This window comes from Janthinobacterium amylolyticum, assembly GCF_051380655.1.
GTDB lineage: Bacteria > Pseudomonadota > Gammaproteobacteria > Burkholderiales > Burkholderiaceae_D > Janthinobacterium.
On sequence record NZ_JBNYXL010000007.1, the window covers coordinates 267586 to 325256 of the forward strand.

Annotated in this window: 46 protein-coding genes (2 of these 46 only partly in view); 28 read left to right on the top strand and 18 right to left on the bottom strand. The window is 64.1% G+C overall.

The features are described from left to right. The 4 genes from ACQ4WR_RS16920 to ACQ4WR_RS16935 all read right to left on the bottom strand — a co-directional run. Window positions 1–152: the beginning of a hypothetical protein gene (locus ACQ4WR_RS16920; protein WP_436488610.1), read on the bottom strand. Its footprint begins 886 nt before the window's first position; only the first 152 of its 1038 coding nucleotides appear in the window; the start codon lies at window positions 150–152; its stop codon lies beyond the left edge, outside the window. Further along, complete coding sequence (gene mutS, locus ACQ4WR_RS16925; protein ID WP_436488612.1) at window positions 149–2842, bottom strand: DNA mismatch repair protein MutS; 2694 nt, start codon at window positions 2840–2842, stop codon at window positions 149–151. The genes ACQ4WR_RS16920 and mutS overlap by 4 nt, the downstream gene beginning before the upstream one ends. Before the next feature lie 281 nt (window positions 2843–3123). Further along, window positions 3124–3660, bottom strand: coding sequence for a hypothetical protein (locus tag ACQ4WR_RS16930; RefSeq protein ID WP_436488614.1), 537 nt, complete (start codon window positions 3658–3660; stop codon window positions 3124–3126). Window positions 3661–3677: 17 nt separating this feature from the next. Further along, window positions 3678–5918, bottom strand: coding sequence for a protein kinase domain-containing protein (locus ACQ4WR_RS16935; RefSeq protein ID WP_436488616.1), 2241 nt, complete (start codon window positions 5916–5918; stop codon window positions 3678–3680). Window positions 5919–6102: 184 nt separating this feature from the next. Here ACQ4WR_RS16935 and ACQ4WR_RS16940 point away from each other — a divergent pair, with 184 nt between their 5' ends. From ACQ4WR_RS16940 to ACQ4WR_RS16950, 3 genes are all read left to right on the top strand, one after another. Next, entirely contained in the window at window positions 6103–7269 is a 1167-nt protein-coding gene (locus ACQ4WR_RS16940; protein WP_436488618.1) for an effector protein Tle3 domain-containing protein, read from the top strand. Window positions 7270–7410: 141 nt separating this feature from the next. Beyond that, window positions 7411–8685, top strand: coding sequence for a hypothetical protein (locus ACQ4WR_RS16945; protein ID WP_436488620.1), 1275 nt, complete (start codon window positions 7411–7413; stop codon window positions 8683–8685). A gap of 28 nt (window positions 8686–8713) precedes the next feature. Continuing rightward, window positions 8714–8977, top strand: coding sequence for a PAAR domain-containing protein (locus tag ACQ4WR_RS16950; RefSeq protein WP_436488622.1), 264 nt, complete (start codon window positions 8714–8716; stop codon window positions 8975–8977). Between the two features lie 6 nt (window positions 8978–8983). Here ACQ4WR_RS16950 and ACQ4WR_RS16955 read toward each other — a convergent pair whose 3' ends face one another. From ACQ4WR_RS16955 to ACQ4WR_RS16970, 4 genes are all read right to left on the bottom strand, one after another. Beyond that, a complete protein-coding gene (locus ACQ4WR_RS16955; RefSeq protein ID WP_436488624.1) occupies window positions 8984–10306 on the bottom strand; it encodes an aspartate aminotransferase family protein in 1323 nt (440 codons plus the stop codon). Between the two features lie 80 nt (window positions 10307–10386). Further along, entirely contained in the window at window positions 10387–11274 is an 888-nt protein-coding gene (locus ACQ4WR_RS16960) for a MurR/RpiR family transcriptional regulator (protein WP_436488626.1), read from the bottom strand. A 45-nt stretch (window positions 11275–11319) separates the two neighbouring features. Then, window positions 11320–11604 carry a hypothetical protein gene (locus ACQ4WR_RS16965; RefSeq protein ID WP_436488628.1) on the bottom strand — a complete coding sequence of 95 codons (285 nt, stop codon included), beginning with the start codon at window positions 11602–11604 and terminating at the stop codon, window positions 11320–11322. 391 nt (window positions 11605–11995) lie between these two features. After that, window positions 11996–14677 carry a TonB-dependent receptor gene (locus ACQ4WR_RS16970; protein ID WP_436488630.1) on the bottom strand — a complete coding sequence of 894 codons (2682 nt, stop codon included), beginning with the start codon at window positions 14675–14677 and terminating at the stop codon, window positions 11996–11998. 325 nt (window positions 14678–15002) lie between these two features. On the opposite strand from ACQ4WR_RS16970, the gene ACQ4WR_RS16975 reads away from it, so the two are divergent. After that, the gene (locus tag ACQ4WR_RS16975; RefSeq protein WP_436488632.1) at window positions 15003–15425 is read left to right on the top strand and encodes a hypothetical protein; all 423 of its coding nucleotides are present in this window, start codon (window positions 15003–15005) and stop codon (window positions 15423–15425) included. Between the two features lie 3 nt (window positions 15426–15428). Here the strand turns inward: ACQ4WR_RS16975 and ACQ4WR_RS16980 are convergent, their stop codons facing one another. The 3 genes from ACQ4WR_RS16980 to ACQ4WR_RS16990 form a co-directional block, all read right to left on the bottom strand. After that, the gene (locus tag ACQ4WR_RS16980; protein ID WP_436488634.1) at window positions 15429–18569 is read right to left on the bottom strand and encodes an EAL domain-containing protein; all 3141 of its coding nucleotides are present in this window, start codon (window positions 18567–18569) and stop codon (window positions 15429–15431) included. A gap of 203 nt (window positions 18570–18772) precedes the next feature. Beyond that, window positions 18773–21343 (bottom strand): cyanophycin synthetase, encoded by a 2571-nt coding sequence (gene cphA / locus ACQ4WR_RS16985; protein WP_102295330.1) that lies wholly within the window; start codon window positions 21341–21343, stop codon window positions 18773–18775. 181 nt (window positions 21344–21524) lie between these two features. After that, entirely contained in the window at window positions 21525–23702 is a 2178-nt protein-coding gene (locus ACQ4WR_RS16990; RefSeq protein WP_436488636.1) for a cyanophycin synthetase, read from the bottom strand. A gap of 510 nt (window positions 23703–24212) precedes the next feature. On the opposite strand from ACQ4WR_RS16990, the gene ACQ4WR_RS16995 reads away from it, so the two are divergent. Both ACQ4WR_RS16995 and ACQ4WR_RS17000 read left to right on the top strand, forming a co-directional pair. Continuing rightward, window positions 24213–26483, top strand: coding sequence for a cyanophycin metabolism-associated ABC transporter (locus tag ACQ4WR_RS16995; RefSeq protein WP_102295334.1), 2271 nt, complete (start codon window positions 24213–24215; stop codon window positions 26481–26483). Window positions 26484–26485: 2 nt separating this feature from the next. Further along, on the top strand, window positions 26486–26956 hold the full coding sequence (locus ACQ4WR_RS17000; RefSeq protein WP_102295335.1) for a cyanophycin metabolism-associated DUF1854 family protein: 471 nt from the start codon (window positions 26486–26488) through the stop codon (window positions 26954–26956). Window positions 26957–26975: 19 nt separating this feature from the next. Here ACQ4WR_RS17000 and ACQ4WR_RS17005 read toward each other — a convergent pair whose 3' ends face one another. Beyond that, the gene (locus tag ACQ4WR_RS17005; RefSeq protein WP_436488639.1) at window positions 26976–27866 is read right to left on the bottom strand and encodes a LysR substrate-binding domain-containing protein; all 891 of its coding nucleotides are present in this window, start codon (window positions 27864–27866) and stop codon (window positions 26976–26978) included. A 161-nt stretch (window positions 27867–28027) separates the two neighbouring features. Here ACQ4WR_RS17005 and ACQ4WR_RS17010 point away from each other — a divergent pair, with 161 nt between their 5' ends. The 3 genes from ACQ4WR_RS17010 to ACQ4WR_RS17020 are packed head-to-tail and all read left to right on the top strand — an operon-like array spanning window position 28028 to window position 29769. After that, window positions 28028–28573 carry a sugar ABC transporter gene (locus ACQ4WR_RS17010; RefSeq protein WP_102295339.1) on the top strand — a complete coding sequence of 182 codons (546 nt, stop codon included), beginning with the start codon at window positions 28028–28030 and terminating at the stop codon, window positions 28571–28573. Window positions 28574–28580: 7 nt separating this feature from the next. Continuing rightward, on the top strand, window positions 28581–28901 hold the full coding sequence (locus ACQ4WR_RS17015) for a hypothetical protein (protein ID WP_436488641.1): 321 nt from the start codon (window positions 28581–28583) through the stop codon (window positions 28899–28901). Between the two features lie 22 nt (window positions 28902–28923). After that, on the top strand, window positions 28924–29769 hold the full coding sequence (locus ACQ4WR_RS17020) for an MBL fold metallo-hydrolase (RefSeq protein ID WP_436488770.1): 846 nt from the start codon (window positions 28924–28926) through the stop codon (window positions 29767–29769). A 212-nt stretch (window positions 29770–29981) separates the two neighbouring features. Here ACQ4WR_RS17020 and ACQ4WR_RS17025 read toward each other — a convergent pair whose 3' ends face one another. Then, window positions 29982–31496, bottom strand: a complete 1515-nt coding sequence (locus tag ACQ4WR_RS17025; protein WP_102295344.1) for an AMP nucleosidase — start codon at window positions 31494–31496, stop codon at window positions 29982–29984. 123 nt (window positions 31497–31619) lie between these two features. Here ACQ4WR_RS17025 and ACQ4WR_RS17030 point away from each other — a divergent pair, with 123 nt between their 5' ends. The 4 genes from ACQ4WR_RS17030 (at window position 31620) to ACQ4WR_RS17045 (ending at window position 34295) form a co-directional block, all read left to right on the top strand. Further along, window positions 31620–32216 carry a TetR/AcrR family transcriptional regulator gene (locus ACQ4WR_RS17030; RefSeq protein WP_436488643.1) on the top strand — a complete coding sequence of 199 codons (597 nt, stop codon included), beginning with the start codon at window positions 31620–31622 and terminating at the stop codon, window positions 32214–32216. Between the two features lie 23 nt (window positions 32217–32239). After that, a complete protein-coding gene (gene map, locus ACQ4WR_RS17035; RefSeq protein WP_436488645.1) occupies window positions 32240–33043 on the top strand; it encodes a type I methionyl aminopeptidase in 804 nt (267 codons plus the stop codon). Between the two features lie 2 nt (window positions 33044–33045). Beyond that, window positions 33046–33570 (top strand): hypothetical protein, encoded by a 525-nt coding sequence (locus ACQ4WR_RS17040; protein ID WP_436488646.1) that lies wholly within the window; start codon window positions 33046–33048, stop codon window positions 33568–33570. Window positions 33571–33647: 77 nt separating this feature from the next. Then, entirely contained in the window at window positions 33648–34295 is a 648-nt protein-coding gene (locus ACQ4WR_RS17045; RefSeq protein WP_102295351.1) for an FABP family protein, read from the top strand. A 137-nt stretch (window positions 34296–34432) separates the two neighbouring features. Here the strand turns inward: ACQ4WR_RS17045 and ACQ4WR_RS17050 are convergent, their stop codons facing one another. Both ACQ4WR_RS17050 and ACQ4WR_RS17055 read right to left on the bottom strand, forming a co-directional pair. Further along, entirely contained in the window at window positions 34433–36901 is a 2469-nt protein-coding gene (locus ACQ4WR_RS17050; RefSeq protein WP_436488648.1) for a tetratricopeptide repeat protein, read from the bottom strand. A gap of 80 nt (window positions 36902–36981) precedes the next feature. Continuing rightward, window positions 36982–37761 carry an AraC family transcriptional regulator gene (locus ACQ4WR_RS17055; protein ID WP_436488650.1) on the bottom strand — a complete coding sequence of 260 codons (780 nt, stop codon included), beginning with the start codon at window positions 37759–37761 and terminating at the stop codon, window positions 36982–36984. Window positions 37762–37867: 106 nt separating this feature from the next. Between ACQ4WR_RS17055 and ACQ4WR_RS17060 the strand changes: the two genes are divergently transcribed. Both ACQ4WR_RS17060 and ACQ4WR_RS17065 read left to right on the top strand, forming a co-directional pair. Next, window positions 37868–38758 carry a DMT family transporter gene (locus ACQ4WR_RS17060; protein ID WP_436488652.1) on the top strand — a complete coding sequence of 297 codons (891 nt, stop codon included), beginning with the start codon at window positions 37868–37870 and terminating at the stop codon, window positions 38756–38758. 47 nt (window positions 38759–38805) lie between these two features. Then, window positions 38806–39393 (top strand): O-methyltransferase, encoded by a 588-nt coding sequence (locus ACQ4WR_RS17065; RefSeq protein ID WP_436488654.1) that lies wholly within the window; start codon window positions 38806–38808, stop codon window positions 39391–39393. On the opposite strand, the gene ACQ4WR_RS17070 is transcribed toward ACQ4WR_RS17065, so the two are convergent. Both ACQ4WR_RS17070 and ACQ4WR_RS17075 read right to left on the bottom strand, forming a co-directional pair. Continuing rightward, complete coding sequence (locus ACQ4WR_RS17070; protein ID WP_436488656.1) at window positions 39394–39903, bottom strand: GAF domain-containing protein; 510 nt, start codon at window positions 39901–39903, stop codon at window positions 39394–39396. An 87-nt stretch (window positions 39904–39990) separates the two neighbouring features. Next, window positions 39991–40881: a LysR family transcriptional regulator gene (locus tag ACQ4WR_RS17075; protein ID WP_436488658.1), complete on the bottom strand. Its 891-nt coding sequence runs from the start codon at window positions 40879–40881 to the stop codon at window positions 39991–39993. A gap of 89 nt (window positions 40882–40970) precedes the next feature. Between ACQ4WR_RS17075 and ACQ4WR_RS17080 the strand changes: the two genes are divergently transcribed. The 13 genes from ACQ4WR_RS17080 to ACQ4WR_RS17140 all read left to right on the top strand — a co-directional run bounded on the left by ACQ4WR_RS17080 (window position 40971) and on the right by ACQ4WR_RS17140 (window position 57474). After that, window positions 40971–41957 (top strand): aldo/keto reductase, encoded by a 987-nt coding sequence (locus ACQ4WR_RS17080; protein WP_436488660.1) that lies wholly within the window; start codon window positions 40971–40973, stop codon window positions 41955–41957. A 126-nt stretch (window positions 41958–42083) separates the two neighbouring features. Next, a complete protein-coding gene (locus ACQ4WR_RS17085; RefSeq protein ID WP_219726878.1) occupies window positions 42084–42929 on the top strand; it encodes a CheR family methyltransferase in 846 nt (281 codons plus the stop codon). Continuing rightward, window positions 42922–43575 (top strand): chemotaxis protein CheB, encoded by a 654-nt coding sequence (locus tag ACQ4WR_RS17090; protein WP_436488662.1) that lies wholly within the window; start codon window positions 42922–42924, stop codon window positions 43573–43575. Before ACQ4WR_RS17085 ends, ACQ4WR_RS17090 begins: the two co-directional genes overlap by 8 nt. Before the next feature lie 106 nt (window positions 43576–43681). Then, the gene (locus ACQ4WR_RS17095; RefSeq protein WP_436488664.1) at window positions 43682–44809 is read left to right on the top strand and encodes a hybrid sensor histidine kinase/response regulator; all 1128 of its coding nucleotides are present in this window, start codon (window positions 43682–43684) and stop codon (window positions 44807–44809) included. A 10-nt stretch (window positions 44810–44819) separates the two neighbouring features. Beyond that, on the top strand, window positions 44820–48179 hold the full coding sequence (locus ACQ4WR_RS17100; RefSeq protein WP_436488666.1) for a hybrid sensor histidine kinase/response regulator: 3360 nt from the start codon (window positions 44820–44822) through the stop codon (window positions 48177–48179). A 46-nt stretch (window positions 48180–48225) separates the two neighbouring features. Beyond that, window positions 48226–48624, top strand: coding sequence for an MAPEG family protein (locus tag ACQ4WR_RS17105; RefSeq protein ID WP_102298151.1), 399 nt, complete (start codon window positions 48226–48228; stop codon window positions 48622–48624). A 115-nt stretch (window positions 48625–48739) separates the two neighbouring features. Beyond that, complete coding sequence (locus ACQ4WR_RS17110; protein WP_436488668.1) at window positions 48740–50434, top strand: RecQ family ATP-dependent DNA helicase; 1695 nt, start codon at window positions 48740–48742, stop codon at window positions 50432–50434. An 84-nt stretch (window positions 50435–50518) separates the two neighbouring features. Next, window positions 50519–51556 (top strand): ligase-associated DNA damage response exonuclease, encoded by a 1038-nt coding sequence (locus ACQ4WR_RS17115; RefSeq protein WP_436488670.1) that lies wholly within the window; start codon window positions 50519–50521, stop codon window positions 51554–51556. Further along, window positions 51549–53180, top strand: coding sequence for an ATP-dependent DNA ligase (locus ACQ4WR_RS17120; protein WP_436488672.1), 1632 nt, complete (start codon window positions 51549–51551; stop codon window positions 53178–53180). Before ACQ4WR_RS17115 ends, ACQ4WR_RS17120 begins: the two co-directional genes overlap by 8 nt. Before the next feature lie 10 nt (window positions 53181–53190). Beyond that, window positions 53191–55656: a ligase-associated DNA damage response DEXH box helicase gene (locus tag ACQ4WR_RS17125; RefSeq protein ID WP_436488674.1), complete on the top strand. Its 2466-nt coding sequence runs from the start codon at window positions 53191–53193 to the stop codon at window positions 55654–55656. Continuing rightward, entirely contained in the window at window positions 55653–56321 is a 669-nt protein-coding gene (gene pdeM / locus ACQ4WR_RS17130) for a ligase-associated DNA damage response endonuclease PdeM (RefSeq protein ID WP_436488676.1), read from the top strand. The genes ACQ4WR_RS17125 and pdeM overlap by 4 nt, the downstream gene beginning before the upstream one ends. A gap of 198 nt (window positions 56322–56519) precedes the next feature. Further along, on the top strand, window positions 56520–56888 hold the full coding sequence (locus ACQ4WR_RS17135) for a KGG domain-containing protein (RefSeq protein ID WP_102298138.1): 369 nt from the start codon (window positions 56520–56522) through the stop codon (window positions 56886–56888). A 316-nt stretch (window positions 56889–57204) separates the two neighbouring features. Further along, window positions 57205–57474 (top strand): hypothetical protein, encoded by a 270-nt coding sequence (locus tag ACQ4WR_RS17140; RefSeq protein WP_436488678.1) that lies wholly within the window; start codon window positions 57205–57207, stop codon window positions 57472–57474. Between the two features lie 42 nt (window positions 57475–57516). Here ACQ4WR_RS17140 and ACQ4WR_RS17145 read toward each other — a convergent pair whose 3' ends face one another. Then, window positions 57517–57671 carry the end of a DUF2239 family protein gene (locus ACQ4WR_RS17145; protein WP_436488680.1) on the bottom strand. It continues 517 nt past the right edge of the window, so 155 of the gene's 672 nt are visible here — the last part of the coding sequence; the start codon falls outside the window, past its right edge; it ends in the stop codon at window positions 57517–57519.

The following is a 57671-nucleotide window of genomic DNA, read 5'->3' on the forward strand; positions in this document are numbered from 1 at the left end:
GCATTGTCGGGCCCGTCCTTGAAGGAGTGGCCCAGCACGGCAAACTCGAAGCCTGCCTGGTCCGCCGGTGCGGCCTGTGCCGCTTGCCATGGCAGGCTGGCGGCCAGCAGGCCTGCCGCCAGCAGGCGCAGGGTGCTGCGCCGGATCGTCATGCGGCGGCCAGCCGTTTCAGCTGATACAACTGCTCCAGCGCATCGCGTGGCGTGAGCGCATCGGGATCGAGGTCGGCGATGGCGTCGAGCAAGGCTTGCTGCGCCGCGTTCAGCGCGGCCAGCGGCGCCGATGCTTCCTCTTCTTCCTCCTGCGCATACGGATCGGCCGATGGCAGCGCGAACAGGTCGCGCTGCGGCGTGGCGTCGAGCGCCTGCGCTTCCAGGCGCGCCAGGTGCTTGCGCGCCGCCTTGATCACCGGCTGAGGCACGCCAGCCAGTTGCGCCACCTGCAAGCCGTAGCTTTGCGAGGCGGGGCCAGCTTGCACGGCGTGCAGGAAGACGATGCTGTCCTTGTGCTCGACTGCCGACAGATGCACGTTGGCGGCGCTCGGGTGGCTGTCCGGCAATTGCGTGAGCTCAAAGTAGTGCGTGGCGAACAGGGTGAAGCTGCGGCTGGTATCGATCAGGTGGCGCGCGATGGCCCAGGCCAGGGCCAGGCCGTCGAAGGTCGAGGTGCCGCGGCCCACTTCATCCATCAGCACCAGCGAGTGCTCGGTGGCGCCGTTCAAAATCGCCGCCGATTCCGTCATTTCCACCATGAAGGTCGAGCGTCCGCCCGCCAGATCGTCGGTGGCGCCGATACGCGTGAAGATGCGGTCGATGGGGCCGATGGTGGCGGACGCGGCCGGCACGTAGCTGCCCACGTAGGCCAGCAGGGTGATCAGCGCCACCTGGCGCATGAAGGTCGATTTACCGCCCATGTTCGGACCGGTAATCAGCAGCAGGCGGCGCTTGTTGACGAAGCGGCAATCGTTGGCGATGAAGCGTTCGATCTGCTTTTCCACCACCGGGTGGCGGCCTTCGACGATGTTGATGCACGGCTCGTCGACCAGTTGCGGCGCGGCCCAGTTGTGCTGCTGCGCATGTTCTGTCAGCGCATTCAGAGTATCGAGCTGGGCCAGGCCCTGCGCAATGGTCTGCAAGGTGCCGATGTGCGGCGCCAGGTCGGCCAGCAGCAGGTCGTACAGCAGCTTTTCGCGCACCAGGGCCTTGTCTTGCGCCGACAGGGCCTTGTCTTCGAAGACCTTGAGTTCCGGCGTGATGTAGCGCTCGGCGTTTTTCAGGGTCTGGCGGCGGCGATAGTCGTCCGGCACCTTGTCCGTCTGGCCGTGCGTCACTTCAATGTAGAAGCCGTGCACCTTGTTGTATTCCACGCGCAGGTTGGCGATGCCGGTGCGCGCCCGTTCGCGCGTTTCCAGGTCGAGCAGGAACTGGCCCGCGTTTTCCGACAGCGCGCGCAATTCGTCGAGTTCCGCATCGAAGCCGGTGGCAAACACGCCGCCGTCGCGCACCATCGCGGCCGGTTCCTGCGCCACGGCGCGTACCAGCAAGTCCAGGCAGGCGGTCGGTGTTGACAGGGCCGCGTGGATGGCAGCAAGTAAACCGGTTTCGCCGCCCTGGCCAGGTCCGTAACAGCGCACGACGTCGCCGCGCAAGGCCGGCAGTTGCAGCAAGCCGTCGCGCAGGGCGGCCAGGTCGCGCGGACGCGCCGACAGCAGCGCGATGCGCGTGGTGATGCGTTCGATATCGGGCACTTGCGCCAGGGTGGCAGCCAATGGTCCCGCCGCTTCGCTTTGCGCCAGCGCGGCGATGGCTTCATGGCGCGCGCGCGCCACGTTCTGGTCGCGCCGCGCGTGGTGCAGCCAGTGGCGCAGCATGCGCGAACCCATGGCGGTGCGGCAATGGTCGAGCAGAGAGAACAAGGTCGGCGATTCCTGGCCGCGGATGGTTTCCGTCAGCTCCAGGTTGCGCCGCGTGGCCGCGTCCAGGCCGATGAATTCGCTTTCCGTTTCCGTCGTCAATGAACGCACGTGCTGCAGGCCGCGCCCCTGCGTCGATTGCGCATAGCGCAGCAGCGCGCCGGCCGCGCCGAACGCTGCGCCGAGGCCATCGGCGCCAAAGCCCGTCAAGGTCGCCACGCCCAGTTGATCGAGCAGGGCCTTGTGGCCGCCGACCACGTCGAAATGCCAGTCTGGTACGCGGTTGATGTGCGTGCCCGCGTAATCGTCGAACAGGTTGCCATTGTCGCCGCTCAAGATTTCCGCCGGCACGATGCGTTCCAGTTCCTGCTGCAAGCGCACGGCCACGGTGGCGCTGTCGCCGGAAAACTCCATCAGCTTCAAGGCGCCGCTGGCCAGCGACAGCCAGGCCAGGCCCGTGGTGACCGTCTTGCGCTGCGTGATGCTGCACATGGCCAGCAGCGGGCGCTCGGCCTTCTCTGGCAGCAAGTCCGCATCCGTCAGGGTGCCGGGCGTGACCACGCGCATGACCTTGCGTTCGACGGGCCCCTTGCTGGTGGCCGGGTCGCCGATCTGCTCGCAGATGGCCACCGACTCGCCCAGCTTGACCAGCTTGGCCAGATAGCCATCGAGCGAATGAAACGGCACGCCGCACATTTTAATCGGGTTGCCACTGGCCACGCCGCGCGCCGTCAGGGTAATGCCCAGCAGGCGCGAGGCTTTTTCCGCGTCCTCGAAAAACAGCTCGTAGAAATCGCCCATGCGGTAGAAGACCAGCATCGTCGGGTGGTTTTCCTTGATGCCCATATATTGCTGCATCATCGGCGTGAGCTTTTCAGCCGAATTCTTCTTTGCCGCGGCGGCGTTGATTTCTTTTGGGACGGTGGTCATGTGTTCTTTGTCGTTGGTCCGGCGGCAGGAAAGGCATGCCTGCCGGGCTGTGTGTGATGCTGTGTGCGTTCAAGGCCGCGCCAGAGGGCGGAGCTTGGGTTAAGGCCGTCATTTTACCGCTTTCGGCGGGCGGGGCGGCGTATTGCGTGCGGGTGCGAAAAAGCCGCGCCGGCGGAGGGGGGCGCGGCTTGGAAGTTGCGGATGATATGTTCAACTTAGAGAGTTCGCCAAGGAGCGAGTCTGAGTAGACTTTCAATCCTTTACAAGTCCTGGACGGAGTCTTAAATAGCGATCGAGCCGCCGACGGAGCTTTCTGGGTCAAACGAAAATACGCGGAGCTCCGGTTGAACTCCTTCTCCACGTGTAATACGCACGGTCATAACGAAGGAAAGTTCCCAGCGACCGTTTGCATGGCCGACGTCGAGCGTGTGCTTCCATTCCTGACGGATACGGCGCAGATCGGGGAGTGCAGGATCTTGCGGGAGCACTTGCGATTCGAAATCCAGCGACAGATTATAGGTGGCCCCGATAGCTTGCAGGAAAGGTGACGGCGGCGAGTAGACGGTAGGTACTTTTGGGCCGACCTGCGTCAGTTGAGGTACGCTGATAATACAGCAGTCGATGATCTGAAACCCGGTAAATCCGCTTTCTTTCGAACCACAACAGGTCGCATCTAGATAGACATGTTGCCCCTTTTGAAAATGAACACCACCCATGTAGGGGCCATGACGTGGGTCTGCCGTTCCGTCGCACGAGGTAAAGCTGTAGTCGAGTTGATTGGTGATCTGGTCGGCATCAAAATGTACTGAGAGTTTCATCCAAGGGCTTACAGGGGTCATTTTTTATTATTTCTTTCAAAGTTGGTAATAAATTGTTGGTAGCGAGCATCTCGCCTTAAGCTCAAAAGATCGGGTGCCGATTCGATCAAATTGAGTGGATAGCCGACACGGGCAGAGTTTTGCAGCATCTGCAATGCGGCATCCCGGTTTTTCAGCAGTTCGTGCGTCAGTGCGGCTCTGAAATTTACATCTGCATCATTAGGGGAGATGGCAATCGCTTGACGCATGTGTAGCAAAGCGGGTTTGCTCTCGCCAACATAGGCTAAATACAGCGCCATACGGGAATTAAGCGTGGCGTCACCTGGCAAGCGTGTCAACATAGGGTTAAGCAATGCGATGGCACGCCGGTAGGAGTAATGTGAATCCTTTGCCAGAGCAGGGATCCACCTCTGCGCATCCGCAAGATTTGCCCAAAGCATATAAATTCCAGGGCTACCTTTGCTAGAAGATACTGCGTTTTCAAATGCTTTTACTGCACCTAAATAGTCACCCTTTGCGAATAATGAGGTGCCAAGATTACTGTATAGTTCCCAGTATGGTTTTATTTGCAAACCTTGTTGCAGTACCTGTAGCGCCTCATCATTGCGATTTTGGCGTAGCAGAACTGCGTTGAGATAAGCGTAGGCATTTGGTGATTGCGGATCGAGTTTTATGCTTGTACGAAAAGCTTGTTCTGCCTTTTCGTAATTTGCTTGGCGGTAAAACATCAGGCCGAGCAGTAAAGGAAACAGACGTTCAGAAGGATGAGCTGCCATCGCCATGTCAAGTGCAGAGCGTGCCAGGTCAAATTTGTTTGCTTGAATCAGTAGGCGCGCTTTTCCCGCCAATCCCAATATGTTATTTGGATCCAGATTAAGTGCAACGGTTGTGGCCACCATGGAAGCGTCACGCTTGCCCTGAAGGTCTAATACCCATGCATGAGCTACATGTGACAGTGCTAATTGATTGTCTATCATCAATGCTTGCTGAGCACTGGCATCGGCCCGTTGTAGCCAAGTATCATCGCGGCCATTTCCGATATAGCGCAGGCTATAAGCGAGAGACAGCCCAGCAGTTGCGGCGGCACTGCCCGGATTATGTTTGATTACCGTCGTGAACTGCTCAATTGCCTCGGCCTGGCTCGTATCGCGATCAAACACCCGCAACGCCTCCATCCCCGCCGCCATGCTGGCCATTTCCGAATACGGTGCGGGCGCTTTTTCTCCCGTGACGAACGATTTGACGGCAGGAATGATGTTGGGCAACTGCCATCCTGCCAGCACGGCCAGCAGCGCCACGCCCGCGCCCCATTTCAGGGTGCGCTTGCGGGGCAGGGGCAGGCGGATGGAGACGCTGGCGGGCGGCTCTTCCTTCGCAGGCGTAGAGTCGGCAAGTGGCGTGGCCAAGGTGAGCGCTTCCCCGCGCTGCGCCCCGATCGCCTCGCGCACGTCACGCATGGTGCGCGGCCGTTCGGCCGGGTCGTGCGCCGTCATCGCGCGCACGAGGGCGTTGATGGTGGGTGGCACCGTGTCCGGCAGGTCGGGCCAGGCTTCCGTCGCCTGCATGTGGGCGGCGGCCAGGGCTAGGCCGTTCAGGTGGGCGAAGTGGCGCTGGCCGGCCAGCATTTCGTACAGCATGGCGCCCAGCGCGTAGACGTCGCCGCGCGTGTCGGGCAGGCGGCCCATCAGGCGCTCGGGCGCCATGTAGGCGATCGTGCCCTGCAGGTCGCACAGGGTGGTCGTTTGCGTGGCTTGCGGGTCCATGTGGCGCGCCAGGCCGAAGTCGAGGATGCGCACCTTGCCGTTCGCTTCGAGCATCAGGTTCGACGGCTTCAGGTCGCCATGCACGAGGTCCATGGCATGCGCTTCGTCCATGGCGTCGGCGATCTGGTAGGCGATGTCCAGCGCGGCCTGCAGGTCGGCCTTGCCGCCGTGCATGAACTGCCCGAGGGTCTGGCCTTCGACAAGTTCCATGACGATGGACTGGCCCGTGCCTTGGCCCTCGATGGCGAAGATGCGCACGAAGGCGGCATGTTTGAGCGACGCGGCCAGGCGTGCTTCATTGATGAGTTTTTCCGGATGCGGCACATCGGCTTGGGGCTTCAGGCGCTTCAGCGCCACACTGCGGCACAGCTTGGCATCCCAGGCTTCGAATACGTGGCCGAAGCCGCCTTCGCCCAGCAAGCGGCGCACTTCATAGTGCTCGCTGATATTGTCGTCATGTAGCGGGGACGGACGCAGGGAGTCGAGCAGTTCCATATACCTTGGCGAGAGAGGCATCAACGTGGGCATCGAGCATCGGCTAGGGTAAAGGCGATGCTGGCGTACGCAAGATGATTGATTTTGAGTAACTTCCTGATTTAAAACGATTGTTTCGAATAAGTCAATTAATATTGGCAAGGAATGAACAAAAGTAGCGGTGATGCCTTCCGAATGACATCCCTTGCGTACTCATGCCTGCAATCTTGTCCAAACTCAATTTTCCTTTTCCACCTTCACCAATAATGCAGATGGGCTCTACCGGCAGGTGCCGGCGCCCGGCCTGAACCCTGACGAGTTGGCCGCCACCCATGCGCAAGGCGTCTATGTGCAGCGTGTGTTTGCGCAAGGCTGCACGGTAGGCAAGATGGGCCACTACCATTACTGGGCTGATCATTGGCGCAAGCCCAAGGCTGGTGGCAGCGATTTCTGGTTCCCGACCCAGAAATATGCGAGCTACTTCATCAAGCAAGGCATAGCCGCCAGCGAAGGCGTGCTTGCCGTGTTGCTGACCGTGGCCGCCGCACCGGTGATGATTGTTGCCACAGGCCTGGCCAGAAGTCCTGCCAATGCCTCACCGGATGAACACTGGCAAATCGAACTGAGCGCTCCTGCATTACCTGCAACCTTTACACCGCAGTCCCTGCGCTTTGGCGTCAAGAGCGACCAGTTTGATGAAGGCTATGCTCCACCCGGCGAGTCGCGGCAGGAGGGTAAGCCGCGCGCTTCCGGCGAAGATTACTCTGTCGACCATGAAATTCCACCTGGCGGCTTGCAAGGGCAAGAAGGCAAGAGCGAAGCCAAACGGATGGACAGCGCCAAGGGCACGGCGGAAGACGAGATGCGTTTGAAATACGAGCAGCGGGCGGTGATACGCAACCTGGCGCAGATCGAAAATAAAAGCCCCAGCGGGCAAAAAGTGCAGCAGGAGCAGCGCAATGCCACGCCAGACGCCGACTACCTGAAATGGCGCGGTACGCGCATTGAAGAAATGATGGCCAGCCAGGTCGACGCCTATGCCACCGACCATTCCAGCATCATGACCAACCCCATGCACGCGGAGCGGGCGCTCGCGTACGACGTGGCGGTAGGCGAGTGCCGCATCAAGCCGGACCAGTTGCGCAAGTTGCGGGTGGCGGCGGATTGGAGGTTGTTGAAAGCACTATACAGAAGCGACGCTGCTAAGTGTTTTGAAGAGTACTTCAATGATGGAAAATTCTCTGGTTTGACCACGGCTCAGTGGGTTAAGACAGCGGGCGGAGGAGGTGAGCTACCTATGTTCATCATTGATATACGAGAAAATCCTGTTCCTGGATCACTTCCCAATTCTGGCGAAAGGGCATTTGAATAAGTCGATATTAATACTTGCCTTATCGAATTTTAACTCACTTGTAGTAGGATTATCTACTGGAGTCTTTTTATGTCTAGATCTTTTTTTCTATCTTTGCTCGGCGTATTTTTGACTGTCTTAGTTCTGTCTGCGTGCGCGCGCATGCGTACATCTACAAACATAAAGATTTCATCTAATTCAGTTATTACTACCACGCCTGAAAAGTTACCATATATGGCCCAGGTTGTTGGATTGCAATGGCTGAATCCTCTGCAGCGTAAGGACTATCCAACAGAGTGGCAGTTGCTTTGGGCGCTGGGGTTGGCGAGGCCAAATTTAAACGATGATATGCTTAAAAAAAGACCCGAAAAATACTCCAGATTACAAAGCATTGCCTCGGTTGCAATAGGAAATGAGGGGGCTGAGAGTTTCGATGGCTACCATGAAAAATATGTCAATGAGTTAATGAATTTATTTCATGGAAACTATTACTCTGATCCGGAATATTTTTATAACGTTCATTCAGCCGAAGATAAATCACGCTGGCGTGAACTGGCGGGCATCCACATAGAGTATGCTTTGCCGGAAGGTAAACTGAATTCAGTCGAGACGACGGAATTCGTTCGTCAGCGTGTTGCAAGAACTTTTAGCATCGGTAACATCCACGCTCCCACCCTCTGGACCCGTTCCACCCCACCCGACGTCCGCGTCACCATGGGCGGCCCCAACGCCGGTTTTACCTCCTTGGCCGCAGCGCTTGACTATCTGCAAAGCCATCCCAAAGAAACCGTATGGGTCATGAACTGGGATGCGCCCAGCCGGCCCAAGGACAGGCAGATCAACGAGAATCTGGTGCTGCTGGTGCTGGCCGGCCCCGACTACAAGACGGAGCGCGCACCGCTGGCGTGGCTCGGCTATCCGAGCACGAAACGGGTGGCTGATTTTGAGGCGAAAAAGGGTGAGCCGCCGCGCCTGGTGCAGGCGTGGGCGGCCGCCATCGATGATGCCGCAGGCAAGGCCAATAAGACGGATACCGAGATTGGCTACGTCATTCACGATGCCGGCAATACGCACCAGGACGCGTCCGAGCGCCTCGGCGCGCTGGCGCAGACGCTCACCCTGCAATTGCCGGAATTCGACCTGCTCAAGCAAAGTTTCAATCTGACGGCGGTGCTGGGCGAGACGGGGGCCGGCACGGCGCTGACGAACGTGGCGCTGGGCATCGCTTACGCACACCATTTCGGCAAGCCGGTGCTGGTGGCAGGCACCAGCAATTTGACCGCGCCAGTGGCGCTGGTGGTGGCCCCGCCGGCCGTCGTGCGGCCGATCCAGGCCGACAAGCCATGGTTCCGCGCGCGCGGTGGCAACCACGCCTATCTGCCATGGTGGGGCTTGCGCCACGATGCGCCGGAATACTACCAGGGGTTTTCGCAATGATTCATCTCATCACTTCAAAGGAAGCACCATGCGCGGCGTGATCCGTTTGAACGACCCCACCAGCCATGGCGGCAAGGTGGTGGGTGCCGCACCGAACAGCACGGTGCTGGGCGTGGCGGTGGCGCGCAAGGGCGACCCTTGCGTCTGTCCGATCAAGGGCCACGTGCGCTGCGTGATCGCCGAGGGCGATCCGCAGGTGCTGATCGATGGCATCCCCGTGGCCTTCGAAGGCCACAAGACCAGCTGCGGCGCCAGCCTGATGTCCACCGTAGGCAACAGCGGGCGCGGCTAGTGAAGGTTAATCCACGCTGGCGTCGATGGCGATGCCCAGCTTGTCGACGATTTCATCGACGTGGCCCGCATCGATGATGTAGGGCGGCGCCAGCAGGATATGGTCGCCGTGCAGGCCGTCGATGGTGCCGCCCATGGGGTAGCACATCAGGCCGGCCTGCATGGCGCGCGCCTTGATGCGCGCGTGCAGGCGGCGGGCGGGGTCGAACGGCTGCTTGGTATTGCGCTCCTGCACCAGTTCCAGGCCCAGGAACAGGCCGCGGCCGCGGATGTCGCCCACGTGCGGATGCTCGCCGAAGCGCTGCTGCAGCCGCTCCTGCAGCAGGCTGCCCATGGCGCGCACGTTGGCCAGTAGATCGCGCTCCTCGATCTGCCGCTGCACGGCCAGCGCGGCGGCGCAGGCAGTGGCGTGGCCGATATACGTGTGGCCATGCTGGAAGAAGCCCGTGCCGGCACGGATGGTGTCGCGGATGTCGACCGACACCATCACGGCGCCGATGGGCTGGTAGCCGGCGCCCAGGCCCTTGGCGATGCAGATCAGGTCTGCCGTGACGCCTTCCTGCTCGCAGGCGAACAGCGTGCCCGTGCGGCCCATGCCGCACATGACTTCGTCGAGGATCAAGAGGATGCCGTGGCGCTGGCAGATGTCGCGCATGCGCGCAAAATAGCCGGCGACGGCGGGCAGGGCGCCGGCCGTGGCGCCGACGACGGGTTCGGCGATGAAGGCCATGACATTTTCCGCGCCCAGTGCGGCGATGTTGTCCTCCAGTTCCTGGCCCAGGCGCGCCACATAGTCGCCGTCCGTTTCATTTTGCTGCTGCTCGCGCCAGGCGTAGCAGGGCGACACGTGGGTAACGCCAATCAGCAGCGGCTCGAACTGCTGGCGGCGCCAGGCATTGCCGCCCGTGGCCAGCGCGCCCAGGGTATTGCCGTGATAACTCTGGCGGCGCGCGATGATGTGGCGGCGCTGCGGCTGGCCCCGCTCGACGAAATACTGGCGCGCCATCTTCAACGCGCTTTCCACCGCTTCCGAGCCGCCCGAGACGAAATACACGCTGTCGATGCCGGCGGGCGCGCGGGCGACGAGAAAATCGGCCAGCTCTTCCATGGGCTCGCTGGTAAAGAAGGAGCTATGCGCGTAGGCCATGCTGGCGATCTGCTGCTGCACGGCGGCGATGACGGCCGCATCCGAATGGCCCAGGCACGAGACGGCGGCGCCGCCGCAGGCGTCCAGGTAGCGCTTGCCGTCCGCATCGATCAGGTAAGGGCCGTCGCCACCGGCGGCGACAGGATAGCTGGTACTCAAGCTGCGGTGGAAGACATGGCTCATGGCATCACTTTCATTCGGCAGGAGGGAAGGCCGATTATAGGATGCGCCGTGCCGAATTGCAACGATCGATGTATTTAATATTAATTTACATCATTTGATGTATTTGCATAAGCGCCCAGCGCACGCAATTGCTTTTCCGCCGCGCCGATGGCTTGCACGGCGCCTGGGCCTGCGCGCGCCACCAGCAATTCCGCCAGGCTTTCCACGGCGGCGATGCCGGCCACGATGGAAGGGAAGAACGAAGGGCTGTCGACGGCGATGACGATGCTGGCGTCCGCCTGCAGGGCCAGCGGCGAGATGGCGCTGTCGCTGATGGCGATGAGCTGGCAGCCGGCCTGGCGCGCCGCCTGCGCCACCAGCAGCGCTTCGCTGGAATACGGCGCGAAGCTGATGACGACGACGGCTTCGCCCGCCTGCAGGGCGCGCAAGTCCATTTCCAGGGTGCCGCCCTGGCCGCTCAGCAGCTGCACGCTGGGGCGCAGCAGCCGGTACAGATAGTGCAGGGTGTAGGCGATGGGATGGGCAGCGCGAAAGCCAGCCACGTGCACGCGCGGCGCCGCCTGCAGCAAGGTGGCGGCAGCGTCCAGGGCCGCGTGGTTGGCGCTTTCCGTGGCGGCCAGGTTGCGTTGCTGCACCGTGAAGACGTCGGTGACCAGATTGCCGTCCTTGCCGGCCAGCGCCCCGGCTTTTTCCGCGTAGCCGCCTGGCCCCGCGCGCAGGCGTTCGACGAAGATGGCCTTGAGTTCCGGCCAGCCGGCAAAACCCAGCTGCTGCGCCAGGCGCACGAGGGCGGCCGACTGCACCTGGGCCCGCGTGGCGATGCTGCGCATCGACGAGACCGCCACCTCGTCCGGATGGTCGACCAGGTAGCGCGCGCCGGCCTGGAATTGCGGACTCAGTTCGGCGTAGCGTGCCTTGATCAGGGCCATCAGGGCCGCATGGGGGTCGTGGGGTGTCGCTGCCTGCATCGCCGTGCTTTCAATCAATGGGTTGCGGCGATGGTACAGGATTCGTCAGCGCGCCGGTAGCGGCAAGCCTTGCGCCAGCGCGCCCGTGCGGGGACGCAGCCGGGCGAACAGGTGGGGACCGGCCAGCTGGCGGCGCGGCCCCGTCGTCAGCACGCGCAGGGCGGTGGCCAGGGGCACGTCGTGGCAATGCAGGAACAGGGCGGCGGCGCCCGTGCCAGCCATTTCCTGCAAGGCCAGCGCATGCTCGACCAGCGCCGCCGTGCGCATGTCGAGCCGCATGGGTATGTCGGGCTGGAATAATTGTGCATCGATGGGCCGTGCATCGCGCATGGTGCTGCCGCCGGATTGGATGGTCGAGCTGACAGCATAAAAGCCCCGCGTTTCGCCACCTTGCGCTAAATCAATTCCAACGGCGAACAGATGCCAGAAGGCAAAAAAACGCCAACCGTTGCCGGCTGGCGCTGAAAACCCTCGCAAGGAAGAAAAACCTGAATATCAACGACGTTTCGACGCCTGAGAAAACCACCGCGAGCGGCAGTGCTGTGCGGCCGAGCAGCGCAGCGGCACGGTCGTGCCGTGAGCATCGCCGGCCGCACAGCGCGCTGCGCAGCCGGTTTGCTCAAGTGTTGTTACTGACGCTAAAAACATCCAGGGGGAGGCGCCGTGCCGACGACAGTACGCATGGTATGGCGAGGCACGGCAACAACGCCCCCGGGTGTTTTTAGAGGCTCCAGCGCAGGGACAGGCCGACGACCTTGTCATAGCGGCGCACGTCGCGCACATACTCCGGCGAGTCGTGGTAGTCGTGGTAGGTCGAATCGAGCAGATTGTTGGCGTCCAGCGTGACCGTCATGCTCGGGTTGATCTTGTACGAGACCGACGCGTCCAGGGTTTTCGTTGGCGCCACGGTCAGGTGGATGCCCTTGCCGCGGTAGTTGTAGTCGTCGACGAACTTGTCGCGCCAGCTGTAGGCCAGGCGCGCCGACCACGGGCCTTGTTCGTACAGACCGACGACGTTGGCCGACCATTTCGACATGCCCGTGAACGGGTGCGAATTGCCATCCATCTCTTCCAGTTCGCCCTTCATGTAGGTGGCATTCGCCTGCAGGCCCAGGCCGCCCAGCCAGCCAGGCAGCTTGTCGTAGAACTGCTGGTAGGCCATTTCCATGCCCTGCAAATGCCCTTTCGAGGTATTGCGCGGACGCGTGATGTCGTACTCGATGCCGTTATACGTTTCCTTGGCCGAACCGGACAGGATGTAGTTCTTGAAGTTGTGGCGGAACACGGTGGCCGTCACGGAGCCGGTCGGGGCGAAATACCATTCCAGCGCCAGGTCGACATTCTTGCCTTCCACCGGTTTCAGGTCGGGATTGCCGCCACCGCCGGTCGGGCGCACCATGTCCAGGCTCTGGCTCAGGGTCACGCCCGGGTTGAAGTCGGCGAAGTTGGCGCGCTGGATGGCCTTGCCCGCCGTCATGCGGCCGATCAGGTCCTGGCGCAGCATGGCTTTCAGGGTCATGCTGGGCAGCACATCCGTGTCGGAAGTCTTGACGCGCACGGGCGAGATGACGCCGTTCTGCGAGGAATTGCCCTGCAGGTCCTGCTTGGTCTGCACCACGCGCACGCCCAGGGTGCCGTCGAATGGCACGGCGCCCACATCAAAACCGATGCGCGCCTTGCCGTACACGGCATTGGTCTTTTCCACGTCCTGGAAGTGCGTCAGCGGATCTTCCGGGCTGCGTTCGCTGCTACCGGTAAACAACTGGCGCAGCATGGCTGTGTTGTTGAGCATGAAATCGCGACATGGCGTGATCCAGCTTTGCAGGCCGAAATTGCCCGTGTTCTTGTGCGAGGTGCATGCCAGGCCGGGAATGCTGTCAGCCGTGATGGGTGACGCCAGGCCGCCTTGCACGTTCTTTTCGCGGATCGATTCGGCCTTGCGCTTGGCCATGCGCACGCCGGTGGAAAACTCGCGGAAGAAGCCCGTGCTGTCCATGTCATAGATGGCGTCGGCGCGCCAGTCGGTCGAGCTGCCTTCGTCGTGGCTGTGGTTATCGTAGAAGCCCAGCAGCGTGTAGTTCTTCGGATCGGCCATGTCGTAGCCGGGGTAGCTGATCTGCGCGCCGCCGTTCACATTCGTGCTGCCGACCACGCTGGTCGGATGGGCGAGGAAGTCGAGGATGGGGAATTCGCGTTCGAAGTTGCTGACCGTGCGCGCCAGTTCCGTCGTCACGCGCAATTGCGGCGTGACATCCCAGCGCGCGCCGATGGCGCCTTGCGAACCGATCGAGCGGTCGCGCCGCGCCTGGGTCGAACCGAGGGTGAATGGCGACCATGGGCCGTCGATCTTGCCGACGGTGCCGGCCTGGTTGGTGCCGGGGATCAGGGTGATGTCCGGATTCTGACCCCATGGCAGCGAGCCGACGAAGAACTGGCTGTCGAACGCATGCTTGATCAGGGTCGACATGCCTTCGGCGTAGATTTCCACCTGCGAGTTCGGGCGCCACTGGAAGGCGGCGTTGGCGGCGTAGCGCTTGCGGTCGCCGACGGTCGGAATCATGCCGACGGAATCGGGGCCCGTGATATTGCCCGCTTCCGGACGCGCCACCGGTTCGGCGTTCCAGATCGTCTCGTCATAGTATTTGCTGCGCTGGTAAGACAGGCCGACCAGGGCGCCGATTTCGCCGTACTGCGTTTTCCAGCGGTTCGAAACCATGCCGCTGACGTTCGGATCGGTGGAGCCGGATTTGTCGCGGTGCTCGACGCGCGCGTTCACCGACGAGGTGAAACCCTTGAAGTCGAACGGGCGGTTGGTGCGCACGTCGATCACGCCGGCCGTGCCGCCCTCGACCATGTCGGCGCCCTGCGATTTGTACACGTCCACGCGCTGCAGCATGGCCGTCGGAATGTCGGCCAGGTACAGGCTGCGGCCCACCGAGGTAAACATCTCGCGGCCGTTGAGCAGGGTTACCACGCCGGGCAAGCCGCGGATGATGACGCCGCCCGCTTCGCCGCCTTCGCGGCGCACCTGCACGCCCGTCACGCGGCCGAGGATTTCAGCGACGTTCTTGTCGGGGAATTTGCCGATTTCGTCGGCGACGATGGAGTCGACCACCTGGTCGTTGTTCTTCTTGATCGTCTGCGCGCTTTGCGCCGCGCGGCGCACGCCGGTGACGGCCACCACGGCCATGCCCGAGGTATCGGCTGGTGCTTCGGCCGCCACTTCCGGCGCCGCCGCCTGCGTGCTTTCCAAGGTGGCCGGTTCGACGGCGGGCGCCTGCTGCGCCCAGACGGACGCGCTGCTCAGCAGCCCGGCGCCGGCCAGCGCGGCCACCGTGGCCTTCAAGGTCAAGCGTGTGTTTTGCCGGGACGTGGGGGTGCCCGTTGCTATCCATTGGTTCATCTTGTCTCCACCTGTATTTTAGTTATGTTGAGAACGCTGCGGCAGCCGCCGCCAGAGCTGAAACTTGCTCAAGAATCATGGTATGGGGAATGACTTTGCCCCACAAATCACTTCTTTTGCGATGTCAATATCAATTCCGGTATCCCTGCTGCATTCATGCGCCCTGGCGGCAGGCGCGCGAACGTCACGCTGGCGCGCCGGCGTTGCAAGGTCTCCACAGGGCTGAAAAATAGTTTTGTATTTTTTGCGGCTGGCCGCGTTGAGGTGGTGATGCAGCGGCGCCAACGACGCGCGCCGCCATCCCACTCACTGAAAGGATCACACCATGACCACACTCACCACCGCCGCCACTACCGCCACCGCCACCGGGTTTCTGCTGCAGCACCTGCGTGCCGAGGGCTACCAGGCGCAGACCGACAGCGATGGCGATATCGTTTTCCGCTTCGAGGGCATGGGCTATGTGCTGTGCCTGGACGCCGACGACATCCAGTTTGGCAAGCTGCTGCTGCCGAATGTCTGGCCGATCGAGTCGCCGCAGGAGCAGCAGCGCGTGCTGGTGGCGCTCGATGAAGTGAACCGCCGCATCAAGCTGGTGAAGGGCCATGTGGTGCGTGGCCAGGTGTGGTTCTGCATCGAGATGCTGCTGCTCGAGCCGCAGCACTGGACGCATTTCCTGGCGCGCGCCACGCGCTCGCTGGCGCATGCGGCTTCTCTGTTCGCCAGCGAAATGCACGCCAGCGCCGAGTAATTTTTACGCGACGCAGGCGGCGGCCGTTTGCGCCAGCCATGCCGCCAGCTGCGCCTGCGGCATGGGGCGGGCGAAGTAATAGCCTTGCAGTTCGTCGCAGCCGGCGTGGCGCAGCACGGCGGCATCGGCCGCGCTTTCCACGCCTTCGGCCGTCACCGTCAGGCCCAGGGTGTGACCGAGGCCGATGATGGCCTTGGTCACGGCCAGGTTCTGCGGCGAATTGTGGATGTTCTGCACGAAGCTCATGTCGATCTTCAGCTTGTCGAGCGGGAAGCGGCACAGGTAGTTCAGGCTTGAATAGCCGGTGCCGAAATCGTCGATCGAGATGGCAAAACCCAACGCCTTGATCGCCTGCAAGGTGGCGACGGTGTCGTCCACATGCTCCATCAGGATCGATTCCGTCAGCTCGAATTCGATCCGGCCCGGCGCGATGTCAAACTCGCGCAGCACCTCGCGCAAGGTGGCCGCCAGGCTGCCGTTTTTCAGCTGGATGGCCGACAGGTTGACCGATACGCCGATATCGCCCACGCCCGCCGCGCGCCAGGCCGCGTGCTGGCGGCATGCTTCGCGAATGACCCAGGCGCCGATCGCCACGATCAGGCCCGTTTCCTCGGCCAGGGGAATGAAGCTGTCGGGCGCGATCAGGCCGCGCTGCGGATGATGCCAGCGGATCAGGCTTTCCACGCCGTGCAGCTGGCCGCTATGCGCATCGACGCGCGGCTGGTAGTACAGCACCAGTTCGTGGCGCTCGATGGCATGGCGCAAATCGCTTTCCAGGTGCAGCTGCTGCAACTGCTGTGCTTCCATCTGCGGCGTGAACATGCGCGCATGGTCGCGCCCACCGCTCTTGGCCTGGTACATGGCCGCATCGGCGTGGCGCATCAGGGTATCCATGTCGTTGCCATGGTCCGGGTAGATGGCCACGCCCACGCTGCACGAAACATGCAGTTCATGGCCTTCCACCTGGTGCGGCTCGCGCATGGCGGGGATCAGCCGCGTGTCGAGCAGGGCGCCGATGGATGCGGCATCGCCGATGCCGTTGAGGATGACGACGAATTCATCGCCACCGAGGCGGCTGACGGTGTCGTTTTCGCGCACCAGCTGCAGCAGGCGTGCCGACACCGATTGCAGCAGCGCGTCGCCCACATGGTGGCCCAGGGCGTCGTTGACGCTCTTGAAACGGTCCAGGTCGACGAACAGCACGCCCACCTTCTCGCCACTGCGGCGCGCCTGCGCGATGGCGGCGGCCAGGCGCAGCTTCGCCACGTGGCGGTTCGCCAGTCCCGTCAGCGCGTCATGGTGGGCCATGTGCTCGATCTGCCGCTCGCTGGCCTTGCGTTCGCTGATGTCGAGCGAACTGGCGATGAAGTGCGTGGTGACGCCATCGAGGTCGCGCACGGCATTCATCACCAGCCAGGCGGGATACGCTTCGAGCGATTTGCGCTGTATCCAGATCTCGCCCTGCCAGTAGCCGCGCCGCGCCAGGGTCTGGCGCAGGCTGTCGAGCTGTTCTTGGCTGTTTTGCGGCGACAGAAAAAAGGCCGGGCGCTTGCCGATCAGTTCCACCATGTCGTACAGCGCATGGCGGCGGAACGCCTGGTTGACGGTGATGATGCGCATGTCGGCATCCATCACGATCAGGCTTTCGGCCGAGGCCTCGAAGACCTTGGCCCACAGTTCCAGGCGCGACTCCATCAGCTTCATCTTGTTGATCGGCGTGAAGGTCGACAGCACGGCGCGCTGGCCCTGATAGTCGATCAGGCGCGCCGAAATCAAGGCCCAGGTGGGCGTGCCGCCGCCGCTCCAGCACACCTCGAATTCATCGACGGCGCCCAGGTCGCTCAGGCGCTGGAAGAAGCGCGAGCGCGCCGGCGCGCTCATGCCGCCCACCCACGGGTCGAGTTCCAGGCCGCCTTGCCACGCGTGTGCGGCCTGGTTGGCGTGCAGCACGCGGTGGTGCGGGATCGAAGTGACCATCAACGGGATGGGAATGGCGTCGACCAGCTGGCGCTGCGCGTCTGCCGCACTGGCGCGCGCCACCAGGTCCTGCTGCGCCACGCGCTGGAAATCGAGCTGCTGCAGCATGGTGTTGAAGACGCTGACCAGGCGCCCCGTTTCATCCTCGCTGTCCCAGACGGCGCGCAGGCTATGGTCGCCCGTTTCGCGCACGTCCTGCGCCACGCGCGCCAGGCGGCGGATGGGCAGGGCGATCTGTCGCGCGACAAAAAACACCAGCCCCAATATCATCACCAGCAGCAGCACGGCCGTGCCCAGGTGCAGCCACATGCGCGTAAAAAAGCCATCCACGCGCAGCTGGATCAGGCGCTGCAATTCGTTGGCCGTGTCGCGCCATGCCAGGCGCAGCGCGGCGAGCGCCACCGCGTCGCGTCGCAGCAGTTCCTGCCTGCCGGCGGGATTGGCCTGCGTGCCGGCCAGCGCCTGGGTGCTGGCGCGGAACTGTGCGATGGCTTGCCGCAGCGCCATGCGCGAAGCGTCCAGGTGCTGGCGCAGCAGTGGCGTGCTGGCCTCGAACGCTTCCGTATAGTCGCTGCCGATGCCGCCCATGGTGGCGTCCATGCGCCCTTCCAGGATCAGGAACTGCGTCTGCATGCGCTGGCGCTGCGCACCTTCGGCCGTGGCCAGCTGCAGCGCCAGGTCGCGCGTGCTGTTGATCACTTCCAGCAGCTCGGGAAAGCGCAGGATCACCAGCGACATGGTGTAGTAACTGTCCAGGTCAGGGTCGAGGATCAGGTTGGACTGGTTGCCCACGCGCGTGAGCAGTTCGCGTCCGGCGGCGAAGGCGGGCGAGGGCCCGATGCCGTCATGCGCTGGCGGAGCGCCGGCCTGGCGCAGCAGGACGGAAAATTCCCCGCTCAGTTCCATGCTGCGCATGCCCGTGCCGAACCGGCGCTCGGCCTGCTCGATGGCGGCGGCCGAGCGGGCGGCATCGGCGGGTTCGCGCGTCAGCGGCAGCAGGGCGTCGCGGATCACGGCGATGTAATCGTTGCCCGCCATCTCCTTGCGCGAGAAGTCGATGGCCAGGTATTTTTCGTTGATGAGGATGCCGGAAATGAAAATCACGGCGGACAAATCGAGCAAATAGATCAGGGCCAGTTTGCGCCCCACCGTCAATTTCCCGATCATGCGCGAAATTCTGCCCACCATGCGTGCACCACCTTCTTGTCATCCCAGTTAGTGTTTTCTAATGAGCAATTTTCATGCCTGAATTTACAAGCTTGCAAGGAGGATATTGGCTGTGTTTGCACCATGCGGGTGCGCACAGGGAGGCGGCGCGCCAATAAAAAAGGGCGGCCCGCAGGCCGCCCTCGCATGCCGTCAGGCTGCGCTTATGCTTCGGCGACGCGCTTGGCGATGTGCGCCAGCGCTTCTTCCACCTGGTCGATCAGGATCAGGCACAGGTCGCCCTCGCCCAGGCGCGCCAGGGCCTTGTCGATGGCGACGAATTCGCCGTTGATTTCATCGATGTGGGTAGTGCGCTTGGCGCCGTCCAGGCCCTGGCGCAGCAGTGCCACCACTTCGCCGTCGGCGCGGCCGCGCTGGCATTGGTCCTGGTACAGCAGCACGTCGTCAAACGCGGCGCCGAGGATTTCCGTCTGCTGGCGGATGTCTTCGTCGCGGCGGTCGCCGGCGCCGCTGATGACCACCGAGCGGCGCTTGGCCGGCATGCTTTCCACGGCCTGCACCAGCGCCAGGATGGCGTCCGGATTGTGGCCGTAGTCGGCGATCAGGGTGGCGCCCTTGTAATCGAAGACGTTGAAGCGGCCCGGCGCATTGTCGGCTTCATTGGCGAAGGTTTTCAGGCCCAGCGCGATGGTCTTCCAGTCCAGGCCCACGGCCCATGCCGCGGCCAGCGAAGCCATGACGTTGTCGACCTGGAAGCCGATGGCGCCATTGCGCGTGATCGGCACCTGCGACAGGGCGATCTCGTGGCGCTCCTGGCCCTGCGCCGCCACCAGTTTGCCGTCTTCGACGAAGACCACGCGGTTGCCTTGCGCGCGGTGCGTGGCCATCACGGGGTGCGTCTTGTCGGCGGCGAAGAAAGTCACCGTGCCGCTGCAGTTCTTGGCCATGCGGGCCACGGCAGGGTCGGTGGCGTTCAGCACGGCCACGCCGCTGTCGGCCACGTTCTGCACGATCACGCGCTTCAGCACCGCCAGGTCTTCCACGGTGGTGATGTAGTTCAGGCCCAGGTGGTCGCCGGCGCCGATGTTGGTGACGACGGCAACCTGGCAGCGGTCGAAGGCCAGGCCTTCGCGCAGCATGCCGCCGCGCGCCGTCTCGAACACGGCCGCGTCGACGTCAGGGTGCAGCAGCACGTTGCGCGCGCTGCGCGGGCCGCTGCAGTCGCCGCTGTCGATCTGGCGGCCTTCGATGTACACGCCGTCCGTGTTGGTCATGCCGGTGCGCAGGCCCGAGGTGGTGAGCAGGTGGGCGATCAGGCGCACGGTGGTGGTCTTGCCGTTGGTGCCGGTGACGGCAACGACGGGGATGCGGCCATCATCGCCTTCGGCGAACATGGCGGCGATGATGGCTTCGCCCACCGGGCGCGGCTTGCCGAACGATGGCGCCAGGTGCATGCGCAGGCCCGGTGCGGCATTGACTTCGACGATGCCGCCATTCTGTTCTTCCAGCGGTTTCAATACGCTGTCGGAGACGACGTCCACGCCGCAGATGTCCAGGCCCACCATGTGCGCGGCCGCGACGGCGCGCGCTGCCACTTCCGGATGCACGTCGACGGTGACGTCCGTGGCCGAGCCGCCCGTCGACAGGTTGGCGTTATTGCGCAGGATGACGCGCTGGCCCACCGGCGGCACCGAGTCGGCCACATAGCCCTGCTTGGCCAGGCTGGCCAGGGCGATGTCGTCAAAGCGGATTTTCGTCAGCGAGGTGGCGTGGCCGCTGCCGCGGCGCGGGTCCAGGTTGACCTGGTCGACCAGTTCGCGCACCGTGTGCTGGCCGTCGCCCACCACTTGCGGCGGGTCGCGGCGGGCCGCGGCCACCATCTTGTTGCCAATCACCAGCAGGCGGAAATCGTGGCCCGGCAGGTAGCGTTCGACAAGGATATCGTCGCGGAATTCCTGCGCCGCGATGAAGCCGGCCGTCAGCTGCTCGCGCGTGGTGATGTTGACTGTCACGCCCTTGCCCTGGTTGCCGTCCTTCGGCTTGACGACCACCGGCAGGCCGATCTCGCAGGCGGCGGCCCAGGCATCGTCCGCGTCGACGGCGACACGGCCGTGCGGCACCGGCACGCCGGCCGAGTCCAGCAGTTTCTTGGTCAGTTCCTTGTCCTGCGCGATGGCTTCGGCGATCGCGCTGGTGCCGTCCATTTCGGCGGCCTGGATCTTGCGCTGGCGGCTGCCCCAGCCGAACGTCACCAGGCTGCCTTCGGTCAGGCGGCGGAACGGGATGTTGCGGGCCACGGCGGCGTTGACGATGGCGCCCGTCGATGGACCCAGGCGCACGTCTTCATCGAGTTCCGTCAGCTGGTGCAGGGCGCCGGCCAGGTCGAAAGGGGTGTCGTCCAGCGCGGCCTGGCACAGCTTCTGCGCCAGTTCCAGGGCCAGGCGGCCAACGGCTTCTTCCGAGTATTCGACGACGACCTGGAAGATGCCCGTTTCCAGCGTCGGCGTGGTGCGGCTGAAGGTGACGGGGCAGCCGGCTTGCGCCTGCAGGCCCAGGGCCGCCAGTTCCAGCACCTGCGCCATCGGCGCGGCGTTGTAATTGCCCAGCGGCTGCAGCGGGCTCAGTTGCGGAAAGAGTGCGCGCAGGCGGGCTTCGAAGCCAGGCAGCTGGGCGATGTCGAGTTCCTGCGTGGTGCAGGAAACAATGGCTTCCACGGCGGTGTCGTGGCTCCAGAGGTTAGGGCCCCGCAAGGCCCGTACGCGAGATACTTCCATAATTAAACCGTAATCCTGTTGTGTTCTTGTGGGCCCGGCCGTAGCCGGGCTTTTACGTCAAATCAAACCGTAGCGAGCGGATGGGATTTGTGGCCGAGAAGCGGAGCTGTGCGGATGCACAGTGAGCATCGGAGGCCGCAAATCGCGAGGCGCAGTCGGTTTGGTTTGACGTCTCTGGTTTTCAATTGCCGATGCATCCGGGCGCCGCGTCAAAGGTGCGCAGTCCGGCGCAAATCAGGTCGACGGGCAGGTTCATGGCCCAGGCGGCGGCGGCCACGGCCAGCACGCTGTCGACATTGCCGGCGGTGGCAGGCTTGAGCAGGTCCAGGCACAGCAGGACCGTTTCGATGCCGCCTTCGGCCAGCACGATATGGTTGCCGCGCACGAAAGCGGCGCGCTGCCCCGCTGCCAGTTGGGCTGCGATGGCGGGCAGGCTGCCATCCTGCGCGTACAGGGTCACGCTGCCGTCGCACAGCTCGGCCAGTTCCAGCACTTGCGGGTGGGCCGCGTGCAGCACGGCCACGCCGCTCGGCACGACCACGTCGACCTGGCTGCGCACGACCTTGTACAGGCCCGCATCATCGAGCACGTCGAAATCCTTGACGCTATCGAGGCTGCCCATGTCCGTCACGATGCCGACCTGGCATTTGTCGTAGGCCAGGCCTTCGGCCAGGATCATGCGCGGATTGCTCTCGAACAGGGCGGTCTGCACGGTGCGGTTGAGCAGCAGGCGCTGGCCCGCGTCCCAGTTCACGCAATCGCTGCTGACGACGCGGCGCTGGTCCAGGTACATGCCTTCGCTGCAGACGGCGCCCGTGTGCAGACCGGACAGATTAAGGAGTTTGCACAGCATGCGCACGATCAGGCTGGCGCCGCGCGTGCCCGTCACGCCGATCAGCGGAATGCGGCCCGTTTCCTCTGGCGCGAACAGGTGGTCGACGATGGCCGCACCGACAGGGCGGGGCTGGCCCACGCCCGGCTTGATGTGCGCCAGCAGGCCAGGGCTGGCATTGACTTCGATGATGGCGCCGCGCTGCTCTTCCAGCGGACGCGTGATGTCTTTTGTGACCAGGTCGATGCCGGCGATATCCAGGCCCACCACGCGGGCGGCCAGCAGGGCCGCATGCACGACGGACGGATGCACGTCGTCCGTGACGTCGATGGCCACGTTGCCGTTCGGCTGGATCAGCACTTTCTGGCCGGCCTGCGGCACGGACAGGGCGGTCATGCCCTGGCGCTGCAGTTCCAGCACGATTTCGCCCGATTCATGCGGCTTGACGGTGCCCAGCGGGAAATCCTCGCCTTCGCCGCGGCGCGGGTCGGTATTGATTTGCGCGTTCACCAGTTCCAGCACGGTGGAGACGCCGTCGCCATCGACCCACAGCGATTCGCCCTTGGCGGCCGCGATCAGCTTGTTGCCGACGACGAGCAGACGGTGTTCGTCGCCCGTGATGAAGCTTTCCACCAGCACGGCCGAGCTGTCGCCCTTGCGCGCGGCCAGCTCATAAGCGGCCTTCACGTCCGCTTCCGTCATCAGGTTCAGCGACACGCCGCGGCCATGGTTGCCGTCATACGGCTTGACGACGACAGGCACGTCGATGTCCTGCGCTTCTTCCCACGCCGCCTCGGCGCTGCGTACCAGGCTGCCTTCGGGCACGCGCACGCCGCACGATTTGAGCAGGAATTTGGTGAGGTCCTTGTCGCTGGCGATGCCTTCGGCGATCGCGCTGGTGCGGTCCGTTTCGGCCGTCCAGATGCGGCGCTGCGCGGCGCCATGTCCCAGTTGCACCAGGTTGCCGTCATTCAGGCGCAGCGAAGGGATGCGGCGTTCGGTGGCGGCATCGACGATGCTCGCCGTGCTCGGGCCCAGGCAGCGCGAATCGACCATGTCGCGCAGCGGCACCAGGGCCGCTTCCAGGTCGAAGGCTTCATCGTTGATGGCGGCCATCAGGATGGTGCGGGCGGTCGCCAGGGCGGCGCGGCCGACGTGTTCCTCGCGTGTGCGGAAGGCCATCTTGTAGACGCCGCGCTGGCTGGTAGAACGCGTCTGGCCGAAACCCGTGCGCATGCCGGCCAGGTTTTGCAGCTCCAGCACCACGTGCTCGAGGATGTGGGCCGACCACGTGCCTTCGCGCAGGCGCTCGAAAAAGCCGCCCCGTTCGCCCACGCCGCAGCGGTGTTCGATCATGCCAGGCAGCCATGCGACGAGACGCTCGTACAGGCCGGGCAGGGTGTTCGATGGGTAATCTTCCAGTTCGCCGATGTCGACCCAGGCTTCAATCACCGGGCGGTAAGTCCAGATGTTGGGGCCGCGCAAGTGGGTGACGCGGACAAATTCGATGTTCTTCTTCTTGATCATGTAAGTGGTTTCTTGATAACAAGCCAGGCGTCTGGGCGCCAGATACTTTATGTTGGCTTTACAGAGACTTTTCAGGCTCGTGCTTGGTTCTTTATCCCGGGTATGCGCAGTGTGCCACCTTTAGCGGTCTCTTGTCGCGTTTGCCTCTCGTATTCTGCTGGTGTTGCCGCTCTAATTGTTACTAAATGTTGCCATTATTATTAAAAACACACCATCTTGTATCCTGGCCGAGACATTTGCCTGGCTTCCAGCTGTTGTATACTTCAGCGCTGGCCCGGCGTTGCAAAAGCGCCGCGCCCGGCTGGTACTTCCTGTCACGATCGCGCGTTTTTTTACGCCGTTTTGCCATCATTCCTTACCGGGAAGCATCCATTCGATACAATACAGGAAATTGCCACTGGTGCATCAACCCCGCCATCGCGCAGTACACAAACATTGATCGGGCACTTGCCCCATCCCCCAAATCCCGCCCTGTGAAGGGCTTGGCCTCGAGCCGGAGTATGCTTTACGATGACAACTGAACTGAGTGTTCCTGCAACAACTATCCCCCTCACATCACTGCCTGAACACTGGCTGGCGGAAGTGGAAAGCAACCTTTCTCCAGGGGAGAACGTTTTAAGTAGCGTTGAGGTTGACCTCGATGCGCGATTACGTTTCACAAAAGGCATAATAGTTGTCACCGAGAAGCGCCTGCTGGCCCGTTCGCCGGGCGAAAGCGCCTGGAAAAGCTGGTCTTTCCGCCCCGGACTGCGTCTCACGCACCACGATCACGCTGGCGTCGGCCACCTGGAACTGTTCGACGACCACGGCCGCCTGGCGTCGTGGCGTTTTACCCTGGGACAGAACCTGCACGCCATCCGCGTGCTGGAGCAGTTCGTCGAGCGCCTCGACAGCCACCTGACGGGCCAGCCCGTGCTGGAAGCGGAACAGGAAGTGTGCCCGAGCTGCAAGGCGCCCCTGGAGCCGGAGCAGGAAGAGTGCCCGATCTGCGCCAAGGTGCTGCATACGCCGCCATCGACCTGGACCCTGTTCCGGCTGTGGCGCTTCGCCCATCCCTACCGTGGCCAGCTGGCCCTGGGCTTCATGCTGATGCTGCTGAGCACCGCCGCGCACATGATTCCGCCCTACCTGACGGCGCCGCTGATGGACAATGTGCTGATCCCGTATCAGAACGGCAAGCATATCGACCCGTGGCTGGTGGTGTACTACATGAGCGGCTTGCTGGGCTCGGCCCTGCTGGCCTGGCTGCTGGGCTGGGGCAAGACCTATGTGCTGGCCCTGGTGTCCGAACGCATGGGCGCCGACTTGCGCTCGGCCACGTATGAACACCTGATGAAGCTGTCGCTGGAATTCTTTGGCGGCAAGCGCACGGGCGACCTGATGGCGCGCATCGGCAGCGGCAGCGACCGCATCTGCGTCTTCCTGTCGCTGCATTTGCTCGATTTCGCTTCCGACGTGCTGATGATCATCATGACGGGCGTGATCCTGTGGTCGATGAATCCGTGGCTGGCGATCATGACCCTGGCGCCATTGCCCTTCATCGCCTGGATGATCCACCTGGTGCGCGACCGCCTGCGCACGGGCTTTGAAAAGATCGACCGCGTGTGGAGCGAAGTGACCAACGTGCTGGCCGATACGATTCCCGGCATCCGCGTGGTGAAAGCGTTTGCGCAGGAAAAACGCGAAGCGGCCCGCTTCCGCGACGCCAACGCGCACAACCTGGCCGTCAACGACAAGCTCAATAAAGTCTGGTCGCTGTTCTCGCCCACCGTTTCCTTCCTGACGGAGATGGGTTTGCTGGTCATCTGGTGCTTCGGCATCTGGCAGCTGTCGCGCGGCGAAATCACCGTCGGCGTGCTGACCGCCTTCATCGCCTACAGCACGCGTTTCTATGGCCGCCTCGATTCCATGAGCCGCATCGTCTCCGTGACGCAGAAATCGGCCTCCGCCGCCAAGCGCATCTTCGACATTCTCGATCACGTGTCGAGCGTGCCGGAACCGGCGCAACCGGTGAAGCTGGAGAAGATCGAAGGACGCATCGACCTGCGCGAAGTCGGTTTCCGCTATGGCAACCGGGCAGTCAACCGTGGCATCACCCTGAACATCAAGGCGGGCGAGATGATCGGCCTGGTGGGCCACAGCGGTTCGGGCAAGAGCACCCTGGTCAACCTGATCTGCCGTTTCTATGACGTCTCGGAAGGCGCGATCTTGCTTGACGGCGTAGACATCCGCTCGTTCGCCGTCTCCGACTACCGCCGCAATATCGGCCTGGTGCTGCAGGAGCCGTTCCTGTTCTTCGGCACCATCGCGGAAAACATCGCCTACGGCAAGCCGCACGCGACGCGCCAGGACATCATTGCCGCGGCGCGCGCCGCGCATGCGCATGAATTCATCCTGCGCCTGCCGCAAGGCTACGATTCGATGGTGGGCGAGCGCGGCCAGGGCTTGTCCGGCGGCGAGCGCCAGCGCATCTCGATCGCCCGCGCGCTCCTGATCGACCCGCGTATCCTGATCATGGATGAAGCCACATCGTCGGTGGACTCGGAAACGGAAAAAGAGATTCAGAAGGCGCTGGACAATCTGGTGCAGGGCCGCACGACCATCGCCATCGCGCACAGGCTGTCGACCCTGCACCGCGCCGACCGCCTGGTGGTGCTGGACCGTGGCCAGGTCGTCGAAGTGGGTAGTCACGATGAACTGATGGCGAAAGAGGGCGCCTATTTCCGCCTCTACGAAGCACAGGCGCGCAATAACGAACTCGCCCTGGATGACAAGGAATAAGCATGGCCAGCACAACTTTTACATTACACCGCGACACCTTCGGCAAGCTGGTGATGACGGACGCGGACGGCCAGGTTTTTGAAGGCGTGGCGCCCGTGCGCGCCTTTCCCATCCAGTCGCCCGACGAAGGCATTTCGCTGGTGCTGGGCAATGGCAAGGAAGTGGCATGGATCGACCATGTCGACGCCTTGCCGGAGCCGACCCGCAGCCTGCTGCAGGAAGAGCTGGAAGGGCGCGAATTCATGCCCGAGATCGCGCGCGTGAAAAGCGTGTCCAGCTTCGCCACGCCATGCACCTGGTACGTCGACACGGACCGGGGCGAGACGCAATTCGTGCTGAAAGGCGAGGAAGACATCCGCCGCATCGGCGCCGCGTCACTCCTGATCGCGGACAACCACGGCATTCACTTCCTGATACGCGACATGTTCAATATCGACAAGACGACGCGGAAGATTTTGGATCGCTTCCTGTAAGTGTCGCCAGCAGGGCCAGTCAAGGCCTTGATGCCCTTGCCTCCTCGAGCAGCCACTGCGCAAATGCCTGCAGTGCGGCGGCGCTGAGGGCAACAGGCTCGGGCAGTACCAGGCAAAATCTCTTGCTGATAGTGTGGCCATCCGGCCAGGGCGCCACCAGGCGGCCTTGGCGAAGCTCCGCCTCGATATACAGTCGCGGTACCAGTGCCACGCCCAAGCCGGCGAGCGCCGCTTCAATCAACATGGCGTGCAGATCGTAGCGGGGGCCCACCGCAGGATTGGCCAGCCCGATGCCGGCCGCCTGGGCATAGTCTTGCCAGGCGTCCGGATTCTGGCGCCGGTGCAGCAGCGGCAGGGCGTCCAGCGACAGCCCGGCGCTGGTGGCGAGCAGTGCCGGGCTGCAGACGGGGACCAGAATTTCCTCCAGCAAGCGGTGGCAATGCATCCCCGTCCATGCCGGATGTTCAAAATGAATCGCCGCGTCGAAACCGCTGCCGGCCAGGACAAAGGGCTCCATGCGTTCGGCGATATGTACGGTAATGTGCGGATGCAGGTCCTTGAAGCGTTTCAGACGCGGGATCAGCCAGCGGCTGGCGAAGGTCGGTAGCGCGGCAATATCGATACTTGCGCCGTCGATGGGTTGCCCCATCAAATACAGGCTGTCGCGTTCCAGCCGTTCCAGAATCTCGCGCACTTGTACCGCATAGCGCGCGCCGCTTGGCGCCAGCCGCACGCGGTTGCCTACGCGCTGGAATAGTGCCACTCCCAGAAACTGTTCCAGGCGGCCAATCTGGCGGCTGATTGCGCCCTCGGTCAGCGACAGCTCGTCGGCCGCCCGGGCGAAGCTGCCGTGCCGCGCCGCCGCCTCGAAGGCCATCAGTGCCGTATTGCTGGGAATCTTACGCCGCATGGCGTGCTCCAGATGCGGGCGGAATTTGAGCTTGAGTAAATATCATGGAAGGGTGATTTTATATCGCTATTCACGGCAAAAATACCATACTACCATTACCTTTGTGCAATGAGTGCCAGCGTTTCGCAGGCCGATGTACCGTTGATGCCAAGGATAATGTGATGATTTATACCGTCGAATGCAGCTTTGCCGATCCCGGCAGCGAAGCGCAATGGAACGATTTTTATACGCTGGAAAAACTCCCTGCACTGATCTCCGTGAGCGGCTTTCACACTTCGCAGCGTTTCAAGGCGCTCACCGGTGGCTGCCCCGTCTACCTGGCCGTCCATACCATGGATGGCCTTGATGTCCTGGCGGGAGAGGAATACCGGCAGAAAGGCGGCGGAAACTTCGCCAGCTGGCAGCGCCACATCACGGACTGGCACCGTAACCTCTACAGCGATATCGGCCTGGCGCCAGCGGTGGCAGCGGACGAATTGCTGGTGCTGTGTGCCACGGGCCCGGAATCTCTGCTTGCGCTGGGGCTCAGTCCCCTGACCATGCGCGCCGTGGCACTCGAGCAATTGCCGCCACGCCGTTGGCTGGCAAAATTGCCTCGGCAACATGCACCGCTTGCCGAGTCCATGCCCCAGGGCGTCTTCCTGTATGCGCCAATGACGCAACAGCTGAGAAGTTCGGACGTTACCGATGCCGCACCGGCGCGATAGGCCTGTCATGCCCAATCTCACTGTCTATATCGCTACGGAGCACATGCCCTGCGCCGCAAAGCTGGCACTGCTGTCGCGCGACTGCGTCGAACTGTGCACGCGCGTGCTGCAAGCGGCCCCCGGCAAAGTGCATGTCATGTATGTCGGCGTGCGGCCCGGATATGGTCATCCGGTCTTTGCCGAACTGCTATACCGCATCGATGGCTGTCGCACGCCAGCGGTGATGCAGGCATTCATGGAAGGACTGGACAGCGCCATCATGCGCCATGCCGGCTTGACGGCGCGCATACGCTGCTTTGCGTCTGAGGCCATCGATGCGTTTAACTGAAACGTTTCCTAAAGAAAAAAACATGTCCCCCTCTCTCTTTCCAAACCAGCTGGTCGGCGACTTCACGGTCACCGCGGTCAGTGACGGCTACCTGTCCGCCAGCCTCGAATTCTTGTCGAATATCGATCCGGCCGAGGCCGCCAACATGCAGGGCGCCGCAGGGCAGGCTGCGCCGGACGCCGTGCACATCAATTGCTATATTGTGCGTAGCGCACACCGCAGCATACTCATCGATGGCGGGGCGGGGGGCGTCAAGCAATGGGGTGGCCGGCTGCGCGACAATTTGCTGCGCGCAGGCATAGACGCCGCATCCATCGACACCATCCTGCTCACCCATGCCCATCCCGATCATGTGGGTGGGCTGGTCGACGCGGCTGGACAGCGCAGCTTTCCCAATGCGGAGCTTGTCGTGCATCAAGGTGAAGTGGCGTTCTGGCAAGATGACGGCAATCTCAGCCGGGCTAGTGCGCGTGCCAAGGGCAATTTCGCCATGGCGCGCCGCGTTTTCGACAGCTATCGTGGGCAGCTGCGTACTTTCCTCGACGGTGAGGTGCTTCCCGGCATACAGGCGATGCCGCTGCTTGGCCACACGCCGGGCCATACGGGATATCTGCTCGAATCGCATGCGCAAAGCTTGCTGGTATGGGGCGATATCGTGCATTTTCCGCATATCCAGATAGAGCGGCCGGACGTATCGATCGCTTTTGACCAGGACCCCGCCACGGCAGCCACCACCCGTTCACGGCTGCTGGACCTGGTCTGCTCCGAAAAACTGCTGATCGCCGGCATGCACCTGGGCGAACTTGGTTTTGCGCGCATCAGGCGCAGCAGCGGGACATATGCGCTGCATTACGAGACGCAACCGTGAACCGGCGCGACCAGGCATGCCTCGTTCGCCAGCCAGCTTGACTGGCATCTTGTCCAGGCGATTGCCGGCATGCCACGGGAGCATCAACTTGTCGCATTTGCGCGGCATGGATTGCTTGAAGGGGCTGCAATCCGGGCCGTGGCCTTGGGTGAGCGTGCCGGGAGAATGCCATGTTCCGAGCAATCCCCGGCTTCTCTCCTGAATCGCCGTGTTTACTGAAACGCCACCTCGGCAAAGCTGCGCAATTTGCGGCTGTGCAGCCGGTCGACGCCCTGGCGGCGCAGCAGTTCCACGGCGCGGATGCCGATGCGCAGGTGCTGGTCGACCCTTTCCCGGTAGAAGTGGTTGGCCATGCCGGGCAGCTTGATTTCGCCGTGCAGCGGCTTGTCGCTCACGCACAGCAGGGTGCCGTAGGGAACGCGGAAGCGGAAGCCGTTGGCGGCGATCGTCGCGCTTTCCATGTCCAGCGCGATGGCGCGGCTCTGGCTGAAGCGGCGTTCCGGCGTGCGCTGCGGCAGCAGTTCCCAGTTGCGGTTGTCCGTGCTGGCCACCGTCCCCGTGCGCATGATGTGTTTCAGGTCATGCCCGGTCAGCTGGGTGATTTCCGCCACCGCCGTTTGCAGCGCCTGCTGGATTTCCGCCAGCGGCGGGATCGGCACCCACAGCGGCAAGTCTTCATCGAGCACATGGTCTTCGCGCACATACGCGTGCGCCAGCACGTAGTCGCCCAGGCTTTGCGTGGTGCGCAAGCCGGCGCAGTGGCCCAGCATCAGCCAGGCGTGCGGGCGCAGCACGGCGATATGGTCGGTGATGGTTTTCGCATTGGCCGGACCGACGCCGATATTGACCATGGTGATGCCGCTGCCGTCCGCGCGCAGCAGGTGGTAGGCGGGCATCTGCGGCAGGCGCGGCGGGGCGGCGCCCAGCGCATCTTCGCTTTCCACCGTCTGGCCGACCCTGCGCGTGACCACGTTGCCCGGTTCGACAAAGGCGATGTAGCCGTCATCGTCCGATGGCGCGGCCGCATCGGGCGCGCGCTCCATCATGGCGTGCCCCAGGCGGATGAATTCGTCGATATAGAACTGGTAATTGGTAAACAGCACGAAGTTCTGGAAGTGCTGCGGCGAGGTGCCGCTGTAGTGGCGCAGGCGCTGCAGCGAATAATCGACGCGCGGACCCGTGAAGAGCGCCAGCGGCTGCGCTTCGCCATGCGCCGGTTCATGCGTGCCGTTGGCGATGCCGTCGTCCATGGCCGACAGGTCGGGCAGGTCGAACAGGTCGCGCATGGCCAGGCGGCGGCCCGCGTCCATATTGCCCTCGATATGGTCATGCTCGGCGAACGAGAAATGCACGGGAATCGGCTGGGCGCTGACGCCTACTTCCAAGTGTACCTTCTGGCCGCCGTTATGGTTTTTCAGCAGCAGGGTAAACTGGTCGAGGTAGTAGTCGCCAAACAGGTCGGGGCGCGTCAGGGTGGTTTCAAACACGCCGGGGCCGGCGACAAAGCCGTAGGCCAGCGGCGAGTCGGCGCGCGCCACGGTGTCGGTCTGGATGCGCACGAACGGGTAGCAGGCGCGCACGCGCTCGTGCATGTCTTCGCCGGCGACAAAACGCTGCAGCGCATCGCGCAAGTGTTCGATACTGCTGCGGTAGATGGCTTGCACTTGTTCCAATGCCAGGCGTGGATCGTCGAAGCGTGAGGAGGCGATGAAGGGGGGCGTAAGCAAGCGGATTCTCCTTGTGGCGGTTCGTGCATGCCATTGTAAGGCAGCAAGGCAACTCTTGTTTGTCCCGTTCTCGCCGAACGGAGGCGCTTGACGAATTCAAATAGAATCTGTATTCTATTTGGAATGGTCAGACTAGCTAAATTCAACGAAAACAATTTCATCGACAGCGCGATCGCCGTCGCCGCCCAGTGCGGCGTGGCCGCCGTGTCGATGGCCGCCATCGCCGTCAAGGCGGGGGCACCCATCGGTTCCGTGTATCACCGCTTCGATTCGCGCAACGCCATCCTGGCGCGCGCCTGGCTGCGCGTGAAAAGCGACTTCCGCGAGGAAGTGGCCAGCCGCTGGATCGGCGGCGACACGTGGGCCGGCGTGCATGGCTTGCTGGACTGGTGCCGGCGCAAGCCCGTGTATGCGCGCTTCCTGCTGCAATGCGCGGACAGCCCCGATTTCAACGGCGGCCTCAGCGAGGAATTGCTGGCCGCCGTGGAAGAAGAACAGGCCGCGCTCGATGCCTGCTTCGCCCGCTGCGCCGAAGCCATGCCCGGCACCACGGAGCTGGACCTCGACCACATGCTGCTCAAATTCGTGCTGATCGACGCCCCCGTGGCCGTCGTCAAGCCTTACCTGACCCAGGAGCGGCCGATCCCGGCCAGCGTCGACGCCATGCTGCGCGCCTCGCACGACGCCGTGCGCGGCTGGGCCGCCCACACCACACACTAACCAATACAACCAAGAAGACAACCATGCGCTATTCCACCCAGCTTGAACACGGCAAGAAAATCCCCCTGCATGATGAAGAAGGCTTCATCGGCATGCGCGCGGCCGGCCGCATCGCCGCCGACACGCTCGACTACATCGCGCCTTTCGTGAAACCTGGCGTGTCGACGGCCAAACTTGACGCCCTGTGCGAAGAGTTCATGCGCGCCGCCGGCGCCATCCCCGGCACCATCGACTACCACGGCTACAAGCACGCCAGCTGCATCTCCGTCAATCACGTGGTCACGCACGGCATCCCGTCGGAGACCAAGATCCTCAAAGTGGGCGACATCCTGAACATCGACGTGACGCCGAAGTTCAATGGCTGGTTCGGCGACACCAGCCGGACCTTCAAGGTGGGCGCCGTGTCCATCCTGGCAAACCGCCTCGTCAACACGGCGTATGAAGCCATGATGGCCGGCATCCATACCGTGCGTCCGGGCGCGACCCTGGGCGACGTGGGCGCCGCCATCGAAGCCGTGGCCAAGGCGCAGGGCTTTTCTTCCGTGCGCGACTTCTGCGGCCATGGCGTGGGCCAGGTCTTCCACGACACGCCGCAAGTGCTGCACTATGGCCGCGCCGGCACCGGCATCGTGCTGGAACCGGGCATGATCTTTACCATCGAGCCGATGCTCAACGTGGGCAGCTACCAGGTCAAGGTCTTGCCGGATAAATGGACGACCGTGACGAAAGACCGTTCGCTGTCGGCGCAGTTCGAACACTCGCTGGCCGTGACGGAAACGGGCTTTGAAATCTTCACCCTGAGCGGTTCGACCGAGCCGCTGGTGTAAGCATGGATGCGGCGCGCCGGCAGCAGCTCACCGATATCGTCGCCGCCAGGGCTGGCGTGGATGCGGCATGCGCGGCGCGCCACCTGGCGCTGCACGCGTACGACGTGGCGGCCGCCCTGCGCAGCATCGACGCCGAACGCTATACGCTCACGCAGCGCCTGCTGAACAAATACGGGCGCGACCCGGACGACGCGCTGCAGCACGTGGCGCTGGCCGTGCTGCAGCAGGCAGACATCGGCAGCGACAGCGTGCTGCGCGTCGAGCGCATCGCGGCCCTGGCGCCGCCCGTTGCCGGCATGGTGATGCTGGCCGAGTGGCTGGCCTATGTGGACTGGGAAGGTTTTGACAGCGCCCTGTACGCCAATATCGACGCGGTGGCGGCGGTCATCGCCGGTGCATTGGACCTGCCCGAGGTGGCTGCCAGCCTGCTGCAGGCGCGCGATGCGGCCGTGTTTGAAACGCAGCGTCCCGCGCTGGCGGCAGCGGCCCTGCTGTTCATCGAACGCCACATTACGCACTTTCCCTGACGGCAGGCGCTTTGCCGCCGGCGGCGCGCGTCTTACAATGGCGGCAAGCACTGTTGCCCCATTTTGAAGACTTCCGCATGAGCGATTTTCCCGAAGATATCTACACCGAGCCGTCCGCCGACGTGCACACTTTGAATAACCTGGGTCCCCTGACCGGCATGGCCGGCATCTGGACGGGCACGCGCGGCCTGGACGTCAAGCCGAAGGCCGATGGCCCGCGCAAGCAGGCGTTTGTCGAGCGTATCGAACTGCAGCCGATCGACCCCGTCACCAACGGCCCGCAGCTGTTCTACGGCTTGCGCTACTACATCCACATCACCAAGCCGGACCAAGTCAAAACGTATCATGAACAGGTGGGTTACTGGCTGTGGGAGCCGGCCACGGGCGCCGTGATCCAGACGCTGGCCATCCCGCGCGGCCAGATCGCCATGGCGTCCGGCACGACGACGGCGGACGCCACCAGTTTCGAACTGGTGGCCAGGCGCGATTCGACGGCCTACGGCATCTGCTCGAACCCTTTCCTCGAACACGCGTTCACCACCGTCGAATACCGCATCAAGGTCGACATCCACGCCGATGGCACGTGGGGCTATGACGAAGACACGGTCATGCTGATCCGCGGCAAGGATGAGCCGTTCCACCACACGGACCGCAACCTGCTGACGAAAGTCGCCGAGCCGACGCCGAATCCGATGGCCTTGCAGGCGCTGGCCGCCGCTGCATAAAAATTAAAAGCGGCGACGCTTGCCGCCGTGCTGCAGGAGCGCCTGAACAATGCTCAGGGCCAGGCGCGCTGCCGCAGGCAGTACGAATGTACGGCCAGGCAACGCAACAACGCCATCGGCTTTTTCTCAGGTGCTCCTTAAGGCTTGCCCTGCGCCACCGCCTTGATCGCGCGCTCCTCGCCCATGGCGGCGGCGATTTTCCAGCGCTGCATGGCGCTGGCGCGGTCGGGACGTTTCAGGCCCGCGCCTTCCCAGTCCATCAATCCCAGATTGTAGATGTCGCCCGCGCTGCCCTTGTCAGCGGCCAGGGTGAACCATTTGCGCGCTTCCTTGTGGTTGACGGGGATCTGGTAGCCGCGCACGTTGTACAGGCCCAGCAGATGCATGGCTTGCGCATTGCCCTTGTTGGCCGCCTGTTTCAGCAGGTCCATGCCGCGCGCCATGTTGCGCGGTTCCTGCCAGCCCTCGGCCAGCATCACACCCTTGGCCGTCAGCGCATAGCTGTCGTTCTTCAGCAGGCCCTTGCCGATCAGCGGCTTGGCGGCCACCTGGCGCGCTTCGCGCTGCTGCGCCGTCGGCGCCGTGACGGGGCCGCCCTGGCCTTCGCCCATCAGCCGCATCCAGCCATACAAACCATACGCGCTGGCGTCGCCCTTGCCAACCAGGCTTTCCAGCATGGCCAGCGCTTGCACCTTGTCGCCGTTCTCATACAGCTTGACGGCTTTCGGCGTGCTGGCGTCAGGCACAGGCGCGGCTGGCGCGTGGGGCGCGACGGGCACCGACGCCAGGGCCGCCTGTGCCGGCGGCGCGGGCGCGCGCACGCGGGTGGGCAAGCCATAGCTGGCGGCCAGCACGGCCAGGCTGGCCGGGGCGAGTATCAGCACTTGCGCCAGCTGGTTGCGGCGGCCCTTGCCGGCGATGCGCATGGCGCGTTCGGCCTGCTGCTCGCCGCCCAGCGCTTCACTGAGCACTTTTTTCACCTTGCGGTTGAACAGCCAGTAGGCGGCGCCCGTGACGAGCAGGCCGGCCAGCGCCGCCATGCCGCGTCCCGCGAAGTACCAGGTGGCGATGGCGACGGCCAATGCGGCCAGCGCGCTTTTCCACCAGAACTGCTTGGCCAGCCGTGTGTACACCTGGCGCAGCGCGCCCAGCACGCAGGTACGCACATTCTGCGCATACTTGCTGGATACCACGTCGACGTGGGCGTGATCGGTTTCTCCGCTGAGCACAGAGTCGATCACGTCCGCGTTCAGTTCCGAGGCGGCCACGTCGCGCAGCGGCGTGAGCAGGCCCTGTACGTGGGCCGAGAACAGGCCGTCGTCGGCGCTGCCGGCCAGCGCGTCGCTGAGCGCCTTGAGGTCGCCGCGCAGCAGCTTTTCCACGATGTCGTCGAGGGTCAGCCAGCGCAGGTCGGTGCCATACGCCACCAGATGGTGCTTTTCCCCGTTGCAGGCGGCGTCCAGGCGCACGATGCGCAGCTTGGCCGCATACAGGGCGTCGACCTCCTGCGGCTGGTCTTCATTGTAAATGCTCACTTTCGCCAGGGCGAGACTGCCGGCGATGGCGGCCAGTGAGTGCACGCTCTCCTTGTCGCGAATGCGCTGCGCGTCCTCGGGTGCCTGCTTGGGCAGGCTGACGCTGTAGCCGGGCGCCACGTGCACGTCGACCCAGGCCGCCTTGCCCACCTTGCCGGAACCGTCGCACGGGTTGCAGCGCAAGTCGCCCACGCCGCTGCAGGTGCGGCACGTGACCTTGCCGCTGGCGCGGCAGGTGCCGCAATTGATGTTGCCGGAACCGTGGCAGGTGTTGCAGCTGACCTTGCCGTAGCTGCAATGGTAGCAAGAGCGGTATTCGGTGCGGTACTGGGGCCGCGTTTCGCTGTGGTAGCTGGTATGCGAGCTGCCGTTGCTGTAGGTGGTAGTGGGCACTTGCACCGTGATGTAGTCGGTGACCTGTTCGGAGACCGTGCCGCTGCCGCTGCAATACGAGCACGACACCTTGCCGCTGCCATAGCAGCCATAGCCGTCGCAGCTGACGGTGCGCCCGCCGTGGCAGCTCCAGCAGGTTTCCGTGGTGGCGCCGTAGCAGGTGTGGCAACTGATGCGGCCATCGCCATGGCAGTTGCCGCAAGTGTCGAGGTGCCAGTGCTTGACGGCGTGCGGCAGGTACAGTCCCGCCTCGACGCCGTTGTAGGCCTGGCCCGCCTGGCGCAAAGCATTGTCGAGCTTGCTCGCCGCGCGGCGCAGGCGTTCCTTCTCCTGCGCGTGAGCAAGTGCTCCCACCTCGTGCAGGCCACCCTGGCAGCGGCAGTCGCTGCCGGCCGGCGTGAAATAGCCGTTGATGACGCGCTGCTCGAAGCGCGCTTCCAGCGCGTAGTTCGCTTGCAGCGAAAAATCCTGCAGCGCATCTTCCTCGCCCAGCGGCGTGATGTCGTGCGGCTCGAAACGCGTCTTGTCCTGCACCAGGGTGCGCAGCTTGCCCAGTACGGTAGGTATGGCTTCTTTGTCGAGCGTGATGGGTGCTGGCGCCGTCACGGCTGTCTCCGTCACCTGCGGCGCATCCTTGCTGCCTGGGGTTTCATGGGCCGTTTCGGTGCTGGGGTTCATGCGCGTCCTTTTGCTCTCGGGAAAGATGTTTGAATTTTAGCATTCGCATATGACAAAGCGGATGGCCCGGTTTGGCTTTTTCAGCGCAGGCCGCGGCGGAACTGGTCGGGCGTGCCGCCGCTTTGCCGGCGGAACATGGCGATGAAGGCGGACGCCGTGCTGTAGCCCAGTTCCAGCGCGATCGCCTGCACGGTGTCGCCTTTTTCCAGCAGTGGCAGGGCGGCCAGGAAGCGCTGGCGCTGGCGCCATTCGCCGAACGGCATGCCCAGTTCGCGCTGGCAGCGGCGCGCCAGGGTGCGTTCGGTGACATGCAGTTGCGCGGCCCAGTCGGCCAGTGAGCGGTTACTGCCCGGCTCCGCCTGCAGGGCGGCCAGCAGCGCCGCAATGACGGGCTCGTCGCTGCCCGGCAAATAGTTGCGGCTGCAGGGCGCCAGCCGCAATTGATCGACCAGCACTTGTGCCAGACGCTGGTCGGCCTCGGTGGCGGGTGTCGTGACGCCCCGGTCGGCGAAGTCGCCAAGGATGGCTTTCAGCAAGGGACTCAAGACCAGCGCGCACGGTTGCGCCGGCAACTGCGCGCACAGGCTGGCATCGATATACGCCGAGTGAAACACGACATCCTGGCGGATATAGCCGTCATGCAAGGTCTCGGGCGGTATCCAGACGGCGTACTGGGGCGGCGACAGATAGCGCTGGCCTGCCACCATGATTTCCATCACGCCGGTAGAGCAATACGTGAGCTGTCCCCACGGATGGCTCTGGTAATCGAATTGCTGGTGCGCGTGATAATCGTCGAGGCGGAAATACACGGGATAGGGCAGGCTGTCGGAAACGGCGGGGAAGTGCTGGTTGCTGGCCATCGTCTCTCCTGTTTGTCCTGTTCTTTGCATCGTTTGTCCGATATGCATTATATCCATGGAATCAGACCATGCGAAAATGGCGCCATTGAATAATGGAGTACGCCGCATGCAAGTGAAGCACTATCTGTTGCCCGTGATCGCCGTGCTGATCTGGGCCATCAACACCATCGTCAGCAAGATGGCCGTGGGCGTCATCGATCCGGCCGCCATCTCGTTTTACCGCTGGCTGCTGGCCGGCGTGCTGCTGGCGCTGGTGTTTGCCCGTCCCGTGTGGAAACAGCGGGCCGTGGTGAAGCCCTACCTGGGCAAGCTGTTTGTGCTGGGCATGCTGGGCATGGTCATGTACCAGTGCCTGGCCTACATCGCCGCGCAAACGACGACGGCCACCAACATGGGCATCCTCGCTTCCATGATGCCCTTGCTGGCCGTGGGCCTGTCCGTATTGCTGCTGGGCGAAGCGCCCACTGTCGGCGGCGTGTTCGGCGGCCTGGTGTCACTGCTGGGCCTGGCTTACCTGCTCAGCCATGGAGACCCCGCCGCGCTGCTGGCCCATGGCGCGGCCGTGGGCGACGCCCTGATGCTGCTGGCCTGCCTGTCGTATGCGGGATACGGCGTGCTGCTCAAGCGCTGGAAGATTCCCCTGAATAACTGGCACTCCTTGCTGATCCAGGTGTGGTGCGCCGTGCCCGTGCTGTTCGTGTATTACCTGAGCCAGTCGGCGCCGCCCGTCACCAGCGCCGGCTTGCCGCTGGTGCTGTTTGCCGGCATCCCCGCGTCCATCGTCGCGCCGTTTTTGTGGATGCATGGCCTGGCCAAGCTGGGGCCCAGCCGCGCCACCACGCTGATGAATCTGCTGCCCGTGTTCACCGTCATCATCGCCATGCTGTTCCTCGGTGAAACCTTGCACAGTTACGATGTGATCGGCGGCGGCGTGACCCTGCTGGGCGTGGCGATGGTGCAGTACCTGAAGCGTCCCTTGCGCCGCGCCAAGGCGTAGTTTTTTTGCTATGCTGGTGCTTTGCATAACAAGCGCAAGGAGCTGGCATGCCAAACATCGATACCCTGTTGAGTGAACTGGAAGCGTTCGGCAACGCGAATGACGCGGCGCACACGGAACGGGCCAGCCGCATGCTCAATATCACGCGCGACACGGGCGAGCTGCTGGCCGTGCTGGTGCACGCGCGCGGCGCGCGGCGGCTGCTGGAAATCGGCACATCGAACGGCTATTCCACCCTGTGGCTGGCGCGCGCGGCGCAGGCCCTGGGCGGCACGCTGGTGACGGTGGAAAAGGCACAGGACAAGTTCGACATGGCACATGCCAATTTCGTGCGGGCCCAAGTGCAGGGCGTGATCGGCCAGCTGCTGGCCGACGCGGGCGAGGTGCTGCGCGATGCGGACGATGGCGCGTACGATTTCATCTTCCTCGATTCGGCGCGCCAGCAATATGCACAATGGTGGCCGCAGCTGGACCGCGTGCTGGCCGCCGGCGGCGTGCTGGTGGTCGACAACGCCAGCTCGCACTATGCGGACATGGCCGGCTTTATCGATGCCATCCGCGCCGACAGCCGCTACACGGCCTGCCTGGCAACTGTGGGCAAGGGCGAGTTCATCGCCGTCAAGGCGGGCAACTGATTACTCGGCAACGATGGACGCTTCCAGCACGCGCACCAGCGATTCCACCCCTTGCGCGTCGACATCGTCAAAGCGGCTGACGAGCGGGCTGTCGAGGTCGAACACGCCGATGATCTGGCCGTGGGCGAACACGGGCACCACCAGTTCCGAACGGGAATTGACGTCGCAGGCGATGTGGCCGGGAAACGCGTGTACATCCTGCACGACGATGGACTTGCCTTCGACCACGGTAGTGCCGCACACGCCGCGGCCCTTCTTGATGCGGATGCAGGCGGGCTTGCCCTGGAAGGGTCCCAGCACCAGTTCCTCGCCTTTCAGGAAATAAAAGCCGGCCCAGTTCAAGCCCGGCATGGTGTTGAACACCAGCGAACTGAAATTGGCCGTGTTGGCGATGAAATCGCTTTCGCCCGAGAGCAGGCCTTGCAGCTGCGAACGCAGGTCCGCATACATGGCTTGCTTGGCGGCAGGAGTGTCGGTGGCGTAGGCGGCGTCGCTGATGGTAAACGTCATGGTGGTGGCGCTCAAAAAATGGGGAAGGCGCTATGGTAGCGCGTCTGGCGCGCGCGTGCACCTTCGCTGCCGCCTTGGCTTTCCCCTTCAGCCGTGCAGTTGTTCCTGCGCCAGGCGCAGCAGCAGGGGCAGCGCCGCGTGGCCGTGTTCTGGCCGCCAGGCCAGGCCGATGCCGGCCGCCAATTCATCGCCTTCCCGCAATGGCCGGTAGACCACGCCATCGAGGCGCAGCGCGCGGAAGGAATCGGCCAGCAGGGCCATGCCCTTGCCGGCCGCCACGTCGCCGAGCAGCACGTGATGGTCGAGTGCTTCGCGCAGGAACGTGGGCGCAAAGCCATGCCGGCTGAACACTTGCTGGCAGTGGTCGAAGAAGGCGGGCTGGCGCGCGCGCTCGAACCAGTAGATGGGTTCCTGAGCGATGTCAAGCAGGCTGAGCTTGCGCTTTTTTGCCAGGCGGTGCGTGGCGGGCAGGGCCAGCATCATGGGCTGGCGCGCCAGCGGCTGCACGGCCAGGTCAAACGTGGCGCTGGGCAGGGCGAGCAGGGCCGCGTCAAGCTGGCCCTTGCGCACGGCCGCCACCAGGCGCGGCGAGGGCGCGGACGCCAGTTCCAGACGCATGGGCTGCAGCGCGTGCTCCAGCGCGGCCAGCAGGGGCCGGAAGAGGCCCGCTTCCACCGAGCTGGTCAGGCCCAGGCGCAGGCGGGCCGGGGTGCTCTCCGCCTGCAGCGAGGTTTGCGCCGCCGCCAGCAAGTCGAGAATGTGCAAGGCTTGCGGCAGCAGGGTGCGTCCCGCCGGCGTCAGGGCCACGCCCTGCGTGTCGCGCTCGAACAGGCGCGTGCCCAGCTTGTCTTCCAGCGTCCTGATGGCGCGCGACAGGGGTGGCTGGGTCATGTGCAACTGCTCCGCCGCCTGGCGGAAGTTCAGGCAGCGGGCGACGGCGCAAAACAGGGTCAAAGCGTGGGTGTCGAGTGCTCTCATACCAGAAAGGTATCACGAAATTGCACATTCCCCCGGCGGCCGGCACGGCCTAGAGTGGCTGCATCGACATCACATTGAAGGAGAGCAGCATGCAGCAACGACGCATCGGCAATAGCGGTTTGAGCAGTTCGGCACTGGGCCTGGGCTGCATGGGCATGTCGGAATTCTATGGCGCCACGGACGAGGCGCAATCGATGGCCACGCTGGAAGCGGCCCTGGCGGCGGGCGTGACCGTGTTCGACACGGCCGACGCCTACGGCTTTGGCCACAATGAACAGCTGCTGGGGCGCTTCCTCAGCAGGCATCGCGGCCAGGCCATGGTCGCCACCAAATGCGGCCTGGCGCGCGAGGCGGGCGGCTATGCGCGCCGCGTCGACAATTCCCCCGCCTACATCCGCGCGGCCTGCGTAGCGTCGCTGGTGCGCCTCGGCGTGGAAACCATCGACCTGTTTTATCTGCACCGTTTGAACCTGGAGACGCCGCTGGAAGAATCGATGGGGATGCTGGCGCAACTGCGGCAGGAGGGCAAGATCCGCGCCGTCGGCCTGTGCGAGGTGAGCGCGGCGACCCTGCGGCGCGCGGCGGCCATCTGCCCCGTGGCGGCCGTGCAAAGCGAATACTCGCTGTGGACGCGCGAGCCGGAGCAGGGCGTGCTGGCCGCCTGCCGCGAAGCAGGTGCCAGTTTCTTCGCCTACAGCCCGCTGGGCCGGGGATTCCTGACGGGCGCCATCGCCGATGCGGCCAGTTTGCAGGCCGGGGATTTCCGCCAGTTCAACCCCCGGTTTTCATCTGACAACCTGGTGCGCAACCAGGCCATCGCCGGCCTGGTCCGGCAGTTTGCGCACCGCCAGGGCTGCTCGCCGGCGCAGCTGGCGCTGGCCTGGCTGCTGGCGCAGGGCGACGACATCATCCCCATTCCCGGCACCAAACGTGTCGCCTACCTGCACGACAACCTGGGCGCGCTGCAGGTGCATCTGGATGGGGCCACGCTGGCGGCGATGGCCGCCGCCTTTCCGCTGGGCATGGCGGCGGGCGAACGCTACACGCAGGAGGGCATGAAGGGCGTGGATGCTTGAGAAAAGTGGTCCGTGTGTACGCCAGCGTACGCAACGGCGGCTTTTCCTGCGCGAAAAAATGCGACGATCTGCTAGCATTCTGGCTGGCCCCGCTGCCAGCGCAACGGGACGGGGCCGACGGACAGAATCGATGGAAGGGTGGATGGTCAATTGCTAGATGATGATATTTTCGATATCGAACTGAAGTTGCTGCTTGAGGGAATCTTGCTGCGGTATCAGCACGATTTCCGCGACTATTCGGTGGCGTCCCTGCGCCGGCGCATGCGCCAGGCTATGGAGCGCTTTGGCTGCGCCAGCCTGTCGCAATTGCAGGACCGCATCTTGCACGAGCCCACCGTGTTCGCGCAGATGCTGCAGTTTTTCACCGTGCAAGTGAGCGAGATGTTCCGTGATCCCGCATACTTCCGCGCCTTGCGCGAAAAAGTCGTGCCCATCTTGCACACCTATCCTTCCATCAAGATATGGGTGGCCGGCTGCAGCAGCGGCGAAGAAGTGTGGTCGCTGGCCATCCTGCTGGAAGAAGAGGGCTTGCTCGAACGCAGCATGATTTACGCGACGGACATCAACGTGGAAGCGCTGGCCGCCGCCGAAGCGGGGATTTATCCGATCGAGCGCATCGCCCAGTTCAGCGAAAACTACCAGCTGGCGGGCGGCAAGCGCTCGCTGTCCGACTATTACACGGCTGCCTACAAGGGCGCCATCTTTGACCGGCGCCTGCGGCGCCAGTTCGTCTTCGCCGACCACAGCCTGGCGACCGACAGTGTCTTTTCGGAGGTGCATATGGTGTCCTGCCGTAACGTCATGATTTATTTCAACAAGGACTTGCAGGACCGCGCCCTGGGCCTGTTCCACGAAGCGCTGGTAAACCGCGGTTTCCTGGGCCTGGGCATGAAGGAAAGCCTGCATTTCAGCCGCCATGCGGCCAGCTTCCGCGAGCTGTGCCCGGCCGAGAGAATTTTCCAGCGTGCCTGATTCCATGGCTCCCGGCCTGTTGCCCGGCACACCGCCCGCGCTGCCCGTCACGGAGGTGGCGCCGCCGCCCGCCGGCCTGCGCCTGATCGCCATTGGCGCTTCCGCCGGCGGCGTCGAGGCGCTGGGCATTTTGCTGCGCGCCTTGCCCGCCACCTGCCGCGCGGCCGTGGTGGTGGTGCTGCACCTGGCGCCGGGACGCTCCAGCCAGTTGCCGCAGCTGTATGCGGAGCGCTGCCTGCTGCCCTTGCGCGAAGCGCAGGACAAGGAACCGTTGCAGGGCGGTACCGTGTACTTCGCGCCGCCCGACTATCACCTGCAGATCGAACCCGATGCCAGCTTTTCCCTGTCGCAGGAAGCGCCCGTGTATTTTTCGCGCCCGTCGATCGATGTGCTGCTGGAAACGGCGGCCCTGGCCTACCGGCGCGCCATGCTGGCCATCATCCTGACGGGCGCGTCGGCCGATGGCGCGGCAGGCCTGGCGCGCGTGCGGCAGCTGGGCGGCAGCGCCTGGGTGCAGCAGCCGCAGGGCGCCAGTTGTGGCATCATGCCGGCCGCTGCCCTGCGTCGGGCCGGCGCCGACCGCGTGCTGGACTTGCCGTGCATGGCTGCCAGCCTGGCCTTGCTCGATGGCGGACAGGACAAGTGAATGGAGAGCTGACAGTGCGTGTAATATATGCAAAGACTGAAACAATAATAATTACTATACAGAAACACGATGGCATTTTGCCGTTGCAATGCCTGAAGATGACTCCGTGACCGCACCTATCCATATTCTCGTCGTTGACGACATCGCGCAAAACCTGGTCGCCGCCGAAGCCGTGCTGGCGCGTCCCGAAATTGTCATCCTCAAGGCGTCCTCGGGCGCCGAAGCGCTGGAGCTGCTGCTGACGCATGACGTCGCACTGGCCCTGATCGACGTGCAAATGCCGCAGATGGACGGTTTCGAGCTGGCCGAGCTGATACGCGGCAGCGAACGCACGCGCAGCATTCCCCTGATTTTCCTCACGGCCGCGTCGCGCGAACCGAGCTACAGTTTCCGTGGCTACGAGGCCGGCGCCGTCGACTTCCTGTACAAGCCCATCGACGTGAAAGCCCTGCAAAGCAAGGTGGCCGTGCTGGTGCAGCTGTACCGGCAGAAGCGCGAATTGTCGGCCCAGCTCGATGAACTCAAGCATGCGCTGCACCTCAACGAATTGTTTACGGCCGTGCTGGGCCACGACTTGCGCACGCCGCTGTCGGTGGTGATGAATGGCGCCATGCTGTTGCCGATGATGAGCGACCACCCGAAGGTGATCGTCACGGCGCAGCGCATCGAAAGCAGCGCCAAGCGCATGGCGCGCATGGTCGACCAGCTGCTGGACCTGGCGCGCATCCGCTCGGGCACGATGGAATTGCGCAGCAGCATGCACGACTACCTGGCGCTGGCGCGCGCCATCGTCGATGAGTTCGAGACGGCGGGCCAGGCCACGCCTGTCGAGGTCAGCAGCGTGGGCGAGTTGCACGGCCAGTGCGACGCGGGCTTGCTGTCGCAAGTCATTTCCAATCTGCTGTCGAATGCCATCACGCATGGCGAACCAGGTGCGCCCGTGCAACTGGCGCTCGATGGCCGTTCGGCCGACTGCATCGAGTTGCGCGTCGTCAATCGCGGCCTCATTCCCTCCGCCTTGCTGCCGACCCTGTTCGAACCGTTCCAGCAGGCGGGCGAGAAGCGCAAGACGGGCCAGGGCCTGGGGCTGGGCTTGTACACGGTGAATATGTTCGTCAAGGCCCACGGCGGTACGGTCGAGCTTACTTCCACGCAAACGCAGGGCACGGTGGCGACGGTGCGCATTCCGCGCCAGTGCCAGGTGTGCGTGCAAGCCGATGCGGTGGCAACATGAGGGCCGCCACATGAGCGCTTCTGCCTGGCCGCGCGGCGGCGGCATCATGGGCGAACTGGTGCGCCAGCGCGACTGGTCGGCCAGCAGCCTTGGCGCGCTCGAGGACTGGCCCGCCAGCTTGCGCACCAGCGTCGATATCGTGCTCAACTCGCCGATGGCGATGGTGCTGATGTGGGGGCCGCAGCACGTCATGATCTATAACGACGACTACATCAAGGTGGCTGGCGAACGCCATCCGGCGGCGCTGGGCGGCACGGTGCCGGAAATCTGGCCCGAAATCTGGGACTGGAATGCGCGCATCCTGGAAGTCGGCCTGCGCGGCGAGACGCAGGTGCACCGCGAATGCTGTTTGCCGCTGTTGCGCGATGGCACGCCGACCGATGTCTGTTTCGACCTGTTTTATACGCCCGTGCATGGCGAGGATGGCCAGGTCCATGGCGTGCTGTGCACGGCGGTCGAACTGACGGCGCGCATGGAAGAGGGACGCCAGCTGAAGCTGGCCACGGCCGCCCTGGGCGACCTGAATGCCAGCTTGCTGGCAGAGAGCGCCGCCGTGCGCGCGGCCAACCGGCGCCTCGGCGAAGAGCGTGCGCTGCTGCGCGCCCTGTTCCAGCAGGCGCCCAGCTTCATGGCCATGCTGCGCGGGCCGCAGCATGTGTTCGAGCTGGCGAATGAACATTATCTGCGCCTGGTGGGCCGTTCCGAGACGGACATGCTGGGCAAGACGGTCGAGGTGGCCTTGCCTGAAGTCAAGGCGCAAGGCTTCATCGATCTGCTCGACCAGGTGTACCGCACGGGCGTGCCGTACGAGGGCCGCCAGGTGAAGGTCGACCTGCAGACGGCGGGCGGGCAGACGGGCCAGCGGCATATCGACTTCGTGTACCAGCCCATCAAGGACGACGATGGCGCCGTCAGCGGCATCCTTGTCGAAGGCATCGACGTCACCGAGCGCATGGAAGGCGAAGAGCGCGTGCGCCTGGCCCAGCAGGCGGGCGGCATCGGTACCTTTGAATGGTTCCCGGAGACGGGCGCGATGGTGGTGTCGCCCACCTTCCGCCGCCAGTGGGGCATCGCCGATGGCGAGGAAATCACGCAGCAGCAGCTGGTGGGCCTGGTCGATGCGCGCGACCAGCAGAAGGTCGGCCCCAGCAAGCTGGCGCTGGGACAGAACCCCCTCGAGTATGTGGAATACCGCGTGCGCCGTCCCGTCGATGGCGAGGTGCGCTGGATCGCGCGCCAGGGCGAGGTGCTCGATGGCCGGGTGCCGGGACAGCGCCGCTATGTGGGCGTGTCGTTCGACGTCACGGAACGGCGCCAGATCGAGGAAGAACTGATGGCCAGCCAGGAACGCATGGCGGCCATCTTTGGCCAGGCTTCGGTCGGCTTGTCGGAACTGGGTCTCGATGGCCGTTTCCAGCGCGTCAACGGCGCCCTGTGCCGCATGCTGGGGCGTTCCGCCGAGGAATTGCTCAGCCTAAACATGAACGACATCATGCATCCTGATGATGTGCCGGGCAATACCGTGCTGTTCCAGCGCCTGGTGGAAACGGGCGAGTCGTTTTCGCTGGAAAAACGCTACCTGAAGCCCGACGGCACGCAAGTGTGGGTGTCGAGCAGCGTCAGCCGGCTGGTGGACGAGCAGGGACACACGCGTTCCCTGATCGCCGTCAAGACGGACATCACGGACCGGCGCCGCGTGGAAAAAGCGCTGCACGAATTGAACGAAACCCTGGAACACCGGGTCGAACAGGAAGTAAGCGAGCGCACCAAGGCGGAAGACGCCTTGCGCCAGGCGCAAAAGATGGAAGCCGTGGGCCAGTTGACGGGCGGTATCGCGCACGATTTCAATAATGTGCTGCAAATTATTTCCGGCAATTTGCATTTGCTGCAGCACCTGGCCGGTACGGATGGCCTCATGCGCCAGCGCCTGGACACGGCGATTGCCGCCGTCGAGCGCGGTGCCAAGCTGTCGTCGCATTTGCTGGCGTTTGCCCGGCGCCAGCCCTTGAAGCCGGTGGTGGCCGACTTGACGCGCGTGGTGCGCAACATGGATGCGCTGTTGCGGCGCGCTTTGGGCGAAGCCATCGATATCGTGCTCGTCGGTGGCGGCGGACTGTGGAACACCCTGGTCGACCGCAGCCAGATCGAGAACGTCATCCTCAACCTGGCCATCAATGCGCGCGACGCCATGGATGGCGCGGGCAAGCTGACCATCGAACTGGGCAACGTCGTGCTCGATGAACAGTATGTGCACAACCTGGTCGACGTGCCGGCCGGCCAGTACGTGATGCTGTCCGTGACGGACACCGGCCACGGCATGAGCGGCCCGGTGCTGCAGCGGGCCTTCGAGCCTTTCTTTACCACCAAGCCGGAAGGGGCGGGCACGGGCCTGGGCCTGTCGATGGCATATGGTTTCGTCACGCAAAGCCGCGGCCATATTCGCATCTACAGTGAACCGGGCGTCGGCACGGGAGTCAAAATCTATTTGCCCCGCTCCCTGATGGCCGAAGCGGACGAAGAGGTGGAATTGAGCGGCGTCGTCACGGGCGGCACGGAAACCGTGCTGGTGGTGGAAGACGATGTGGGCGTACGCACCACGGTGGTCGACATGCTGGGGGCGCTCGGCTATACGGTGCTCAAGGCCGAGGATGGCGAAAGCGCGCTGGCCGTGCTGCACAGCGGTGCGCAGATCGATTTGCTGTTTACGGACGTGATCATGCCCGGTCCCGTCAGCAGCACGGAAATGGCGCGCCAGGCACGCGAGCTGCAGCCCGATATCGCCGTGCTGTTTACCTCGGGCTATGCGCAGGATGTCATCGTGCATGAAGGGCGGCTGGATGCGGGCGTGGAATTGCTCAGCAAACCGTACCGGCGCGAAGAGCTGGCGCGCAAGCTGCGCCATGTGCTGGCCAACCGCCAGCAGCAATTGCGCGCGCGCCAGTTCGAGGCGGCCAGTGCGCTCGGTGGCGGCACGCCAGGGCTGGACTTGACGGGCCATGCACCGGAACCGCAGGGGGACATGCCGACATCCATGAAAATACTCGTGGTGGAAGACAACCTCGATTCGCAGCTGATGGTGTGCGAGCTGGTGGGCATGCTCGGGCACACGGTGAGCGGCGTGTCCGATGGCGAATCCGCGTGGCAATTGCTAAGCGAGCAAGACTTCGATATCCTGTTTACGGATGTGAGCCTGCCTGGCATGTCCGGCATCGCGCTGGCGCGCATGGTGTTGCGCGACAAACCGGGCATGCGCATCATCTTTTCCACCGGCTATGGCAAGGAATCGATGGATGAACTGGGCTTTTCCGCCAGTGTCTTGCGCAAACCGTATGACTTGCTGGAGCTGCAAGCGGCACTCGACCAATCCTGACGGCAAGCGCAGTCACGGCTTGCCTGTCCCACACAGAGGCAAACTCATGACTCCTGAACTGACCATGCTAGGCTGCACCCTGGTGCTGGCGCTGGTGCAAATCCTGCTGCCGGCCCTGTTCCGCACGCGCGAAACGGGCACGGCCTACAATGTGAGCGCGCGCGACGGCGATGGCCCGCCCGTGGGCAAGATCACGGGCCGCTTGCAGCGGGCCCAGGCCAACCTGTTTGAAACCCTGCCCCTGTTCGCTGCGGCCGTGCTGATCGCCCACGTCACGGCGCAGGAAAGCGCGCTGACCCTGTACGGCGCCGCCCTGTACCTGGCCGCGCGCGTGCTCTACCTGCCCCTGTACGCATTTGGCGTGCCCGTCGTGCGCACGCTGGTCTGGTGCGTGTCGATTGCCGGCCTGCTGATGATATTCTGGGCCATCCTCCTGCCTTCCTGAAGTCCTACGCGGGCTGTAGCAGCCGTCCTATGGCGGCGCGCCAGGCCCGGCCGTAAAGTAGCTGCATCCTGGCGCAAGGGCGCCGGCATGCAGTATTACTTTCGGGACAGCCAAGATGAACGATGCAGCGCAGCCATCCGATAAACTGAGCCAGTCCGGCAGGCAAGTCCGGCGCCTGCTGCGTTCGGTATTTGGCGTCACGCGCTTGCGCGCGGGCCAGCAGGAAGTCATCGACAGCGTGCTGGCCGGGCGCGACACCCTGGCCGTCATGCCCACCGGCAGCGGCAAGTCGCTGTGCTACCAGCTGCCCGCCGCGCTGTTGCCCGGCGCCACCCTGGTGATATCGCCGCTGATTTCACTGATGAAAGACCAGCTGGAAAAGCTGCACGCGCTGGGCATCACGGCCGTGCAACTGAACAGCAGCCTGTCGCGCGCCGAGGAAGACGAGGCCCTGGCCAGCATCGCGCGCGGTGGAAAAATCATCATTTTTTGCACGCCGGAAAGGCTGGCGATGCCGGAGTTCCTGGCGCTGCTGTCCCAGGCGCCGCCCGTGCTGGCCGTCATCGATGAAGCCCATTGCATCTCGCAGTGGGGCCATGATTTCCGTCCCGCCTACCTGGAAATCGCCGCCGCCCTGCGCGCGCTGGGGCGCCCGCCCGTGCTGGCCTTGACGGCCACCGCCACCGAGGAAGTGACGGCCGACATCCGCGCCCAGCTCGACGCGACAAAGTTGCATGTGGTTAATACGGGGATCTACCGCGCCAATTTGCGCTACCGCGTGATCCAGGTCACCAATGCAGGCGAGCAACAGGATGAAGTCCTGCGCCTGCTGCGCGAAACGCCGGGCGTGGGCATCGTCTACGCGGCCACCGTCAAGGCCGTCACGGCATTGACCGAGCGGCTGGAAGCGCTGGGCGAAAGTGTCACTTGCTACCACGGCAAGCTGGCGGCGCGCGAGCGCCAGCACAACCAGGAACTGTTCATGGGCGGCGAGCGCCGCGTGATGGTGGCCACCAACGCCTTCGGCATGGGCATCGACAAGCCCGACACGCGTTTCGTGATCCATCTGCAGGTGCCGGCCAACCTGGAAGCGTACTACCAGGAATCGGGCCGTGCCGGGCGCGACGGCTTGCCGGCCGACTGCACCTTGCTGTACTTCCAGGAAGACAAGCGGGTGCAGCAGTTCTTTCTCGCCAAGCACTATCCCACGGCCGAGGAACTGGCCGCCATCGTTGCCGCCGCACAGGCGCTGCCGGCCACTTTCCGCGCCGATGCGCTACTGGCGGCCTTGCCCGAGTTTTCCGACGGGCATTTGAAAGTGTGCCTGAAGCTATTGAAGGACGGCAAGCTGCTGCGCCAGGACCGCAAGCTGGGCTACAGCCTGAAGCCCGCATCGGCCATATCGCCCGCGTATGCGCAGCTGGCGCAGATCTATGTCGACAAGCAGGAGCGCGACAAGCAGGCGCTGGAGCAAATGGTGGCGTACGCGCAAAGTGGTCTGTGCCGCTGGAAACTGCTGCTCGATTATTTTGGCGATGCCAGTGATTTCGAGCGTTGCTGCACTTGCGACAATTGCCTGTCGCCGCCGGCGCTGGCCATGCCCATGGCCCTGGATGATGTGCCCCTGCCGCAGCTGCCGGCCGAGCCGCCCGTCGTGCCGCCCGCTGCGCAGATCGCCGTCGGCAGCCGCGTGCGCGTGCCCCGCTACCAGATCGGCACCGTGCTGTCCGTGGCGGGCGACCAGGTGACGATTGCCTTTCCCGAAAACACCACGCGGGTCTTCATGGCGGAGTTCGTCGCCCCCGCCTAATGTCCCAATGTGCGCTTTCGAACAGTGATTTGACGCAAGAACGCTAGAATCAGCCCATCCAAGGCGGCTTTAACGGAGCGGGGCATGGCGGACATGGTGGTGGTGCGCAAGGAAGGGCTGTATTGTGTGCCGGGTCAGTTTTACATCGACCCGTGGCGCCCGGTCGAGCGCGCCATCATCACGCATGCGCACGCCGACCACGCGCGCGTGGGACACCGGCATTATTTGTGCGCCGCCAGCGGCGTGCAAGTGCTGCGCGCGCGGCTCGGTCCCGTCTCCATCCAGGGCCTCGCCTATGGCGAATGCATAGACCACCACGGCGTGCGCGTGTCCCTGCATCCGGCCGGTCACGTGCTGGGCTCGGCCCAGGTGCGCATGGAAGTCGGCGGCGAAGTGTGGGTGGCGTCCGGCGACTACAAGCTGCAGCCCGACCCCACCTGCGTGCCGTTCGAGCCCGTGCGCTGCCATACCTTCATCACGGAATCGACGTTCGGCCTGCCCATTTACCGCTGGCAGGCGCCGCAGGAAATCAATGACGAGATCAACCAATGGTGGCGCAGGAATGCGGCCGAGGGGCGTACCAGCGTGCTGTTCTGCTATGCCTTCGGCAAGGCGCAGCGCATCCTGGCCGGCCTCGACCCTGCCATCGGCCCCATCATTTGCCATGGCGCGGCGCAGGCCTTGACGCAGGTCTACCGCGAGTCCGGCGTGGCCTTGCCCGCCACCGTCATGGTGGGCGACGTGACGGACAAGGCGGCCCTGAAGACGGCCATGGTGATCGCGCCGCCGTCGGCAGCCGGCTCGCCCTGGATGAAGCGCTTCGGCGACTACAGCGATGCGTTCGCCAGCGGCTGGATGCTGCTGCGCGGCGCGCGCCGGCGGCGCGGCGTGGACCGGGGGTTCGTGCTGTCCGACCATGCCGACTGGCCCGGCCTGATGCAAGCCATCACTGCCACGCAGGCCGAACGGATCATCGTCACGCACGGATCGATTCCCGTGATGGTGCGCTGGCTGCGGCAGAACGGCTGGCAGGCGGGCGGCTTCGAGACGGAATATGGCGACGACGAGGCCGAAGACGGTGCGCCCGGCGCATCTGTACCGGAGGAAGCGCCCCATGCGTGAATTTGCCCGGCTGTACGCGGAACTCGACGAGACCACCTCCACCAGCCGCAAGCTGGCGGCGCTGCAAGCGTATTTCCGCCGCGCCGCGCCGCACGATGCGGCCTGGGCCGTGTATTTCCTGGCGGGCGGCAAGCCGCGCCAGGCCGTGCCTACCAAATTGCTGCGCGAACTGGCGACCGAACGCGCGGGCCTCGATGCCTGGCTGTTCGACGAGGCCTATCACGCCGTCGGCGACCTGGCGGAAACCATCGCCCTGATCCTGCCCGCGCCCGCCAGGCGCAGCGACATCGGCCTGGCCGAGTGGATCGAGCAGCGCATCGCCCCCCTGCGCGGCGCGGCGCCCGAGACCATCCGCGCCAGCTTGCTGGCGTACTGGGACGAGCTGGAAACGCGCGAACTCTTCCTGCTCATCAAACTGATCGGCGGCGGCTTTCGCGTGGGCGTGTCGAAACTGCTGGTGACGCGCGCGCTGGCCTGCATCGCCGCCATCGACAGCAAGCTGGTGGCGCAGCGCCTGATGGGCTGGACCGATGGCAAGGTCAGCCCCACGGGCGCGGGTTTTCTAAAGCTCATCGGTGCGGAGTCGGACGGCGAACACGCGTTGCGCGGCGGCCAGCCTTACCCCTTTTTCCTGGCGCACCCCTTGTCGGCGGTGCCGGAAACCCTGGGCGACATCGGTGCCTGGCTGGTCGAGTGGAAATATGACGGCATGCGTGCCCAGCTGCTGCGGCGCGACGGCGCCAGCTGGCTGTGGTCGCGCGGCGAAGAGCTGATCACGGAGCGCTTTCCCGAGCTGGCGCAGTTGCCCTTGCCGGAAGGTATCGTGCTCGATGGCGAAATCCTCATCTGGCAGCCCGGTGACGTGCCCTCGGCTTTTGCCGACCTGCAAAAGCGCATGGGCCGCAAGACGCTCTCGTCAAAGCTGCTGGCCGAGCTGCCTGCCGTGCTGGTGGCCTACGATATTCTGGAAATGGATGGCGTGGATATCCGCCACTTGCCGCAGGCCGAGCGGCGCGCGCTGCTCGAAAGCGTGGTGGCGCAAGTGGCTGCGCCGGCGCTGCGCCTGTCGCCACGCATCGACGCGCCAAGCTGGGACGCGCTGGCGGCCATCCGCGCGGAATCGCGCGCGCGCGGCGTGGAGGGCATGATGCTCAAGGCCATGTCTGCCGCCTACGGCGTGGGCCGTACCAAGGACGTGGGTACCTGGTGGAAATGGAAGATCGATCCGTATTCCGTCGATGCCGTGCTGATCTATGCCCAGGCGGGCCACGGCCGGCGCGCCTCGCTGTACACGGACTATACCTTCGCCGTCTGGGACGATGGAGGGGAGGGGGAACGCAAGCTGGTGCCCTTCGCCAAGGCGTATTCGGGCTTGACGGATGTGGAAATCGGCCAAGTCGATGCCGCCATCCGCAAGACCACCATAGAAAAATTCGGTCCCGTGCGCAGCGTCAGGCCGAGCATGGTGTTCGAGATCGGCTTCGAAGGCATCGCCGCCTCCAGCCGCCACAAGGCAGGCATCGCCGTGCGCTTTCCGCGCATCCTGCGCCGGCGCGAAGACAAGGCCGTCGGCGACGCCGACACCCTGGCCACCTTGCAAGCCATGCTGGCCGGTGCCGCATGAAAGACGGCCGATGAGCAAAAGCACGCTGGCGCAGCGCATCGACGCCTGGTTCCTCGCACGGGCCTGGAAGGTGTTTCCATTTCAGCGCGGCGTCTGGCGCGCCGCCGCGCAAGGCCAGTCCGGCCTGCTGCATGCGAGCACGGGATCAGGTAAAACCTATGCCGTGTGGTTCGGCGCCTTGCTGCGCGCGGAGCGGCAGAAAAGCAAGGCACGCAAGCTGGGTCTGCGCGTGCTGTGGATCACGCCCATGCGCGCGCTGGCGGCCGATACGGTGCGCGCGCTGCAAGCGTCTGGCGCGGACCTGGCGCCCGGCTGGCGCATCGAAGCGCGCACGGGCGACACCAGCGCGGCGCAGCGGGCGCGGCAGGCGAAGGCCTGGCCCGAGGTGCTGGTGACCACGCCGGAAAGCCTGTCGTTGATGCTCAGCCAGGCGGACGCGCATGAACGCTTCAGCTTGCTGGAGACGGTGATCGTCGACGAGTGGCACGAATTGATGGGCAGCAAGCGCGGCGTGCAGGTGCAGCTGGCGCTGGCCCGCTTGCGCCGCTGGAACGACGGCGTGATGACGTGGGGCCTGTCGGCCACCCTGGGCAATCTGCGCCAGGCCCAGGACGTGCTGCTGGGCGAGGGCAACGCTGGCGTGCTGGTCGAAGGCAAGGTCAAAAAGCGCATCCTCGTCGACAGCCTGATCCCCGTCAATCCCACGCGCTTTCCCTGGGGCGGCCATTTGGGCATCCAGATGCTGCAGCCCTTGATCGCCGAGATCGAGGGCAGCGCCACCACCCTGGTATTTACCAATACGCGCTCGCAGGCGGAGCTGTGGTACCAGCATTTGCTCGATGCGCGGCCCGACTGGGCGGGGTTGATTGCCCTGCACCACGGCTCGCTCGACCGCGAAGTGCGCGAGTGGGTCGAGCAGCACCTCAAGACTGGCGAACTGAAAGCCGTCGTGTGCACGTCCAGCCTGGACCTGGGCGTGGATTTTTTGCCTGTCGAACGGGTGCTGCAGGTGGGCAGCGCGAAAGGCATCGCGCGCCTGGTGCAGCGGGCCGGGCGCAGCGGCCATGCGCCGGGACGCATTTCGCGCGTGACCCTGGTGCCCACCAACAGCCTGGAATTGCTGGAAGCGGCCGGCGCCCGCGCGGCCCTGGCGCAAGGCCACCTGGAGGCGCGCCCCGTGCCAGACAAGCCGCTTGACGTGCTGGTGCAGCACCTGGTGACGATCGCGCTGGGCGGCGGTTTCCGGTCGCCGGACCTGTATGCGGAAGTGCGCATGGCGTGGTCGTACCGCCAGCTGACACTGGACGAGTGGCAATGGGCGCTCGATTTCGTCGCGCGCGGCGGGCAGAGCCTGACCGTGTATCCGGAATACCGCAGAGTGCTGCCCGCTGACGATGGCGTGTACCGCGTGCCGGACGCGGCCCTGGCGCGGCGCCACCGCATGAGCATTGGCACCATCGTCTCGGAAGCGGCGATCCAGGTCAAGTTCATGGGGGGCGCGCGCATCGGCAGCATCGAGGAATCGTTCATCGCGCGCCTGAAGCAGGGCGACCATTTCCTGTTTGGCGGACGCATTCTCGAGTTCGTGCGCGTGCACGAGATGACGGCATATGTGCGGCGCGCAACAGGCAGCCGTGGCGCCGTGCCGCGCTGGCAGGGCGGCAAGATGCCCCTGTCGTCGGAACTGGCGCATGCCGTGCTGGACCAGCTGCAGCTGGCACAGGAAGGCCAGGCCAGCGGCCCCGAGATGCGCGCGCTGGCACCCCTGCTGGCCATCCAGGCGCGCTGGTCCGCCTTGCCCACCCGCACGACCCTGCTGGTGGAAACGCTATCCAGCCGGGAAGGACGGCACCTGTTCGTGTATCCGTTCGCCGGCAGGTCGGTGCACCTGGGCCTGGCGTCCCTGCTGGCCTACCGCATCGCCCGCGTGCAGCCGGCCACCTTGTCCATCGCCGTCAACGACTACGGCTTTGAATTGCTGGGCGCCGGCGAGCTTGACTATGCACCGCTGTTTGCCGCCGCCACGGGCGCGGGGCTGGACCTGTTCAGCACGGAGAATTTACTGGAAGACGTGCTGGCCAGCCTGAACGCGACGGAACTGTCGCAGCGGCGTTTCCGTGAAATCGCCCGCATCGCCGGCCTCGTGTTCCAGGGCTATCCGGGCCAGCCGAAAAGCGCGCGCCAGCTGCAGGCGTCGTCCTCGCTGTTTTTCGAAGTCTTCCGCAAGCACGATGCGGCCAACTTGCTGCTGAGCCAGGCGCAGCGCGAGGTGCTGGAGCAGGAGCTGGAACTGACGCGCCTGCGCGACACCTTGCGCGAGCTGCAGGGGCGCGGTATTTCCCTGCAGCCATTGGAACGGACTTCGCCATTTGCCTTCGGCCTGATGGTCGAGCGCTTCCGCGAACAGCTGACGACGGAAAAACTGTCGGACCGGGTGGCGCGCCTGGTGAGCGCGCTGGAAAAGGCGGCCGCATGAGCGAAGGGCGCCAGGCATATTGCGAGGTGGAACTGGCCGGCGAGCGGCTGTGGCTGCTGGCGGACAAGGCCGTGTATTGGCCGGCGCGCAAGATGCTCATCATCGCCGACATCCATTTCGGCAAGGCGGCGGCTTTTCGCGCGCTGGGCGTGCCCGTGCCGCGCGGCACGACCACGCAAAACCTGCTGGCGCTCGATGCCTTGCTGGCCACGTATGCCTGCGATGAAATCATCTTTCTCGGCGACTTCCTGCACGCGCGCGCCGCACATGCGGCCGCCACCGTGGCGGCCATGCTGGCCTGGCGCGCGCGCCACCCGCACCTGCTGCTGACGGTGGTGCGCGGCAACCACGATACGCACGCTGGCGATCCGGCGGCGGCGCTGGACATGCGCATGGCCGACGAGCCGCATCAGGTAGGCACGCTGGCGTTCTGCCATCATCCGGACACGCCCGCTGCCGGCTATGTGCTGGCCGGCCACGTGCATCCCGTCTTCCACCTGCGTGCCGCCAGGGGCGGCCTGCGCCTGCCGTGTTTCCTGCTGGGACCAGAGCGTGCCATCCTGCCATCGTTTGGCGCATTCACGGGCGGCCATGCTGTGCAGCCGGCCGTCGATGAGCGCGTGTATGTGACGGCGGACGCGGCGATTTTCGCCATCCCCCGCTAACTGCCGAGTGTCTGGTACTTTTGGTATCAAGTAATTTATAACCGTGCCACCACGGGCGGGACTCATCCTACATCAGGGCTTGCCATCCTCCTATTTCTCCTAGCCCATGCACGCACTAAGATGACGACTCCCCTGCCATGCGCGGGGAAGAAAGCATGGTTTGCACTGTTTCTGATTCTATCGATCAAGGAGATCATCATGGCCACATCGAGCGACAACAAACAGCAAGGTAGTAAAACCAGTAGCGCCAGCAGCAGCGGCGGCAACAAGCAAAGCGATACCAGCAAGCGCGGTTTCGCTTCCATGGATCCGGCACAGCAGCGTGAAATCGCCAGCGAAGGGGGGCGTGCGGCGCACGAAAAAGGCACGGCCCATGAATTCACGTCCGAAGAAGCGCGCCGCGCAGGCAGCCAAAGCCACAAGAACGACGGCAACCGGCAAAGCGCCGCCAGTTCCGGCGGTACACGCGACAATGCCAGCATGAACCAGGATGGCGGCCGCGACAGTGGCAACAAGCAAAGCGGCGGTTCCGGTTCCGGCTCCGGTACGGGGTCGCGCAACAAGTAGTGCAGGTACTTGAAGGGTAGCGGGTAGCAAAGGCCATGGCTGGCGGGGCAGGTGCGCCGCTGGCCATGGCCAGATGTCCGCAGTGGCCGCAAAATTTTGATGCAATGCAGCAGCCATGGACTATGATGAAATGGCCGGGCGGGCGTTCAGCTTGCAGCCTGCCTCGGTGCAACTGCCACGCAAGCCGCGGGCAACCAGTACGCAACTTGCACGCAACCAGCACGCAACTTGCATGTAATTTGCACGCAATCTGTACCAGGCGGCACGCCACCGGCGTGCATGCCATACGCATAGTCACTCAACAATCAGGGAGAAGATGATGGGCAACTCCACCACGCCACTGCCAGGCAATAGCCAGGGCGGCGCGCCATCGACGGCGGGCAGCAAACAGAGCACGGCCGAGTCGGCCGAGAGCTTCGTGCTGGTCGATAGCGAGCAAGGGCTCGATATCGGCGATGATCTGTTTTCCATCGGCGAAGTGCGGCGTGCAGACCGCTTGCCGCATCATCAGCACGGTGGCGCCGCCGGCCAGAACCGGCAGAGCGCCGACGATGCGCCCGACACCACGGGCAGCACGGGCGTCTGACGGCCTGGCGCCGTGTAGCTGACGGCTGCTTGCGAGGCAGGGCTACGCTGATTCCTGCTCGCTGCCGCGCCATCCCTGTTCAGCCAGCTGCAAGACGTGGGTCCGCACGTCGGCTGGCCATTCTTCCACGCATGCCAGAAAGGCCGCTTGCCGCCCGGCGAACAGGGCGCGGCAGGCTTCCTCGAAACCTGCTTCAT

Coding starts and splice junctions, on each gene's coding strand:
- ACQ4WR_RS17140 (WP_436488678.1), top strand. CDS start 57,205: ATGATGGGCAACTCCACCACGCCACTGCCAGGCAATAGCCAGGGCGGC.
- ACQ4WR_RS17015 (WP_436488641.1), top strand. CDS start 28,581: ATGCCCAATCTCACTGTCTATATCGCTACGGAGCACATGCCCTGCGCC.
- ACQ4WR_RS16965 (WP_436488628.1), bottom strand. CDS start 11,604: ATGCGCGATGCACGGCCCATCGATGCACAATTATTCCAGCCCGACATA.
- ACQ4WR_RS16930 (WP_436488614.1), bottom strand. CDS start 3,660: ATGAAACTCTCAGTACATTTTGATGCCGACCAGATCACCAATCAACTC.
- ACQ4WR_RS16950 (WP_436488622.1), top strand. CDS start 8,714: ATGCGCGGCGTGATCCGTTTGAACGACCCCACCAGCCATGGCGGCAAG.
- ACQ4WR_RS17075 (WP_436488658.1), bottom strand. CDS start 40,881: ATGAGAGCACTCGACACCCACGCTTTGACCCTGTTTTGCGCCGTCGCC.
- cphA (WP_102295330.1), bottom strand. CDS start 21,343: ATGGAAGTATCTCGCGTACGGGCCTTGCGGGGCCCTAACCTCTGGAGC.
- ACQ4WR_RS16980 (WP_436488634.1), bottom strand. CDS start 18,569: ATGATCGGGAAATTGACGGTGGGGCGCAAACTGGCCCTGATCTATTTG.
- map (WP_436488645.1), top strand. CDS start 32,240: ATGCGCTATTCCACCCAGCTTGAACACGGCAAGAAAATCCCCCTGCAT.
- ACQ4WR_RS17005 (WP_436488639.1), bottom strand. CDS start 27,866: ATGCGGCGTAAGATTCCCAGCAATACGGCACTGATGGCCTTCGAGGCG.
- ACQ4WR_RS17010 (WP_102295339.1), top strand. CDS start 28,028: ATGATTTATACCGTCGAATGCAGCTTTGCCGATCCCGGCAGCGAAGCG.
- ACQ4WR_RS17115 (WP_436488670.1), top strand. CDS start 50,519: ATGGCGGACATGGTGGTGGTGCGCAAGGAAGGGCTGTATTGTGTGCCG.
- ACQ4WR_RS16995 (WP_102295334.1), top strand. CDS start 24,213: ATGACAACTGAACTGAGTGTTCCTGCAACAACTATCCCCCTCACATCA.
- ACQ4WR_RS16975 (WP_436488632.1), top strand. CDS start 15,003: ATGACCACACTCACCACCGCCGCCACTACCGCCACCGCCACCGGGTTT.
- ACQ4WR_RS17030 (WP_436488643.1), top strand. CDS start 31,620: ATGGTCAGACTAGCTAAATTCAACGAAAACAATTTCATCGACAGCGCG.
- ACQ4WR_RS17020 (WP_436488770.1), top strand. CDS start 28,924: ATGTCCCCCTCTCTCTTTCCAAACCAGCTGGTCGGCGACTTCACGGTC.
- ACQ4WR_RS17080 (WP_436488660.1), top strand. CDS start 40,971: ATGCAGCAACGACGCATCGGCAATAGCGGTTTGAGCAGTTCGGCACTG.
- ACQ4WR_RS17045 (WP_102295351.1), top strand. CDS start 33,648: ATGAGCGATTTTCCCGAAGATATCTACACCGAGCCGTCCGCCGACGTG.
- ACQ4WR_RS17000 (WP_102295335.1), top strand. CDS start 26,486: ATGGCCAGCACAACTTTTACATTACACCGCGACACCTTCGGCAAGCTG.
- ACQ4WR_RS17125 (WP_436488674.1), top strand. CDS start 53,191: ATGAGCAAAAGCACGCTGGCGCAGCGCATCGACGCCTGGTTCCTCGCA.
- ACQ4WR_RS16935 (WP_436488616.1), bottom strand. CDS start 5,918: ATGGAACTGCTCGACTCCCTGCGTCCGTCCCCGCTACATGACGACAAT.
- ACQ4WR_RS16960 (WP_436488626.1), bottom strand. CDS start 11,274: ATGCAGGCAGCGACACCCCACGACCCCCATGCGGCCCTGATGGCCCTG.
- ACQ4WR_RS17120 (WP_436488672.1), top strand. CDS start 51,549: ATGCGTGAATTTGCCCGGCTGTACGCGGAACTCGACGAGACCACCTCC.
- mutS (WP_436488612.1), bottom strand. CDS start 2,842: ATGACCACCGTCCCAAAAGAAATCAACGCCGCCGCGGCAAAGAAGAAT.
- ACQ4WR_RS16970 (WP_436488630.1), bottom strand. CDS start 14,677: ATGAACCAATGGATAGCAACGGGCACCCCCACGTCCCGGCAAAACACA.
- ACQ4WR_RS17050 (WP_436488648.1), bottom strand. CDS start 36,901: ATGAACCCCAGCACCGAAACGGCCCATGAAACCCCAGGCAGCAAGGAT.
- ACQ4WR_RS17105 (WP_102298151.1), top strand. CDS start 48,226: ATGACTCCTGAACTGACCATGCTAGGCTGCACCCTGGTGCTGGCGCTG.
- ACQ4WR_RS17135 (WP_102298138.1), top strand. CDS start 56,520: ATGGCCACATCGAGCGACAACAAACAGCAAGGTAGTAAAACCAGTAGC.
- ACQ4WR_RS16955 (WP_436488624.1), bottom strand. CDS start 10,306: ATGAGCCATGTCTTCCACCGCAGCTTGAGTACCAGCTATCCTGTCGCC.
- ACQ4WR_RS17110 (WP_436488668.1), top strand. CDS start 48,740: ATGAACGATGCAGCGCAGCCATCCGATAAACTGAGCCAGTCCGGCAGG.
- ACQ4WR_RS16990 (WP_436488636.1), bottom strand. CDS start 23,702: ATGATCAAGAAGAAGAACATCGAATTTGTCCGCGTCACCCACTTGCGC.
- ACQ4WR_RS17060 (WP_436488652.1), top strand. CDS start 37,868: ATGCAAGTGAAGCACTATCTGTTGCCCGTGATCGCCGTGCTGATCTGG.
- ACQ4WR_RS16945 (WP_436488620.1), top strand. CDS start 7,411: ATGCGTACATCTACAAACATAAAGATTTCATCTAATTCAGTTATTACT.
- ACQ4WR_RS17040 (WP_436488646.1), top strand. CDS start 33,046: ATGGATGCGGCGCGCCGGCAGCAGCTCACCGATATCGTCGCCGCCAGG.
- pdeM (WP_436488676.1), top strand. CDS start 55,653: ATGAGCGAAGGGCGCCAGGCATATTGCGAGGTGGAACTGGCCGGCGAG.
- ACQ4WR_RS17065 (WP_436488654.1), top strand. CDS start 38,806: ATGCCAAACATCGATACCCTGTTGAGTGAACTGGAAGCGTTCGGCAAC.
- ACQ4WR_RS17100 (WP_436488666.1), top strand. CDS start 44,820: ATGAGCGCTTCTGCCTGGCCGCGCGGCGGCGGCATCATGGGCGAACTG.
- ACQ4WR_RS17070 (WP_436488656.1), bottom strand. CDS start 39,903: ATGACGTTTACCATCAGCGACGCCGCCTACGCCACCGACACTCCTGCC.
- ACQ4WR_RS17055 (WP_436488650.1), bottom strand. CDS start 37,761: ATGGCCAGCAACCAGCACTTCCCCGCCGTTTCCGACAGCCTGCCCTAT.